This is a genomic window from Aminobacter sp. GW821-FHT11F06, from assembly GCF_058808215.1.
On sequence record NZ_JBXARL010000001.1, the window covers coordinates 279835 to 337505 of the forward strand.

The 57671-nt window shown below is 61.9% G+C and carries 53 protein-coding genes (2 of these 53 only partly in view); 19 read left to right on the forward strand and 34 right to left on the reverse strand.

Annotation, left to right across the window (positions count from 1 at the left end; genetic code table 11):
• The 7 genes from AC1RTB_RS01385 to AC1RTB_RS01415 all read left to right on the forward strand — a co-directional run.
• A protein-coding gene (locus AC1RTB_RS01385; RefSeq protein WP_492876815.1) for an IclR family transcriptional regulator crosses the window boundary here: on the forward strand, positions 1 to 95 show its 3' end. The gene continues 643 nt to the left of window position 1, outside the view; the window shows 95 of its 738 coding nt (coding positions 644-738); the start codon falls outside the window, past its left edge; the stop codon is at positions 93 to 95.
• Between the two features lie 18 nt (positions 96 to 113).
• Positions 114 to 3965, forward strand: coding sequence for a hydantoinase B/oxoprolinase family protein (locus AC1RTB_RS01390; protein ID WP_492876813.1), 3852 nt, complete (start codon positions 114 to 116; stop codon positions 3963 to 3965).
• Positions 3966 to 4047: 82 nt separating this feature from the next.
• Complete coding sequence (locus tag AC1RTB_RS01395; RefSeq protein ID WP_492876811.1) at positions 4048 to 5619, forward strand: ABC transporter substrate-binding protein; 1572 nt, start codon at positions 4048 to 4050, stop codon at positions 5617 to 5619.
• Between the two features lie 57 nt (positions 5620 to 5676).
• Positions 5677 to 6684, forward strand: coding sequence for an ABC transporter permease (locus AC1RTB_RS01400; RefSeq protein WP_492876809.1), 1008 nt, complete (start codon positions 5677 to 5679; stop codon positions 6682 to 6684).
• A complete protein-coding gene (locus AC1RTB_RS01405; RefSeq protein ID WP_492876807.1) occupies positions 6681 to 7577 on the forward strand; it encodes an ABC transporter permease in 897 nt (298 codons plus the stop codon). Before AC1RTB_RS01400 ends, AC1RTB_RS01405 begins: the two co-directional genes overlap by 4 nt.
• 1 nt (position 7578) lies before the next feature.
• Positions 7579 to 8616 carry an ABC transporter ATP-binding protein gene (locus AC1RTB_RS01410; RefSeq protein ID WP_492876805.1) on the forward strand — a complete coding sequence of 346 codons (1038 nt, stop codon included), beginning with the start codon at positions 7579 to 7581 and terminating at the stop codon, positions 8614 to 8616.
• Positions 8609 to 9433 carry an ATP-binding cassette domain-containing protein gene (locus AC1RTB_RS01415; RefSeq protein WP_492876803.1) on the forward strand — a complete coding sequence of 275 codons (825 nt, stop codon included), beginning with the start codon at positions 8609 to 8611 and terminating at the stop codon, positions 9431 to 9433. Before AC1RTB_RS01410 ends, AC1RTB_RS01415 begins: the two co-directional genes overlap by 8 nt.
• An 83-nt stretch (positions 9434 to 9516) precedes the next feature.
• On the opposite strand, the gene AC1RTB_RS01420 is transcribed toward AC1RTB_RS01415, so the two are convergent.
• The gene (locus AC1RTB_RS01420) at positions 9517 to 13233 is read right to left on the reverse strand and encodes an autotransporter domain-containing protein (protein ID WP_492876801.1); all 3717 of its coding nucleotides are present in this window, start codon (positions 13231 to 13233) and stop codon (positions 9517 to 9519) included.
• 416 nt (positions 13234 to 13649) lie between these two features.
• On the opposite strand from AC1RTB_RS01420, the gene AC1RTB_RS01425 reads away from it, so the two are divergent.
• From AC1RTB_RS01425 to AC1RTB_RS01435, 3 genes are all read left to right on the forward strand, one after another.
• Positions 13650 to 14663, forward strand: coding sequence for an ABC transporter substrate-binding protein (locus tag AC1RTB_RS01425; RefSeq protein ID WP_492876799.1), 1014 nt, complete (start codon positions 13650 to 13652; stop codon positions 14661 to 14663).
• Between the two features lie 108 nt (positions 14664 to 14771).
• Positions 14772 to 15581 (forward strand): ABC transporter ATP-binding protein, encoded by an 810-nt coding sequence (locus AC1RTB_RS01430; protein WP_492876797.1) that lies wholly within the window; start codon positions 14772 to 14774, stop codon positions 15579 to 15581.
• 12 nt (positions 15582 to 15593) lie between these two features.
• Positions 15594 to 16472, forward strand: a complete 879-nt coding sequence (locus tag AC1RTB_RS01435; RefSeq protein WP_492876795.1) for an ABC transporter permease — start codon at positions 15594 to 15596, stop codon at positions 16470 to 16472.
• A 6-nt stretch (positions 16473 to 16478) separates the two neighbouring features.
• Here the strand turns inward: AC1RTB_RS01435 and AC1RTB_RS01440 are convergent, their stop codons facing one another.
• Positions 16479 to 17870, reverse strand: coding sequence for a sensor histidine kinase (locus AC1RTB_RS01440; RefSeq protein WP_492876793.1), 1392 nt, complete (start codon positions 17868 to 17870; stop codon positions 16479 to 16481).
• A complete protein-coding gene (locus AC1RTB_RS01445; RefSeq protein ID WP_492876791.1) occupies positions 17860 to 18534 on the reverse strand; it encodes a response regulator in 675 nt (224 codons plus the stop codon). Before AC1RTB_RS01445 ends, AC1RTB_RS01440 begins: the two co-directional genes overlap by 11 nt.
• 89 nt (positions 18535 to 18623) lie before the next feature.
• Between AC1RTB_RS01445 and AC1RTB_RS01450 the strand changes: the two genes are divergently transcribed.
• On the forward strand, positions 18624 to 18830 hold the full coding sequence (locus AC1RTB_RS01450) for a hypothetical protein (protein ID WP_492943783.1): 207 nt from the start codon (positions 18624 to 18626) through the stop codon (positions 18828 to 18830).
• Between the two features lie 138 nt (positions 18831 to 18968).
• Positions 18969 to 19916: an aspartyl/asparaginyl beta-hydroxylase domain-containing protein gene (locus AC1RTB_RS01455; protein WP_492876789.1), complete on the forward strand. Its 948-nt coding sequence runs from the start codon at positions 18969 to 18971 to the stop codon at positions 19914 to 19916.
• Between the two features lie 298 nt (positions 19917 to 20214).
• Here the strand turns inward: AC1RTB_RS01455 and AC1RTB_RS01460 are convergent, their stop codons facing one another.
• Genes AC1RTB_RS01460 through AC1RTB_RS01480 form a run of 5 tightly spaced genes read right to left on the reverse strand, consistent with a single transcriptional unit; the run spans position 20215 to position 24108 of the window.
• Positions 20215 to 20757 carry a chromate transporter gene (locus tag AC1RTB_RS01460; RefSeq protein WP_492876787.1) on the reverse strand — a complete coding sequence of 181 codons (543 nt, stop codon included), beginning with the start codon at positions 20755 to 20757 and terminating at the stop codon, positions 20215 to 20217.
• Positions 20750 to 21361 carry a chromate transporter gene (locus AC1RTB_RS01465; protein WP_492876785.1) on the reverse strand — a complete coding sequence of 204 codons (612 nt, stop codon included), beginning with the start codon at positions 21359 to 21361 and terminating at the stop codon, positions 20750 to 20752. The genes AC1RTB_RS01460 and AC1RTB_RS01465 overlap by 8 nt, the downstream gene beginning before the upstream one ends.
• A gap of 3 nt (positions 21362 to 21364) precedes the next feature.
• Positions 21365 to 22225, reverse strand: a complete 861-nt coding sequence (locus AC1RTB_RS01470; RefSeq protein ID WP_492876783.1) for an alpha/beta fold hydrolase — start codon at positions 22223 to 22225, stop codon at positions 21365 to 21367.
• Positions 22226 to 22275: 50 nt separating this feature from the next.
• A complete protein-coding gene (locus AC1RTB_RS01475; RefSeq protein ID WP_492876781.1) occupies positions 22276 to 22956 on the reverse strand; it encodes an RraA family protein in 681 nt (226 codons plus the stop codon).
• 42 nt (positions 22957 to 22998) lie between these two features.
• Positions 22999 to 24108, reverse strand: a complete 1110-nt coding sequence (locus AC1RTB_RS01480; RefSeq protein ID WP_492876779.1) for a zinc-dependent alcohol dehydrogenase — start codon at positions 24106 to 24108, stop codon at positions 22999 to 23001.
• Between the two features lie 27 nt (positions 24109 to 24135).
• Here AC1RTB_RS01480 and AC1RTB_RS01485 point away from each other — a divergent pair, with 27 nt between their 5' ends.
• Positions 24136 to 24573: a hypothetical protein gene (locus tag AC1RTB_RS01485; RefSeq protein WP_492876777.1), complete on the forward strand. Its 438-nt coding sequence runs from the start codon at positions 24136 to 24138 to the stop codon at positions 24571 to 24573.
• A gap of 16 nt (positions 24574 to 24589) precedes the next feature.
• Here AC1RTB_RS01485 and AC1RTB_RS01490 read toward each other — a convergent pair whose 3' ends face one another.
• From AC1RTB_RS01490 to AC1RTB_RS01535, 10 genes are all read right to left on the reverse strand, one after another.
• Entirely contained in the window at positions 24590 to 25636 is a 1047-nt protein-coding gene (locus AC1RTB_RS01490) for an amidohydrolase family protein (RefSeq protein WP_492876775.1), read from the reverse strand.
• Between the two features lie 16 nt (positions 25637 to 25652).
• A complete protein-coding gene (locus AC1RTB_RS01495; RefSeq protein ID WP_492876773.1) occupies positions 25653 to 26519 on the reverse strand; it encodes a substrate-binding domain-containing protein in 867 nt (288 codons plus the stop codon).
• Positions 26520 to 26769: 250 nt separating this feature from the next.
• A complete protein-coding gene (locus AC1RTB_RS01500; RefSeq protein WP_492943784.1) occupies positions 26770 to 27297 on the reverse strand; it encodes a hypothetical protein in 528 nt (175 codons plus the stop codon).
• Positions 27266 to 27799, reverse strand: coding sequence for a hypothetical protein (locus tag AC1RTB_RS01505; RefSeq protein ID WP_492876769.1), 534 nt, complete (start codon positions 27797 to 27799; stop codon positions 27266 to 27268). Before AC1RTB_RS01505 ends, AC1RTB_RS01500 begins: the two co-directional genes overlap by 32 nt.
• A gap of 81 nt (positions 27800 to 27880) precedes the next feature.
• Positions 27881 to 28741 (reverse strand): NAD(P)-dependent oxidoreductase, encoded by an 861-nt coding sequence (locus AC1RTB_RS01510; protein WP_492876767.1) that lies wholly within the window; start codon positions 28739 to 28741, stop codon positions 27881 to 27883.
• A 36-nt stretch (positions 28742 to 28777) separates the two neighbouring features.
• Positions 28778 to 30571: a thiamine pyrophosphate-binding protein gene (locus AC1RTB_RS01515; RefSeq protein ID WP_492876766.1), complete on the reverse strand. Its 1794-nt coding sequence runs from the start codon at positions 30569 to 30571 to the stop codon at positions 28778 to 28780.
• A gap of 55 nt (positions 30572 to 30626) precedes the next feature.
• A complete protein-coding gene (locus tag AC1RTB_RS01520; RefSeq protein WP_492876764.1) occupies positions 30627 to 31625 on the reverse strand; it encodes a Bug family tripartite tricarboxylate transporter substrate binding protein in 999 nt (332 codons plus the stop codon).
• A gap of 99 nt (positions 31626 to 31724) precedes the next feature.
• Positions 31725 to 32735, reverse strand: a complete 1011-nt coding sequence (locus AC1RTB_RS01525; protein ID WP_492876762.1) for a Bug family tripartite tricarboxylate transporter substrate binding protein — start codon at positions 32733 to 32735, stop codon at positions 31725 to 31727.
• Between the two features lie 90 nt (positions 32736 to 32825).
• On the reverse strand, positions 32826 to 33356 hold the full coding sequence (locus tag AC1RTB_RS01530) for a tripartite tricarboxylate transporter TctB family protein (RefSeq protein WP_492876760.1): 531 nt from the start codon (positions 33354 to 33356) through the stop codon (positions 32826 to 32828).
• A 4-nt stretch (positions 33357 to 33360) separates the two neighbouring features.
• Positions 33361 to 34869, reverse strand: coding sequence for a tripartite tricarboxylate transporter permease (locus AC1RTB_RS01535; protein WP_492876759.1), 1509 nt, complete (start codon positions 34867 to 34869; stop codon positions 33361 to 33363).
• A 143-nt stretch (positions 34870 to 35012) separates the two neighbouring features.
• On the opposite strand from AC1RTB_RS01535, the gene AC1RTB_RS01540 reads away from it, so the two are divergent.
• Complete coding sequence (locus AC1RTB_RS01540; RefSeq protein WP_492876758.1) at positions 35013 to 36179, forward strand: LysR family transcriptional regulator; 1167 nt, start codon at positions 35013 to 35015, stop codon at positions 36177 to 36179.
• A 19-nt stretch (positions 36180 to 36198) separates the two neighbouring features.
• Here AC1RTB_RS01540 and AC1RTB_RS01545 read toward each other — a convergent pair whose 3' ends face one another.
• Entirely contained in the window at positions 36199 to 36642 is a 444-nt protein-coding gene (locus AC1RTB_RS01545; protein ID WP_492876756.1) for a hypothetical protein, read from the reverse strand.
• Between the two features lie 33 nt (positions 36643 to 36675).
• Positions 36676 to 37806: a cupin domain-containing protein gene (locus tag AC1RTB_RS01550; protein ID WP_492876754.1), complete on the reverse strand. Its 1131-nt coding sequence runs from the start codon at positions 37804 to 37806 to the stop codon at positions 36676 to 36678.
• A gap of 258 nt (positions 37807 to 38064) precedes the next feature.
• Between AC1RTB_RS01550 and AC1RTB_RS01555 the strand changes: the two genes are divergently transcribed.
• Positions 38065 to 39837: an ethanolamine ammonia-lyase reactivating factor EutA gene (locus AC1RTB_RS01555; protein WP_492876752.1), complete on the forward strand. Its 1773-nt coding sequence runs from the start codon at positions 38065 to 38067 to the stop codon at positions 39835 to 39837.
• 42 nt (positions 39838 to 39879) lie between these two features.
• On the opposite strand, the gene AC1RTB_RS01560 is transcribed toward AC1RTB_RS01555, so the two are convergent.
• The 6 genes from AC1RTB_RS01560 to AC1RTB_RS01585 form a co-directional block, all read right to left on the reverse strand.
• On the reverse strand, positions 39880 to 40074 hold the full coding sequence (locus AC1RTB_RS01560; protein ID WP_492876750.1) for a hypothetical protein: 195 nt from the start codon (positions 40072 to 40074) through the stop codon (positions 39880 to 39882).
• 116 nt (positions 40075 to 40190) lie between these two features.
• The gene (locus AC1RTB_RS01565; RefSeq protein ID WP_492876748.1) at positions 40191 to 41177 is read right to left on the reverse strand and encodes a substrate-binding domain-containing protein; all 987 of its coding nucleotides are present in this window, start codon (positions 41175 to 41177) and stop codon (positions 40191 to 40193) included.
• A gap of 17 nt (positions 41178 to 41194) precedes the next feature.
• Positions 41195 to 42199, reverse strand: a complete 1005-nt coding sequence (locus AC1RTB_RS01570) for an FAD-binding oxidoreductase (RefSeq protein ID WP_492876746.1) — start codon at positions 42197 to 42199, stop codon at positions 41195 to 41197.
• Between the two features lie 32 nt (positions 42200 to 42231).
• Positions 42232 to 43014: an IclR family transcriptional regulator gene (locus AC1RTB_RS01575; RefSeq protein WP_492876744.1), complete on the reverse strand. Its 783-nt coding sequence runs from the start codon at positions 43012 to 43014 to the stop codon at positions 42232 to 42234.
• 158 nt (positions 43015 to 43172) lie between these two features.
• Complete coding sequence (locus tag AC1RTB_RS01580) at positions 43173 to 43685, reverse strand: hypothetical protein (protein WP_492876742.1); 513 nt, start codon at positions 43683 to 43685, stop codon at positions 43173 to 43175.
• 52 nt (positions 43686 to 43737) lie between these two features.
• Positions 43738 to 45024 (reverse strand): aromatic ring-hydroxylating dioxygenase subunit alpha, encoded by a 1287-nt coding sequence (locus AC1RTB_RS01585; RefSeq protein WP_492876741.1) that lies wholly within the window; start codon positions 45022 to 45024, stop codon positions 43738 to 43740.
• 233 nt (positions 45025 to 45257) lie between these two features.
• Here AC1RTB_RS01585 and AC1RTB_RS01590 point away from each other — a divergent pair, with 233 nt between their 5' ends.
• Positions 45258 to 45575 (forward strand): non-heme iron oxygenase ferredoxin subunit, encoded by a 318-nt coding sequence (locus AC1RTB_RS01590; protein WP_492876739.1) that lies wholly within the window; start codon positions 45258 to 45260, stop codon positions 45573 to 45575.
• A gap of 92 nt (positions 45576 to 45667) precedes the next feature.
• On the opposite strand, the gene AC1RTB_RS01595 is transcribed toward AC1RTB_RS01590, so the two are convergent.
• A complete protein-coding gene (locus AC1RTB_RS01595) occupies positions 45668 to 46264 on the reverse strand; it encodes a HupE/UreJ family protein (protein ID WP_492876737.1) in 597 nt (198 codons plus the stop codon).
• Between the two features lie 387 nt (positions 46265 to 46651).
• Between AC1RTB_RS01595 and AC1RTB_RS01600 the strand changes: the two genes are divergently transcribed.
• From AC1RTB_RS01600 to AC1RTB_RS01610, 3 genes are all read left to right on the forward strand, one after another.
• The gene (locus tag AC1RTB_RS01600; RefSeq protein ID WP_492876735.1) at positions 46652 to 47233 is read left to right on the forward strand and encodes a cupin domain-containing protein; all 582 of its coding nucleotides are present in this window, start codon (positions 46652 to 46654) and stop codon (positions 47231 to 47233) included.
• Positions 47234 to 47260: 27 nt separating this feature from the next.
• Positions 47261 to 47851 (forward strand): cupin domain-containing protein, encoded by a 591-nt coding sequence (locus AC1RTB_RS01605; protein ID WP_492876734.1) that lies wholly within the window; start codon positions 47261 to 47263, stop codon positions 47849 to 47851.
• Between the two features lie 598 nt (positions 47852 to 48449).
• Positions 48450 to 49136 carry a helix-turn-helix transcriptional regulator gene (locus AC1RTB_RS01610; protein ID WP_492876732.1) on the forward strand — a complete coding sequence of 229 codons (687 nt, stop codon included), beginning with the start codon at positions 48450 to 48452 and terminating at the stop codon, positions 49134 to 49136.
• Positions 49137 to 49260: 124 nt separating this feature from the next.
• On the opposite strand, the gene AC1RTB_RS01615 is transcribed toward AC1RTB_RS01610, so the two are convergent.
• The 7 genes from AC1RTB_RS01615 to AC1RTB_RS01645 all read right to left on the reverse strand — a co-directional run.
• Positions 49261 to 50577, reverse strand: a complete 1317-nt coding sequence (locus AC1RTB_RS01615) for an HlyD family type I secretion periplasmic adaptor subunit (protein WP_492877305.1) — start codon at positions 50575 to 50577, stop codon at positions 49261 to 49263.
• A gap of 119 nt (positions 50578 to 50696) precedes the next feature.
• Complete coding sequence (locus AC1RTB_RS01620) at positions 50697 to 52430, reverse strand: type I secretion system permease/ATPase (RefSeq protein WP_492876730.1); 1734 nt, start codon at positions 52428 to 52430, stop codon at positions 50697 to 50699.
• Positions 52431 to 52532: 102 nt separating this feature from the next.
• The gene (locus tag AC1RTB_RS01625) at positions 52533 to 53132 is read right to left on the reverse strand and encodes a PE-PGRS family protein (RefSeq protein WP_492876728.1); all 600 of its coding nucleotides are present in this window, start codon (positions 53130 to 53132) and stop codon (positions 52533 to 52535) included.
• 284 nt (positions 53133 to 53416) lie between these two features.
• Positions 53417 to 54520 carry a hypothetical protein gene (locus AC1RTB_RS01630; protein WP_492876726.1) on the reverse strand — a complete coding sequence of 368 codons (1104 nt, stop codon included), beginning with the start codon at positions 54518 to 54520 and terminating at the stop codon, positions 53417 to 53419.
• A 423-nt stretch (positions 54521 to 54943) separates the two neighbouring features.
• Positions 54944 to 55816 (reverse strand): DUF1684 domain-containing protein, encoded by an 873-nt coding sequence (locus tag AC1RTB_RS01635; protein WP_492876724.1) that lies wholly within the window; start codon positions 55814 to 55816, stop codon positions 54944 to 54946.
• Between the two features lie 23 nt (positions 55817 to 55839).
• On the reverse strand, positions 55840 to 57195 hold the full coding sequence (locus tag AC1RTB_RS01640) for an acyl-CoA thioesterase/BAAT N-terminal domain-containing protein (protein ID WP_492876722.1): 1356 nt from the start codon (positions 57193 to 57195) through the stop codon (positions 55840 to 55842).
• A gap of 34 nt (positions 57196 to 57229) precedes the next feature.
• Positions 57230 to 57671 carry the final stretch of an Ldh family oxidoreductase gene (locus tag AC1RTB_RS01645; RefSeq protein WP_492876721.1) on the reverse strand. Its footprint extends 473 nt past the window's final position, so only the last 442 of its 915 coding nucleotides appear in the window; its start codon lies off the right edge, out of view — the gene reads right to left on this strand; it ends in the stop codon at positions 57230 to 57232.

The window sequence follows — 57671 nt, forward strand, 5'->3', positions numbered from 1 at the left end:
AAGGCCGCGACGAGATGATAGCCGCCCTCGCCAGAGGGGCCGCCCGCATTGCCGAGGACCTGGGCGACGGCGCTTTCGTCGCCCCCCGGATTTGAAGAAAAGGACATCATGTAATGAGTGATCTGCCCAACCGCTGGCGCGTGGGGTTCGACATTGGTGGGACCTTCACCGACTTCGTGCTCTATGACGGCGAAAATCATTCGGTCACGCTTCACAAGCGACTGACCACCCCCCACGATCCGTCCGAGGCCGCACTGCTCGGCCTGCAGGAGCTGCTTGCCCTGCAGAACATCACTCACGGGGATGTTGGCGAAATCGTTCACGGCACAACGCTGGTCACCAATGCTGTCATCGAGCGCAAGGGTGCTCCTGTCGGCCTCATTACGACGCGCGGCTTCCGGGACCTGCTCGAAATGGGAACCGAACAGCGCTACGACATCTATGACCTTTTCGTCTCGTTCCCCGACCCCATGGTGAGCCGCGACCTGCGCCGCGAGGTCGATGAGCGCATGACTGCCGCAGGCGAGGTGGAAACCCGTCTCGACGAGGCACAGGTTCTGCTGGCGGCGAAAGCGCTGGTCGCGCAAGGCTGCGAGGCAGTGGCCATTGCCTTCATCCATTCCTATGCCAACGCTGCCCATGAACATCGCGCCGCCGAGATCATCCGCGCTGCCTTCCCGGAACTGTCGATCTCGATATCGAGCGAGGTCGTGGCCGAAATGGGCGAGTATCAGCGTACGGTTACGACCTGCGCCAACGCCTTCGTGCAGCCCCTGATGCATCGCTACCTGACCAAGCTGGAGAAATCCTTGCGAAGCGTCGGGTTCGCTGGGCCGCTTCGTCTCATGCATTCTGCCGGTGGACTCATGTCTCTGGAGACCGCGCGCGACTTTCCGATCCGACTGCTCGAAAGCGGTCCTGCGGGCGGCGGGCTCGCCACCGCCCTGTTCGGCAAGGCAGCCGGGCTTTCCGATGTCATTTCCTTCGACATGGGGGGCACCACCGCCAAGGCATGCATGATCGAGAACGGCCGCGCCGAAATCTCGCCGATGATGGAGGCCGCGCGCGTCCACCGTTTCGTCAAGGGCTCCGGTCTGCCGATCAAGGCGCCAGTGATCGAGATGATCGAGATCGGCGCAGGCGGCGGCTCGATCGCCGCAATCGACGACGTCGGCTTGCTCAAGGTTGGCCCCCAGTCGGCGGGATCCGATCCTGGTCCGGCATGCTATGGCATGGGCGGCAAGGAGCCCACGGTCACCGACGCCAACCTCACGCTTGGCTACTACGATCCCAACTTCTTCCTCGGCGGCCGCATGAAGCTGGACCTCGAGGCTGCCCGCGCGGCAATCGCACGCGTGGCTGGGCCGCTGGATCTCACGACTGAACAGGCGGCACTCGGCATCCACAAGGTCGTTGTCGAGAGCATGGCCTCGGCAGCGCGCGTGCATCTGGTTGAGCGCGGCAAGGATCCGCGCGAATATTCCATGGTCGGTTTCGGCGGCGCGGGCCCCGCGCACGCGGTCGACGTGGCGCGTGCCATGGGCATCAGTTCCGTCCTGATCCCGCCTGCATCGGGCGCGGCATCGGCGCTCGGCTTCCTCGCCGCTCCTCTTTCCTTCGAGGGCGTGCGGTCGCTGCGTGTCGAGCTGAAGTCCGGTTTCGACGCGGAAGCAGTCAATCGCGTGCTGACGGACCTCGAAGACGAGGGGCGCCACCAGCTGTCACGTTCGGACATCGCTGCAGGGGACATGGTGGTCGAGCGCAGCGCGGACATGCGCCTCGTCGGGCAGATGCATGACATCAGCGTGCCGCTTCCTGCTTCGGCGCTGAGTGAAGCCGACCTGCCGGCGATACGGGAGGCCTTCGTTCGCGCCTATTCGGCCCGCTATGCCGAGCCTTTCGAGGGAGCGCGCTTTGAATCCGTCAACTTCCGCGTTCGTGTGGCAGGCCCCACGCCGCAGCTTTCGCTGACCGGTGCTACCGGTGGCGGCGATACCGCCGCCCGGATCAAGGGGCATCGCGTCTGCTGGTTCGACGAAGGAAAGTTCGAGACCGCTGTCTACGATCGCTACGCGTTGCGGAGCGGCGACACGATCCCCGGACCGGCAATCATCGAGGAACGGGAATCCACCACCGTCGTCGGCCCGTCGGACAGCGTGACGATTGACGCAAGCCAGAACCTCTGCGTCCAGGTCGGCGCGCTCAAGGCCGTTGAGGCGTTTGTCACTGAAGACATGTCGAGGGCTGATGCCGTCGCACGCATCAAGGCCGACCCGATCGGCCTCGAGATCATGTGGTCGCGCCTTGTCAATGTCGTTGAGGAAATGTGGCTGACTGTGTGCCGGACCGCGTTTTCGCTCGTCATCGCCGAGGCGCAGGACTTTGCCTGCGAACTGCTCGACAAGGATGGCGAAACGCTTGCCCATAGCCCGCGCGCGATGCCGGTCTTCAACCTGACGCTTCCCCGCGCGGTCAAGGCTTTGCTGGCGCGTTATCCGGCAGAGACGCTCAAGCCCGGCGACGTGCTGATCACCAACGATCCATGGCTCTGCGCTGGCCATCTCTTCGACATCGCCATCGTCACGCCTGCCTTCCGCAACGGCCGGCTCGTGGGCCTGATGGGCACTGTCGGCCACGTCTCGGATATCGGGGGCACCAAGGATTCGCTCCATGCCCGCGAGATCTACGAGGAAGGGCTGCAGATCCCGCCGATGAAGATCTTCGAGGAAGGCAAGCCGAACGAGACGCTGATCCAACTCATTCGCCAGAACGTCCGCAACGGCGAGCAGGTGCTGGGCGACATCTTCTCCTTCGTCGCAGCCAACAAGCTCGGGGCGGAACGGCTCGACGCCTTCATGCACGACTATGGCATGCATGATCTGGGCGCCTTGGCCGAAGTCGTCCAAGGGTTGTCCGAAAAAGCCATGCGCGATGCGATCCGTGCGCTGCCCGACGGCGAATACCGCTCCGTCATCACCAACAACCCGCTCGGCGAAAAGATGAGCTACCCGGTTCTGGTGAAGGTGGAAGGCGACAGCATCAGCGTCGATTTCGCCGGTGCCCCGCCGCAACTGCCCCAGGGTGGTTTGAACTCAACGCTGAATTACACGGCGGCTCATGCGACCTACCCGTTGAAGTGCATGCTCACGCCGACGGTGCGCGGCAATGCCGGATGCTATCGCCCGTTCACCGTCACCGCGCCCGAAGGCTCGATCCTGAACCCGACCTATCCGGCAGCGGTCAACCTGCGCACCCGTACCGGCTGGTATCTCGCCCCGAACATCTTCGCAGCACTCGCATCGGCTTCGCCCGATATGGTCCAGTCGTTTACCGGACTTGCCGTGGCCGCCAATGTCTATGGCCAGACCAAGGACGGGCAGTTCTATTCGGACATGCTCTTCTGCGGCGGCGGTCAGGGCGGCTCCGAGCGCGGCGACGGCCACTCGTCACTTCTCTGGCCGACCTCGGCAGCCAACACCTCCATCGAACTGATGGAAAGCCGCGTGCCGGTGCTGGTGCTGGAGAAGGCATTCCGTGCAGACAGCGGCGGCGCCGGCAAGATGCGCGGCGGACTTGGCCAGGTCATTCGCTTCCGCAAGCGTGACGATGACGGGCTGGAGATGCTCGTCTCCGTCTATCCCGAGGGCGTCGACAATCCGATCGACGGGCTGTTCGGCGGACAGGCCGGCGGCGGGGCGCGTGGACGCGTCCTCTCAACCGATGGCAGCGTGTTGCGCGATTGCGGCACGGGCGAACTCGTTTCGCTGCACCGGACCGACCAGGTGGTGGAACTCGTCCTGGCCGGAGGCTCCGGATACGGCAATTCCGCGGAGCGCGATGCAGCGGCAATTTCCCGCGACCTCGCACTCGGCTTCGTGACACCGGACCACGTCGCGCTCAACTACCGCAAAGAACCGGGAACGCCGGGCACCGTGACGCCGCAAGAGAACGTGGCCTGGGCGTGAGCCCCATCGAGATCCGGCGGCGCCCGGCCATCTGGCGCCGCCCATTTGCAATGACGACCAGACATCCGACAGGAGCAATGCAATGACCTCTGACCAGTTCAACATCTCGCGGCGCGGCCTGCTGGCCCTGGCCGGCGTGGGCCTCGCCACATCAGTTTTTCCCCGCGCACTCTTTGCGCAATCGGGTGGCGTCCTGATCATCGCCGCAGGCCAGGACATCCCCAATTTCGATCCGCACACCGCGACCGGCTATTCCTCGTCCTTCTTCATGCGCAACGTCTATGACCCGCTCGTGCGCATCTCCGGCAATCCGCCAGTGCCCGCACCTGGCATCGCCGAGAGCTGGACCGTCAGCGCTGACGGAACGGAATACACATTCGTCCTGAACAAGGCCGCGAAGTTCCACTCCGGCAATGCTGTCACGGCCGACGACGTCGTCTATTCCTTTGGCCGTGCGCTGAAGCTTGCCAAGGGCAACTCCTGGATGATCCGCGACATCGTCATCGCCGAAGGCGTGACTGCGGTCGATACCGGCACCGTGAAATTCAAGCTCACCACGCCCTTCGCGCCGTTCCTGCAGGTGCTGCCGTGGATCTTCATCGTCGAAAAGGCGGTGGTCGAGGCCAATCTCGGCAGCGATGCTGGCGAGACCTATCTCATGACCAATACTGCCGGCTCGGGTCCGTTTGCTGTCGCCCGCTTCGAGGTCGGCACGCTGTACCAGCTGGCCCGCGCACCCGAGGCATGGCAGGCCGATGGCGGCAATCTGGAAGGCGTGATCTGGCAGATCGTGCGTGAAACCGCCACACAGCGGCTGATGGTCCAGCGCGGCGAGGCGCATATCGCCACCGATCTCACCAGCGAGGACATGGACGCGCTGAAGGATGCGCCCGGCGTTGTCAGCGTCATCGAGCCGGAATACCGTACCTTCTCGATCAAGATGAACACGCAGCATGGCCCTTGCGCCGACATCAACCTGCGCAAGGCGATCTCCTATGCCACGAACTATCAGGCGATCCTCGACGCGGCAGGCTATGCCGATCCGATGAACGGCCCGCTGCCCAAGGGCATCCTCGGCTTCAATCCCGATCTCGTCGCTTATGGCACCGATCTGGCCAAGGCGAAGGAGTACTTGGCAAAGTCGGCCAAGCCGGAAGGCGGCTTCAAGCTCAAGATGTATCACGTCTCGGGACTTGAGCAGCAGCGCCGCTGGGCACTCATCATGCTCGACAGCCTCAAGCAGCTCAACATCGAACTCGAAATCGTGCCCATGAACTGGCCCGACATGGTGACGGCGTGCAAGTCGCCAGAAACCTTCCCGGACCTGTTCCCCGTCTATCAGACGGCGAATTACGGCGACCCGGACAACATCGCCTACGCCGCCTACCACTCGTCACGCAATGGCGCCTGGCAGAACGCCGTCTATAAGAACCCGGAAGTCGATGCTCTCATCGAGGCCGGGCGCAAGGAAATCGATCAGGCCAAGCGCGTGGCGATCTACGGTGAATTCCAAAAGAAGGTCGTCGAGGATGCGCCTGACATCTTCGGCGTGCTGGAGCGCCGCAAGCTTGCGATGCGAGACAACGTGAAGGACTACCATTTCACGCCGGTCGCCTCCAACGCGATCGAGGCCTGGGGCCTGTCGCTCGGCTAAGTCGAACATTTGGCGGGCTTTCGGGCCCGCCAAAGCTCCAATCAGAGGACATCGGCAATGCTGCATTTCATCCTGCGGCGGCTCCTGCTGCTCATACCCGTCATCGTCGGGTTGACGATCATCATGTTCGCCATCGCTCGCCTTCTGCCGGGCGATCCGGTGGCGCTCGCCGCAGGTCCGAACGCCACGCAAGCTGAAATCGCAGCACTCGCTGTGGAATACGGTTTGGATAAACCGATCTGGGTGCAGTACGCCACTTATGTCTCCGGCCTCGTCCATGGCGACCTCGGGACGTCGCTGCTCACGCGCCGTCCCGTCGCTGCCGATATCAAAGCCTACCTTCCCGCCACCCTCGAACTCGTCTTCGCGGCGATGTTCATCGCGGTCGCTGTCGGCATCCCGCTTGGCCTCGTCACCGCCGTATGGCGCAACCGCTGGCCGGATTATCTTGCCCAGGTCGGCGCCATCGGCGCGATTTCGATGCCACGTTTCTTCCTTGGCCTGCTGCTGCAGCTCTGCTTTGCCATGTGGCTGATGTGGCTGCCGCTCGGCGGACGCCTGCCGATCGTCGTCATCCCACCGCGCTTCGTCACCGGCTTCCTGACCATCGATTCATTGATCGCAGGCAACTGGAATACCTTCTTCATGTCGCTTCGCCACCTTGCGCTCCCCGCCATCGCCATGTCGCTTTCCCCGCTCGCCACGATCATGCGCATGATGCGTGCCTCAACGATCGAGGTCATGCAGCAGGACTATGTGATGACCGCGCGGGCGCTCGGCCTGCCGTCGACGAAGATCATCACCAAATACGTCGCCCGCAACGCCGTCTCGGCCACGCTGACAGTGATCGGCCTCTATTTCGGCTGGCTGCTCGGCGGCACTGTGCTGGTCGAAACCGTGTTCGACTGGCCAGGCCTTGGCCTCTACGCCACCAAGGCCATCGTTTCGCAGGACATGATGCCGGTGATTGGCGTCGCGCTGGTCATCGGCCTGCTCTTCGTCTTCGCCAACCTCGTCATCGACCTGCTCTACGGCGTCATCAACCCCAAGGTCCGCTATTCATGACCACGACTGAGCACAACACCGCAGACGACCTCGGCACGCCCCGCCGCGACAGGCTGCGCCGCGCTTTCTTCCGCTTTTCGCAGAGCAAGCTGTCGATGCTCGGCGCGGTCATTGTCGCGGTGGTGATCTTCTTCACCGTCTTCGGCACCGTACTCGCCCCCTACCCCAGTCACGTCACAGGTAGTGTCGATACCGCATCACGCTTCCTGGCACCGTCGGCGGCCCATCCCTTCGGCACCAACGAGCTCGGCCAGGACGTGCTTTCGCTCGTCATGGCCGGCACCACCGTTTCGATACTCGCCGGCTTCGGCGTCGTGCTCATCGGCTCGGTGATCGGCACGCTTGTCGGCGCGGTTGCCGGCTTCGCCCGCGGCTGGGTCGACGAGGTGCTGATGCGGCTGACCGATCTTACGCTGACCATACCCGGACTGATCCTTGCCATGGCGATTGCCGCGGCACTCGGCTCGGGCTTCGGCAACATGGTCATCGCGATAGCGCTGTCATGGTGGCCCGGCTATGCGCGACTGGTGCGCGGCGAGGTGCTGGCAGCGCGTGAGGAGGTCTATGTGACGGCAGCCCGCGCGCTCGGCGCCACGCCCAAGCGCATCCTTTTCCGCCATATCCTGCCCAACGTCGTCTCGCCGATCATCGTCAAGATGTCGCTCGACATGGGATTTGCCATCCTCACAGTGGCAGGCCTTGGTTTCATCGGCATCGGCGTCCGCCCGCCCACACCGGAATGGGGCACGCTGCTTTCGGTCTCGCGTTCCTACATGCCCGATTACTGGTGGACGGCGATGGCGCCGGGCATGGCGATGTTCCTGGCGGTGTTCGGCTTCAATCTTTTGGGTGACGGCCTGCGTGACATCCTCGATCCGAAAGCGAGGCGCTGAGATGACCGCCCCTCTACTTTCAATCCGCGACCTTCACCTTCGTATGTCGAGTTTCGACGGCCGGGCGCATGTCCTGAACGGGATCAATCTGACCGTGAACCGGGGCGAGATCTGGGGCCTTGTCGGGGAAAGCGGTTGTGGGAAATCGCTTACGGGCCTGTCGGTCTCGCGCCTGCAGCCAACACCGCCAGCGCATTACACGGCCGGTGAAATCCTGCTTGAGGGCCAGGACCTTCTCAAGCTCAGCCCGGCCCAGATGCAGCGGTTGCGCGGCAACCGCATAGGCATGATCTTCCAGGATCCAACGACCAACCTCAATCCGGCCTTCCGCATTGGCGAACAACTGGTCGACGTGGCATTGGCGGCAGCGGAGCACGATCCCACGGTGATCGACTGTCCGCCCAACGCCGGCCGACGCCAGCGCCACAAGGCCGCGCGGCAGTTGGCCGGCGAGATGCTGGTTCGCGTCGGCATCCCAAATGCCCTGGCAAGGCTCGACGACTACCCGCATCAGTTCTCCGGCGGTATGCGCCAGCGGGTGCTGATCGCCATGGCGCTGATCGGCCGGCCAGACCTCCTGATCGCCGATGAGCCGACGACCGCGCTCGATGTATCGGTCCAGGCACAGATCCTTCAACTGATCAAAAACAGCGTCAACGACTTCGACATGGGCGTCGTGTTGATCACCCACAATCTCGGCGTCGTTGCCCAGACATGCAGTCATGTCGCCGTGATGTATGCGGGAAACATCGTCGAAAGCGGTCCGGTCGCAGCCGTGATCGGCAATCCCGTCCATCCCTATACGCGCGCCCTGATGTCGGCGATCCCAACCCGGGAAACCAAGCGCGGCGCGCTTCGCGGACTGGCGGGATCGGTGCCTAACCTCATTGTGCCGCCGCCGGGCTGCCGCTTTGCTCCGCGTTGCCAATTCGCCCTGCCCGCCTGCACAGCGGAGACGCCAGCGTCCGTGCCCCTTGGCAACCAGCATTCAGCCGCCTGCATTCGCGTGACCGAGATGGAGGCGCTTGCCCGTGTCTGACAACATGCTTGAAATCGACAACGTCTCGAAAATCTATCCCGGACGTCGCGGGATTTTCGGGAAGTCGGCCGAAGTCCACGCGCTGAAGAATGTCTCGCTTACAGTGCGCAAGGGCGAGAGCTTCGGCCTCGTCGGCGAAAGCGGTTCGGGAAAGACGACCCTCACGCGTTCCATCCTGCACCTGGAAACGCCGACATCAGGCAGCATTCGCGTGCAGGGTCAGGATTTGGGCAAACTTTCCGACGCCGAGTTGCGGCGGTTGCGCGCGCGCGTGCAGATCGTGTTCCAGGATCCCTATGCTTCGCTCAATCCGCGTATGTCGGTGCACGACATCGTGACCGAGCCCCTGATAATCCACCACGAAACGCTCGGCCTGACTGGCAAGCAGCGCAGCGACCGCGCCGCCGAGCTACTTTCGCTCGTCGGCATGGGTTCGCAGCATCTGCATCGCTACCCACACGAATTCTCCGGCGGCCAGCGCCAGCGTATCTGCATAGCGCGTGCCCTCGCGTCGGGACCTGAGCTGCTGCTTCTCGACGAACCTACTTCGGCGCTCGACGTGTCGGTGCAGGCGCAGGTCCTCAATCTCCTGTGCGAGTTGCAGGATCGCCTCGGGTTGACGTATTTCTTCATCAGCCACGATCTGGCGGTGGTGCGCTACCTCTGCGATCGCGTGGCGCTGATCAACCGTGGTGAAATCGTCGAACAGGGCGATTGCGCCGACATCTTCGACGCTCCGAAGAGCGAATATGCCCGCATGCTGATCGGCGCGATGCCCGAGGTGAAGGTCCCGGAAAATAGCGGTCGCAACGGCTAGATCAGACCGGCACAACACTGGATGTTGGCGCTATCGCAAGAGGCGGCAGGGATGACCGGCTTGAAGCGGGTGTTCCTGGACGGTCAGAACTGCACCGCAAGGTTTGCCTTGAAGCCATGATCCTGTGCGTCGGATGCCAGTTGGCCTTGATACGAAAGGCCGATGCTTGCCGTCGCAGAGATGTCGAAGTCGAGCCCAGCCTCGGCAATGGCGCTGTCTCTGGCGATCGGTGCGCCCGCGACAGAGAAGGTGCTCGACCCGCCAAAGGCATTGGCTGACAAAGGCGTCGTGTTGCCGAAAGCGTGCCGCCAACCAAGCATGCCGCGCGCCGTCGCCTCGATTCCCGCCAGCGTAAACACGGTCGAAGCGCGCAGCCCGATTGTGGTGAAGGTGACGTCGGTCGAGCCCCCTGCAACGGCGAGGGCCGCGGCACCGCCCTGTTCGGCAAAGCCATCCGTGTGGAGATTGATGTAGGCGAGATTGGCGAAAGGTTCGAAGGCACTCTGGCCGGCGTCGATGCCATAGCCAAACTCGCCAAAGGCCTGCGCAGCGCCGGCGCGATAACTGTACCGCAGCGCGTCAGAGAAGCCGGGGAAGCCGACCGTCCGGCTGCCGTCGAAGTCGCTCAAGGTGTAGGCAAGGCCGCCCCTGAAGGCGACAGCACCCCATTTGCTGCCGCCATAGATGCCGAGATGGTAGTTGTCGCTCGTTCCCCGGGCGGCACGCGCGTCAGCGTCGAGGCTCAAATGGCTGTAGCCGGCAGCCAGGCCAACGCGCCAGTCGCCGACAAGGACGTCGGCTCCGGCAAGCGCTCCACCGGTCGAACTGTCGAGCTTGGCGGCGTTGCCGTCGCCGCCGATCGAACCCCAGGCGCCGAAGCCCTGGCTCCAAAAGACCGGGCCGGAATGTGCGGCCAACACTGCGGTCGACACCGCTCCAGGACCGTATGCGAGTACCGGTGCGGCTGCTGTTCCCGCTGTTTCGAAGGCCGCGCGCAGTCGGTCGTTGACCGCATTGCGGACAAAATGGCTGTCTTGGATCAACGCGGTCTTGGCGCTGGCATGGAATTCGCCCGAAAGTTGATCGAAAGCCGCCCGCGCGGCGTCCTTGCTTGTCGAAACCACGATCGCCTGCCACACGGCGCTTGTCGTGGGCAGCGCCTCGATCGCTGCTCCGGTGGCGATCTGGTTGCGTGTCTGGCCGATGGCGGCGAAGGCAAGATCCCTGCGGTCAAGCTGAAGCGTCACGTCATTGCCGTCGCCGCCGTTGTAATCGATCGTTGGGGCGAGGAAGATGAGGTCACTGGTCACCTGGCCGAACACGCCGGTAATGGCGCCCGCGCCTTGCTTGTCGATGAGCGTGAACGGGCCGTTGTTGATGTTCCAATTGGGCACTGCCGCTGGCGACAGCAGCAAGTCCAGCGTGGCGCCAGATATGTCGACGCTACCGGCGACGACCAGCTTGTCGGCATTCGTCGGCGTGGCCTCGATCTCCAGGGTGCCGTGGTTGACGTAGTTGCCGGCAACAGTCTGGGTGCCGATCGATTTGCCGGGCGCATGCGTCGCACCCGAAGCTATGGTGACGGTCGACCCGGCGCTGCCGAGCGTGCCAATGCCGCCGAGGATGCCCCTGCCCGAGACCATCACACCACCTGAACCGGCCAGCGAACCGTCAACCTGCAAAATGCCCTGGGTTACAGTGGTTGCGCCGGTGTAGTTGTTGTTGCCGGTAAGAACGAGCTTGCCGGAGCCCTGCTTGGTCAGCGATCCGATTCCGGTAATATCGGCGCCTATTGTCGTGCTGTCGGTAAAATCCGCGACGATCCGTCCGCTGTTGTCGAGTTCTGATGTGACGATCGTGCCGGCTAGGCGCCCAGCGCCGATATTGAGGACAGACTTCTCCCCGACATAGATCATCCAAGCATCGACGATGCCGCCATCGGCGACGGTGAGCTCCGACGTTGTCGTGTCGCCGCAGAAGCAATCAAAACCAACGACGAGTTCATCACTGACTTTGAGCCTGGACCCTGTGCCCGTAACCGTCACGCTGGAGCCTGGAGCGCCAAGTGTCGGGTGGTGATCGTAGTAGAATGAACCGTCAAGATTGACTGTACCGCCAGCGGAAACCACCAGCGTGCCAGTCCCATCACTCCATTTGTTGCCGAGAAAGATGTGGTTGTCGACATTCCAGGTCGATCCTGGTCCGGAGACGGTCACCACGGCCGACGTGCCATGGCCTTCGATGATCGCGCCTTGCCTGCTGTTCATGACGGCACCGCCCTTGATCGCAAGGGACGCTTCGGAGGTGCCGCCAATATCGGTGTAGCCGTCGTTGTTGACGGTGGAATTCTCTCCAGAGACCTCCATGGCCGATTTGATCGACAAGGTTCCCATGGGATCGAGCAGGTTCAAGGTCCCGCCATTGGTTACGCGCAGCAAGCCGCTCGCCACTTCGTTTGTGGCCATCGCCCAGCCCGACGACGTGCCCAAGGTGAGTGAGCCGCCATCGATCTCCAGGGTCGGGCTGGAACTGCCCTCGAGCTTGAGGGCGCCTTCAAGCACGTTTCCGGTTCCAGTCAGCGAGAGTTTGCCCGCGCCGATCATCGACAAGGAGCCGGCGCCGGAAATTGTGCCTGAAAAGACCGTCGAGGCGTTGTTCGCTCCGATTGCCAAGGTCGAGTTGGCGCCGCCAATCTTCAGGTTCCCTGCGCCTGCCAGCGATCCGATGGTGGCAATATGCCAATCCGGCGCGGCGAGCTCGAGCGTCGCGCCACTGTCGATCGTGTAATCGGAACGTTCGGAAAGCGCCGTATCCCTGGTGGCTATCAGTCGGCCCTCCGAGACGCGGGTCGCACCGGAATAGGTGTTGGTGCCCGAGAGCGTTAGGTCACCGGCGCCAGACTTGATGATCGCGCCGGCACCGCTGATGGCACTACCGAGGACGACATTGCTGGGTTGAGCGAAGGTCAGCGTGCCGGTGTCGACAACGATTGCGCCGGTGAGGCCGGATGTGGCGTTGCCAAAGGTCAGCGTGTTGGTGCCGCCAGTGAAGCGGATCGCAGCTGCCTGGGTGATGCCAAGCCCGCCCGTGATCGTGCCCAAATTTGTGATGTTGAGATTCGAACCAACAATGCCGGCGCCTCCAGCGCCCGCAGCGCCATCGTGGCTGCCAAAGTTGGACCCGGCTCCGCCATTGCCGCCCTGTATCACGCCATTGACAATGACCGTGCTGGTGCTGCTGCCATCGGTGAAGGCCAAACCGATGCCGCCGGAACCGCCCGAGCCGCCGTGATTGGCGCCATCGCCATTGCCGCCGGCACCACCGTTACCAGCCGTAATATTGCCGGAGATGATCCCGCCCATCCCGGCCCCGGTCACGACGGCTCCGTAACCGCCTGCACCGCCGCCGCCACCGCCGATTCCGGCGCCGCCGGCCGCGCCGGACGAGCCGGTGGCAGCGACAACTGGCAAGGTCGCGCCGACATGGCCGTGGACACCGCCCGCGCCACCCGCGCCACCGCCTCCAGCACTCCCTCCCGTACCCCCGCTGACCGCACCGGCGCCGCCGCCACCACCGCCGGAGGAAGCGCTACCGTTGCCGCCAGCACCACCAACGCCGGTCGGGTTGTCGACACCACTGGAACCACCTGAACTGGGCTGGCCGACCTCGTCTCCGCCACGCCCGCCGCCGGCATGTGCAGCACCGACAAGGAGTACCGTGGCTGTACCCGCGACAGCCAACATGCGGCGGGCAAGTATCGTCGTCGAGAGCAGACCGCACCCCGAAATATTTTCAATCATGACCAAGAGCAGATCCCCAACGCCATTGGCGTATTTTTGAGATTATCGCTCGCAGATAAGAATATTTATAGCAACAGGATTCCGATGGAATTGAAACAAAATGGCATTTTATACAAAAACTAGCTCCAGGTCATCTATATTAGTTTTCGCTGAACAAGTGAAAAGTACTCACCCAAGGCTAGCGCGCACTGGCGAGCGACCATGGCCTGCCCTACCTCAGCCGTATCTTCGCCAAAACCGGAACTGCCGCACGGCGGTTTGCGATTGTTGATACCGACCATGACGGCCTTGGTTGGGCCGTGTTCCCAGTTGAAAGCTTGATGAAAGGTGAATGCCATAAATGTTGGCGTGCGTCCCCGCATTGCCGCAGAAGCGGCGAAAGAGAGGGGCGAGGGAAACGTACAAGGGAAGAGGCCATGTCGCTCACGCGCATACTGCTTGATTCAACCGCTACAGTCGCACTCGTCGCCACCATGGCTTTCACCGCGCCATCGGCTCACGCTGATGAAAAGATCTCCATCATGGTGGGTGGCTACGAGAAGCAGATCTATCTCCCCGCCAAGCTGACCGAGGCGCTCGGCTACTTCAAGGACGAAGGTCTCGACGTCGAACTGCTGAACGAACCCGCCGGCGTCGATGCCGAAAACGAGATGCTGGCCGGGGCCGTGCAGGCGGTGGTTGGTTTCTACGACCACAGCATCGATCTGCAAGCCAAGGGCAAGTTCGTCGAATCCGTCGTCCAGTTCAGCCAGGCGCCCGGCGAAGTCGAGCTCGTTTCGACGAAGAACCCCGAGATCAAGTCGCCTGCCGATTTCAAGGGCAAGAGCCTTGGCGTCACCGGTCTGGGCTCGTCGACAAACTTCCTGACTCAATATCTCGCCGTCAAGAACGGCTTGAAGCTTGGGGAATTCACCTCGGTTCCGGTCGGCGCCGGCAACACCTTCATCGCCGCCCTGCAGCAGGACAAGATCCAGGCGGGCATGACCACCGAACCGACGATCAGCCGACTTCTCAAGACCGGCGAAGCTGCCGTTCTCGTCGACATGCGCACGATGGAAGGCACCAAGGCCGCGCTCGGCGGCACCTATCCCGCAGCATCCCTCTACATGCAGACGGAGTGGGTCGACGCGCATAAGGAGACGGTGCAGAAGCTGGCCAACGCCTTCGTCAAGACGCTGAAGTTCATCAACACCCACAGCGGTGCTGAGATCGCCGAAAAGATGCCGAAGGATTATTATGTCGGCGACAAGGAAGGCTATGTGAAGGCGCTCGACGCCGGCAAGGCGATGTTCACCGCCGACGGGGTCATGCCGGCAGGCGGCCCGGAGACGGTGCTGACGGTCCTTTCGGCCTTCTCGAAGGACCTGCAAGGCAAGCAGATCGACCTCTCCAAGACCTACACCACGGAATTCGTCAAGAACGCGAAGTAACCGACAATTCCGGCGCGATGCGCAACATCGCGCCGGCAGCCGTCCGTTTTCATGTCCGGTAGCCCAAGGCTGCCGGAGGGCGTTCGCTCGACCCGGAGTTCTCAAATCATGGCCCTCGAAAAGCCCGCACCTGCGATTGAACTGATCAATGTCAGTCGCCGCTTCCTTTCCCCCACCGGCAAATCGCTGACGGCGCTGCGCGACTTCACCATGACGGTCGAGCGCGGCGAATTCGTTGCCGTCGTCGGCCCGACCGGCTGCGGAAAGTCCACCACCCTCAATCTCGTCACCGGACTGGCAAGCCCAAGCGCCGGCGAGGTTCGTGTCATGGGCGCGCCCGTCAAGGGCATAGACCCGCGCATCGGTTTCGTGTTCCAGAGCGACGCCCTGTTTCCCTGGCGCACGGTGATCGAAAACGTCATGGCCGGGCCACTCTTCCGCGGCAGGTCCAAGGCGCAAGCCCAGGCCGCCGCACGCGACTGGCTTGCGCGCGTCGGCCTGTCACGGTTCGAGCAGCATTATCCGCACCAGCTTTCGGGCGGCATGCGCAAGCGCGTTGCCCTCGCCCAGACCTTCATCAACGGCCCCGAGATCCTTCTCATGGACGAGCCGTTTTCCGCACTCGACGTGCAGACACGCGTTCTCATGCATGAAGAACTGCTGCGCCTGTGGTCCGAAGCAAAGGCGTCGGTGGTCTTCGTCACGCATGATCTGGAAGAGGCGATCGCATTGGCCGACAAGGTCTATGTGCTGACCGCCGGGCCGGCGACGGTGAAGTCGGTCTACACCATCGATCTGCCGCGCCCGCGCGTCGTCGCCGATATCCGCTACGAGCAGAGCTTCATCGACTATTCGCGCACGATCTGGGCCGATCTCAAGGAAGAGGTCGAAACCAGCTATGCGCGCGCAGCAGCCTAACGGAGAAATACCATGACTGATGCTGCCATCGACATCAGCACCGGAAGCTTCAGGCCGGGAACCTCGGATGCGGAAATCGAAGCGGCCGCCGCGAAAGCGGCGCTGCATCGCCGCCGCACCGTGATCTTCTGGCGGGTCGCCATTCTCGTCGCCTTCCTGGCCTTGTGGGAAATCGCCGGACGCCTCGCCTGGATCGATCCGTTCTTCTACGCCATGCCAAGCACGATCGCGGCGCGGCTGTACGAATGGACGACGGAGGGAACGTCGGAAGGGCCACTCTGGTACCACCTCTATGTCACCATGGAGGAAGCCACGATCGGCTTCGTGACCGGCTCGGTCGCCGGCATCATCACCGGCGTCGCACTCGGCCGCAACCGCATGGCCGCCGACATTTTTTCCATCTACATCAAGGTGATCAATTCCATTCCTCGCGTGGTGCTGGCGCCGATCTTCATCATGATCCTGGGCCTTGGCCTGGCTTCGAAAGTGGCGCTGGCCTTCGTCATGGTTTTCTTCGTCGTCTTCCACAATGCCTTCCAGGGCGTGCGCGAAGCCGACAGGGCGATGATCGCCAATGCCCGCATCCTTGGCGCCTCCGACTGGCAGCTGACCCGCTCGGTGATCGTGCCTTCGGCGATGAGCTGGATCTTCGCCAGCCTGCATGTCAGCTTCGGCTTTGCCATCATCGGCGCCATCGTCGGCGAGTTCGTCGGTTCGCGCTACGGCATCGGCCTGCTGATCAACATCGCCAAGGGATCGTTCGATGCCGCAGGCATGTATGCCGCGATCGTCATCGTCATGATTGTGGCGCTGGGCGCGGAATACCTGATGACAATGGTCGAGGACCGGCTGGCCAAATGGCGTCCGCAGCCGTTGAACGAGACGCAGTGAGTTCAATCAAGCTTGGGCTGCCTGGTGAACAGGCAGCCTGACTTGCGCGCTCAATCCGGGCGGCGGCTCGCGGTTCGCAAGTTCGATCTCACCGTCATGCGACAAGACGATCTCGCGCACGATGGCAAGGCCGAGCCCAGTGCCTTCGCCAACAGGCTCGGACCCGCGATAAAAGCGCTCGAACACCTTTTCCCTGTCCCCTTCGGCGATGCCAGGCCCGGTGTCTTCCACCTGCAGCACGATCCAGTCCGTTTCGCGGACGATCCGTGCCGTAACCGAGCCGCCTTGCGGCGTGTAGCGCAGAGCGTTGTCGACCAGGTTGACGACAAGTTCGCGCAGCAAGGTCGGATGGCCCCAAACGACCAGGTCATTTGTCTCGGACTCGAAACCAAGATCGATGTTGCGCGCCAGTGCCACCTGCGCCAGCCCCTCGAGGGCGTCCCTTGCCACGGCGTCGAAATCGACGCTTGATTTCTTCAACGACGAACTGCCCTGCTCGGCACGGGCAAGCAAAAGAAGCTGGTTCGACAGGTGCGCCATGCCGTCGACCGACATGTCGACAGCGGCCAGGACTTCATCCTTGGTGCCGATGTCAGGTTCGCGCAGGCCAACGCTGACCTGGGTCTTCAACAGCGCCAGCGGCGTGCGCAACTGGTGCGCGGCGTTGGCAACGAAGCGCCGCTGCGTGTCCATCTGGCGCTGGATGCGATCGAAAGCCTCGTTCAGCGCCTCGACGAGCGGGCGCAATTCGGTTTGGACGGTATCGGCCGCGAAAGGCTTCAGCTCCGCTGGGTCGCGCTCCATCACATCCCTGCGAAGCCGCAGGATCGGCGCGAGGCCACGACGTAGCCCGAACACGCCGAGCAGGCCAGCGGCGGCGACCAGCAGCACCTGGTCGCGAAGCGCCTTGAGCCACAGGCCGGTCATCAGCTTGTTGTGCCCCTTCAGTGTCTGGCCGACAGCCACCACCGCGTTTCCCGAATTCTGCTTGCTGATGATGGGCTGGGCAATGGCGACCGCGCGAACGGGCTGGTCGCGAAACATCGTTTTGAAATAGACCGGCTTGAGATCGACGGGTTGGCCGGGCGGTGCGACAATGTCGGGATTGCCGGCAATGATCTGGCCACGCGGCGTCGTCACGCGATAGACGACGAGGTCGGGCTGATCGGACACAAACATTTCCAGCGAGGACGGAGGGATCGGCGCCTCCAGCACGCCGTCGTTTTCGCGAATGTTTTCCGCGATCACCCGGGCCGACGCCACAAGGGTTCGATCGGTGATCAGATCGGCGGTTTCGACCGCATTCTTGTAGGTCGTCCAGACGTTGAACGAGACGACGGCCGTCAGCGGCACGACGAGCCAGCCGAGAAGTTCGCGTTGAAGACTTCTACTGGCCATCGTCGATTCTGAGCGCGTAGCCGAGACCGCGAAGCGTGGTGATCGCCATGCCGCTGCCCTCGAGTTTCTTCCTGACGCGATGAACGCAGATCTCCACGGCGTTCGGGTTGGTTTCATCGTCGAAGCCGAAGACATTTTCGGCCAGTACGTTCTTCTGCACCGGCCGACCGGCGCGCAGGATCAGCGTTTCAAGCACGGCGTGTTCGCGCGCGGTGAGGTGCAGGGGTGTTTCGCCAAGCTCGAAGGTCCGACCCTGCGTGTCGAAGGCAAGGTTGCCGAACCGTACCAGCGGGTCGAAATTCGCCCGTCCGCGCCGCAGTTGAGCGCGGACGCGCGCTTCGAATTCCTCGACGTTGAAAGGCTTGACCAGATAGTCGTCGGCGCCGCTGTCGAGGCCGCGAACCCGGCTCGACACGGCATCGTTGGCCGTCAAAATGATGACGGGCGTGGTTCGCCCGCGACTTCGCAGCCGCCGCAAGACCTCGATGCCGTCAAGATGCGGCAACGCCAGGTCGAGTATGACAAGCGCGTAGTCCTGCGTGGCAAGGGCAGCGTCGGCGTCATCGCCGCGATAGACGCAATCGATCACGTAGTGGTCGCGCCGCAGCAGGCGGGCAAGCCATGTCGACAATTCCCTGTTGTCTTCAGCCAGTAGTATGCGCATTCGTCGATTCGAGCCTGCGGTGAACGCATGAATGGCGCGTACGTTACCATCGATCCTGCTGTCTTGCGAAAGAACACGGCGACATCGCCATGAGCTCGTTCATTTCGGCATGGCCAAGGCGGCCGAACCCGTCGCCTGACGATTTTCGTCGGTCGGCCCATCTCGACTTCGCCAACCAGGCTCGCTTCCTCGCCCTCATCAAGCGTCTGGATGGGTGGCACAAAGCGGTCGGCGATTCACCGAGTGGACTTTCAGGGATCAACGAAAATGAAAAGTATGGATCCCGCTCAGTTTGAGAAGCAGAGCGATTGCATTCGCACATTAAATGCCAAAGCCGATCTGAATAGCCGCATTGAAGCGAGGCACATTCACGCAATGTTGCCGTAATGCTTCATCTCTATTCATTCGCACGGAAGGTTTGCCAAGGAGATTTTATGCACGTTTCCGTGATCATTTTGGCATTTGCTGCCGCGAGTATCGTGTACGTCTACCGTTTTCGGGGCGAAGCCCGTTACAAAAGCCTGTCTGAATACGTTCGCAAGGGCTGGCCGATCTTCACGCCATTCAATTGCGTGCTCTTCATGACCACGCTGCGACGTGGATCAAAGGCCGTTCTCGACCCGGTCGAGTTCCCGGAAATTGCCCTGCTACGTCAGAACTGGCAGACCATCCGAGACGAAGGGCTGGAGCTCGTGCGCCAGGGCTACTTTGACGCCACCAAACGTCCGGGCACCGCAAGCTCCTACGATGTCGGCTTTCGGACGTTCTTCAAGTATGGCTGGAGCCGCTTCTACCTCAATTGGTACGGCTACACGCACCACTCCGCGATGCGGCTTTGTCCCAGGACGGTAGAAATATTGCAGAAGGTGCCAGCGGTGCATGGAGCAATGTTCGCCTTCCTGCCGGCGCGCGCGCAACTCACCAGACATGCCGATCCCATCGCCGTATCCCTGCGCTACCACCTTGGCCTTGCGACACCCAACTCGGACGCCTGCTTCATCAACGTGGATGGCCACAACCAGAGTTGGCGCGATGGCGAGGTACTCATGTTCGATGAGACCTACCTGCACTACGTCCGCAACGACACGGACTCTGATCGCCTCATCCTCATGTGCGACGTCAAGCGCCCCCTGAACCCACTCGGGGCGCTGTTCAACTTCTTCTACCAAGGGATAACGCGCGCCTCAGTCGTACCTAACACGCCGGAAGACCGTCGTGGCCTGGCCAACAAGGTCTTTGCCTGGCTTGCTCCCCTGCTGGCACGTAACAAGGCGCTGAAGTCGACCAACCGGCCGCTGTATTACGCCATCAAGTGGTCGGTGAATATCCTGCTGCTGGGATTGGCTGTGGGGGCAGTCCAACTGGTTGACCGACTGGTCTGAAGGCGTGCTGCTGCCCGAAAGCAGCCATTCGTCAATCAGGAGCACCGCGCATCCGTTTAACCCTACCTCATTACCCCGACCAAACCGAGCCGGCCAACGGAATTGCCAGCCGGAAGCGCTCACCTTCGCGCTTTTCGTCATGTCTTCACCCGATCAGGCGCTGCTGCGCATGTTTGGGTTCGTGCCGGTCGCCATGCCGCAAGACCAATCACTGCATCTCGCAACGGGGGCTGATGAGCTTAGGAGCACTGTCAGGCGTCCCTTGACGCCTTCTTGCGATTCATATCGGGCACTGGCGTCAGGCTGGCAAACCTACGAGGCCTAGCGCCAGATAAAGCGCTCCGACACCGGTCAGGATCGTGTAGGGACCAAACTTTGTGAAATAGAGCATGCCGGCCACCGCGGCGATTGTCGCCAAACCGATCGGCGTCAGATCGGAAGACTTGGCGACGGCCAGAACGCCGGCAAAGATCAGTCCGACAGCGATCGGTACAAGGCCGCGCTCGATGGCAATCGTCCATTGCGAACCGCGATGGCGTTGCCACCAGCCGCCGACCAGGCAAATCAGCAGCGACGAGGGGATAAAAATCGCTAGCGTCGCCGCAAGCGCCCCCCAGAAGCCGGCGACCTGCCAGCCGACAAGTGCCGCGATCAATGTGCTGGGGCCAGGCGCGGCACGCGATATGGCGAACATGTCGGCGAATTGCTGGTGGGTGAGCCAGCCATGGATTTCGACAGTCTGGTGCTGAAGGCCGACAACGATGCTCTGCCCGCCGCCAAATGACAGCAACGACAGAGGCAGGCACAGCAGAACGAGCCCGAGGAGCTTGTTTTCATCCATGACGATGCACGCGCTCCAACCAGTAGGCAGCAAGGATGCTCGCCGGCGTCGCCACCAGCACCACCCCGACCATCGACAGCCCCAGCACGCCAACGGCGACAAACACCGCGACAGCAGTTGCGATGGCAACGAAGCGGCCCTTGAGCCGGCGACTGGTCTTGGCACCCATCGTCACAGCCGAAGCGATGCCGACATAGGCAAACCCAGCCAGCACTGTGCGGACGGACGGATAATCGCCAAAGTTCCGATAGAGCACTCCGAGCGCCAGGATGATGCAGAATGCCGGAAAGATCATGCCGAAGCCGGCCACGACCGCACCAACGAGCCCGCGAAGCTGAAGCCCGACGTAAACGGCGATGTTGACCGGGTTGGCGCCCGGCATCACCTGGGCGACGGTCAGCGTTTTGAGGAAATCCTCTTCGCTCAGCCATCTCCGGTTTTCAACGATGTCACGATGCACCCAAGCCGATGTGCCCCCGCCAAAAGAAGACGCTCCAAGCTTGAGAAAGGCCAAAAACAGCACGTTCATCGGCACTTGGCGTGAAAGACCTGCATCGGCGGCCCCATCCCCTTGTGGATCGGCTGCTTCCAACGAATCCGCCATAGCTCACCCGGCCCGGTCGCACTGGCTGAGGAATTCGAGCACGCGGCCTCCGGTTGCTTCCCTGGTTTGCCCCGAAACCGGAACGTCCCAATACTCCGCGCCCGGGATGCACTCCTGCAGGTAACGCGCAGCGGATGTGGCGTGCGATGCATCGGCACCGGGAATGATCAGGGTCGGCAACTTCAGCTGCAGCAGATCCTCCGGTTCGGCGCCGGGCGCGGTGTCGCGGTCGAGCAACGTCCTGACCATGCCGGCAACGACATAACGGTAGCTGTCGGCATCATGCTCGACATAGCGCGCGGCGAATGCCGGATCGCTGCGGATCACCGATACCCAGGGGCCGCCACGCGGATCCGCTCCGAACGGCTTGTCGCTGGAGCGCGCGAGGTCCACCACCGCAGCCAGGCCATTCTGTCGTACGAAGGCAAGATGCTCGGCGAAACGCTGATGCCCCGTGATGCGATAACGAGCCCCGCCCACCGGCCAGAACAGGATCAGGCCCAACGTACGCGCCGGCAAGGCCACGCCGAAGGCGATCGCCGCGCTGCAGCCCATGCAGCCGCCCATGACGAAGGCCTTGTCGATACCGAGATGGTCAAGCAGCCCCCTGCCCTGGGTGACAAAATCCATCCAGGATACGCGCTCCACCCGCCCGCCCGACTGGCCGGTCTCCCGACGGTCGAAGACGATGCAGGTGTATTTGGACGGCAACTGCTCGAGGAACCTGATGTCGGCATAGATCCCTTGCGTCGTCCATTTCTCCAGTGCGGCGTCGAAGCCACCTGGCGAATACATCAGGATCGGCGGGCCCGAACCGAAGACCTCGTATCGCGTGTGGATGCCATCGATGGTGGCTGTTGCCATGATCTTGAACCTCCAAATATTGCGGCAAGCGCTGCTGATGGCAGGACGGCTCAGCCAACGCCCTCGCAACCCAAGCGGCGCAATGTCTCATCGACCCAGAGTTTGGGATCGAGCACGCCGGCCTGCGTGTTGGCGAGCGTCCTGGCCTCGGCCTGTTGCTTGGCGCTGGCAAGTTCGTGGAGCGATGCCGCATCCTCCATCGGGACACAGAGAAAGCCATCGTCATCGCCAATGACCAGATCACCGGGATTGACGATCATGCCGTCGATCGAGATGGGCACGTTGATCTCGCCGGGGCCGTCCTTGTAGGGGCCGCGGTGTGTCACGCCAGCCGCGAAGACCGGGAAATGCTGCGTGCGGATCCAGCCATAATCGCGCACCGCGCCATTGATGACGACCCCCGCCACGCCAAGCGCTGCGGCATGCGACAGCATCATCTCTCCAACAAGCGCATTGGTCAGGTCGCCACCGGCATCGACGACGATGACATCGCCTGACGTGGCCATCTTGAGCGCCTTGTGGATCATCAGATTGTCGCCGGGACGCGTCTTCACCGTCAGTGCCGCACCCGCCATCGCGCCGCCGGCATGCAGCGGGCGCAACCGCGCGCCGCCTGCACTCATCCGGGACATGACGTCACTGACATTGGCGATGGGCAGGTCGAGGTAGCGGCGCGCGATCGCGGGATCGACCTTCCTCTCGCGGGCAAGCACCCGAAACCCGATTGTCATGATCGTTCTCCTCCTGATGCCACGGCCAGCGTTCCGGTTCGCTCACGTCCACGGCATCAGTGACGCGTGGATGACATCGGGAATGCCTTGGCCACCGACCGACCTGATCGCCAGGTCCGCGTCCTTGAGCCCGAAGCGATGCGTGGTGATCTTTTCCAACGCAAAGCGGTTGGAGGCTATCTGCTCCAGCGCCAGCTCACAGGCACGGTAGCTGTGACCGCGCGCGCTCTTGATGGTGATCGCCTTGACGGTCAGTTTCTCCAGCGGGAAGTTCGGGAACTCCTTCATCTCTCCCTGGACAAGCAGCGTTCCGGCCTTGCGCTTCATCGCCTCGATGCCCAGCAAGATCGGGATGGTGCCGGCACCCGCCGTACAGTCGAGCGAGATGTCGACGCCCTTGCCGCCGGTGATTTCCATGATGCGGGCGAGCGGGTCTTCCTTCTGGACGTCTATGACGTAGTCGGCACCCAGAGCCTTGGCGACTTCGAGCCGGGCCGCGTCCTTGGACGTGCCCGTGACGATAATGAGCGAGGCCCCCGCCTGCTTGCAGATGACCGTCTGCGACAGCCCCTGCTGGCCCGGCCCCTGGATCAGCACGGTGGAATTATAGCCGACACCTGAATCAAACAGCGACCACTCGACACCGTTGGCCATCGGGGTGACGAGACCGGCAAGTTCGGGCGTGACGCCACGCGGTACCTGATGGACGACGGCGTTCCACGGCAGGTAGACATATTGGGCGAAACCGCCCCACAGATGCGGTGCACGTTCCGCCGAGGTGTAGCCGTAGCGGATGCCCTCGGGATTGTTGCGCCAGTCGGTGTTCTCGCAATGGCGGTACTCGCCCTTGTGGCACCATTGGCATTTGCCGCACATGACATAATGCTCGACGAACACAAGGTCGCCTTCCTTGAAACCCTTTCGGCGGGTGAACTCGCGTCCGGCCTTGGCGATGTAACCGATGTTTTCGTGACCCATGATGGTCGGCGCGTTGTTCGGCGGCGACTTGAACAGCTTGACGTCGGTGCCACAGATGCCCGCGACCTCCATCTTGAGCAGCGCGGCATCTGCGGCGATCTCCGGCATCGGGTATTCGCGCAATTCCATTCGGCTCGGGCCGGTTCTCACCGCTGCCAGGACCTGTTCGACCATTTCAAAAACTCCCAGATTTAAGCGATATTGACGTCTCGCTACGCGCCGAGCCAGTCCGGTTTTGGTTGGTCAGCAAGAGCGATCGACGGCTTCTCCGGCGGTGTCGGCCGAGCCATACTGCGCGACGGCCTGCCCGGTTCAGAGCAGGCAAAAGACCGGTCCGTAACGATGCTGAAATCTACCGCGCGCAGTACCATGCAGGCCGTCGCCTCAAGGCGCCTCAAGGCATGGACGCGGGAGCGCTTCAGCCTGAGCGAGGACGATGTCGTATTCGTCGCCGAACTGGCATGCGGCCTGCCCGGCTGTCCGCCGATCGAGACGGTCGTCAGCTTCTGGAGCACACCCGACACCCGCCATGACTTCAAGCTGTTCAAGCCGCTCGCCGAGGTGGCCGAGGATGACCTGCCGCCATACTGGATGAAGAACGCGATCATCTCGGATGGCACGGGTCTGGCCTGCTGCTGAGGCCTTGCCACGGTATTCACGACGGCACCGGCCGGCCGGGATGGCCGCGCGCGGCAAGCTGGCCGTCGAGGCGCGGGTAGACGCGCCGCGCATTGCCCTCGAAGATCTTGTAGCGTTCGTCGTCGGTCAGGGCGCTCAGTTGGTCGACGTAGCGCTTGGTGTCGTCATAGTGGTGGCCGGTCTCGGGATCTATGCCCTTGACCGCGCCGAGCATCTCCGATGCGAACAGGATGTTGTCGATGGGCACCACCTTGGCCATCAGTTCCACGCCAGCGAGGTGATAGACGCAGGTGTCGAAAAAGACGTTGCCCAACAGGTGCTCGGAGAGCAGCGGCTTCTTCAGTTCCTGGGCTAAACCGCGATAGCGTCCCCAGTGGAACGGCACCGCGCCGCCGCCATGGGGAATGACGAATTTCAGCGTCGGAAAATCTCTGAACAGATCGCCCTGCAGCAGCTGCATGAAGGCCGTCGTGTCACCGTTGATGTAGTGCGCGCCGGTGTGATGGAACGCAGGATTGCAAGACGACGACACATGGATCATCGCCGGCACGTCGAGGGCGCAGAGTTCCTCGTAGAGCGGATACCATTGCCGGTCGGTCAACGGCGGTTCGGTCCAGTAACCGCCCGACGGATCCGGGTTGAGATTGACACCGACGAAGCCGAGTTCGGTGACGATGCGGCGCAATTCGGGAATGCAATTCCCGGGTGCCGCGCCCGGGAACTGCGGCAACTGGCCGACAGCGGCGAAATTGTCGGGCAACAGGGTGCACACGCGGTGGATCAAGTCGTTGGAGAGCGTGCTCCACTGCAGGCTCGTCGCCTCGGTGCCGACGTGGTGGGCCATGCCCGCAGCGCGCGGGGAGAAAATGGTGAGGTCGCTGCCGCGCTCCTTCTGGAACTTCAGCTGCGGTTCAACCGATTTCAGCAGCATCTCGTCGGTGATGCCCAGATCGGTCGTCATCGGCCGTCGCGCTGGGTCAGCCAACCCGGCAAGCTGCTTGTCCCTGAACAGGTGCAGCGCCTGCGGCTCGGTGGTGTAGTGGCCGTGAATGTCGATGATCATGGCAAGCTCGCGCTGGTCAGACGGGTTCAAAAAGTTCGTCAACGCTGTAGACGCGCGGTGTGATGAGCTGGTCGGCGGAATAGTCGAGCAGCAGCTGCAGCGAGCCGCGGTTCGCCGCAAGGCCATAAGGCGGCGGCGGTTCAGCACCGGCGCCGGTAGCGATCCGCCGGGCCTGCTCGAACATTTCCATCAATTCATGGGCCAGCCAGGGATGATCCCTCAGCAACCGGGTCTTGACCGACAGGATGTGGTTGACCGGCCAGTGCCCCGTCCTGCCGATCCAGGCACGGGCCGCAGCCTCGGCGTCGGGCACCACCGTGCGAATGCCGGACGGATCGACCTCGCGCTCGCCCATGATGGCCGCAAGCTCGCCCGCCATCATCAACTGGCGCAGGCCGAGCGGCGACTGGTTGCGCACGGCATGCGGCGGGTCGACATATTCCGCGACATGGGCATCCTCCATTGTGACCCAGGTGATGCTGTCGAGGGCAACGCCGTACTCCTGCTTGAGCACGCCGCGCACCCACACGCCGGAGGTCTGGCCATAGGCGCGTACGCCGACCTTGGTTCCGTCGAGGTCGCGCGGGCCACGCAGGGTCGAGCCCGACGGGCACACAAGGTTGGTATGCGGCAGCCGGCCCCACAGCGGAATGGCGAGGCCGCTGATCGGCTTGCCATGGTGATGCGCTAAAAGATGATTGACGACGGCCATCTCCGAGACATCGAGGTCGCCGCCGCGCACCATGTGGCGAAACGCCTTGGGCAGCGGCTCGAATTCGACGAATTCGAGCCTCACCCTGTCGGAAAAGACGCTCCCGTCCTTCAGTGGCCGGACATGGTCATGCTGGCCGAGAGCGGTCCTCAACACCAAGCGATCGCTCAAGCTCTCCTCCCCGTACATTTCATCGGCGGCCGGTACGCCGCGCGTTCACGCAGGCGCCATACCGGCCGCCAGCCGACAATCGCCCTCCCCCCTCAGAAATTGCGATATCGACGTTCTGTTATATGGAACAATGTTCCCAATTAGTGGGATACTACAGCCGGGCATTTCGCGGTCAAAGACCCTGATCCTTTGGCACCAAGCCATCCGCGGCTTGGCTCACCATCAGGGCGCCGGCACCATTGGTGAACGCTCAGGAGATGGCAGCAAGAAGCAATGCCGTCAGCCCCGCGGCGATCAATGGCAACGGCAGCGACGAGGCCAGGCGGATCGCCGAGAACCTCAGCCCCATCAAAGGTATCTCGTAGATAATGACGCGGTGTATGGCGAACACCGACCAGGCTGTCAGTAGCGTGATCAGTTGCACGATGCCGGCGCCCGCTTCATGCAGGACCACCACAAGGGGAAAGGAAATGATCGGACCGGCCGGGATGAAACCGCCGACCAGCATGGCCAGCAACACGCCATAAGAACCAGAATCCGCGCCGATATGTTCAGCCACCAGCCCGCTTGGGATGAGGCGGGCGGCAAAGCCAGCGGTGAGCACGGCAACAGCGATACGCGGCAAGACGCGCAATGCACGCGTGCCGGCCTTGCCGGCAGAATCCCACGCAGCCGCTCTGCCGTGCCGGCGCCAGACGAGAGCGCCTAAAACAGCGGCAAGCCCCCACAGAATGGCCGTGCCGATGTCAGTCAGCCGTGCCTCCTCCCTTTCGGGCACGCGTCTGCAACTGAGCAAGTGTACCGGCGACGATCGACAGCGGAGCGGAGGCGAGAAACCGAATGATGGCAAACTCCGCGCCCATCAGCGGCACCTCCCACATCAGGATTCGCTGCAGCCCAATGGTGGTCCAGGCCGTGACATAGGCAACGAGGCCGCTGATGCCCGTGCCGCCATCACGCAGCACTGTGACCAGCGGGAAAGATGTCATCGGACCGCCCGGCGTGACCGCGCCTGCCGCTGACGCGATCGCCATGCCTTTCAACCCGCTTTCTTCGCCAACATGGCGGGCAAAGAAACTTGGCGGCAGCAGCACCTGCACAAATGCAGCCACCAGCAACGCCGCTCCCAGCTTGGGGATCAGGAAGCCGACCATGGCGGCGTCCGCCGACAGCGCTCCCGTGAAGGCGTCGACCCCAAGCTTGAAATAGCAGGCGGCGCCGGTAACCAACGCCAGGGCGGCGAAAATGAAAAAAGAGCGGTCGAACGCTTCCCTTAGCACGTTTTTCCCTTCAGGTCGGGATAGATGGCGACACCAGCCATCGGACCGGTTCCACGCAGGAAACTGGCAGCCGTTGCAAGATCAGCCAAGCCCGCCCTCGGCCGGTGTCAGCGGGCGGATCGTGCGCCCGAGATAGCTCGCTTCCGGTCCGTAGAGCAGTGCCTTCACATCGTCGGCGCACAGGCCCTTGATGAGTTGGTCGACTTGCCCGGCCAGCGGCAGAAGCAGCCCTGCTTTCTGGGCGAGATCCAGCGTCAGATCCATGTCCTTTTCCTGCCAGGTGAACCTTGTCGTATCCCAGCGCCGCAATGTCCCGTTGGTGCCCGGACATTCCAGCAGCACTTCGCGCATGCGCTGCGCATCGATGCCGTAGCGCTTGGCAATCAGCAGGGTTTCGAAATTCGCGACACAGTGCACCCAGTGCAAAAGGTTGTTGCACGCCTTGGCCACCTGACCAGCGCCGACCGGGCCGACACGAACCACATCGCGGCTATAGCTCATCAGCACCAGGCGGATCCGCTCGATGTCTGCTTCCTCACCGCCGCAAAGGGAAAGCAAGGTGCCGGCCTTTGCCCCCGAGGCGCCATAAACGACCGGCGCATCGACGAGCCGTTTGCCTTGCGCAGCTATGGCGGGTGCAAGGCTTCGAACAGTCTCGGGACTGATAGTTGCCGCGACCACGATCGTTGCGCCTGCCGCTGCGCGCGCCGTCAGTTCTTCGGCCACGGTCCGCACCTGATCGTCAGTGGCGACCACCAGGATGAAAACCTCTGCCACGTCCGCAAGATCGGCAAGGCTGTCGCAGGAGCCGATGCCACGATCCCGGGCCATGGCGAGGCGCATCGGATCGACGTCGAACGCCGAGACCTCGAAGCCCTTGTCCAGGATGTGCCCCGCCATTGCGAGTCCCATCTCGCCAGCGCCGACGACCCCCACCTTCATGCTTTTTCTCCGGTCTTTGCGGCTGCCATTTCCGGCCTATCCCGCATATTGGGTGATCGTGTCGATCAGCGCGGGAACGCCGCTCTTGACCTTGGCGATGGCCCGGTCGAGCGCGCCGGCGATGTCATCAGGATTCTCGATCGGCCCTTCGGCATACCAGCCAAGACCACGCGCCAGCGTGGCAAAGTCAGGGGCCGGGTCCATGATATCCATGCCGATATAGGCGCGCTCGACCGGCGTGCCGCGCTGCCGCGCGATGGTGATCTGATGCTCCCAGTCGTTGTAGTAGGCCCGGTTGTTGTGCATCACGCACAAGAACGGCACCTTGTGCTTGGCGGCGAACCACAAGGCGCCGACGTCAAACATCAGGTCGCCATCGGTCTGGCAATCGACGACCAGCCGCCCGGTGCCGCGATGCGCCAAGGCGACACCGGTCGCCATGCCGATCTGCGTGCCGGTGCCAAGTGCCCGTCCGGGCCAGCGATAGGGCCGGTCGAAATCCCACAGTTTCGGAGCCCAATCCTCAAAGGCATTGGTGGTCAGCACCCAATCTTCGTGCCTGATCTTGTCCCACACTTCGCTCGCAAGCCTGGGCAGGGTGATCGGACGTGTGTTCCAGTTGTCCAGCGCCTCCTCACGCCATGTCGCCCGCTGGGCGTCATGCATGGCCGCGACGGCATGGGCACGTTCGACAACGCGCTTGCCGAGCCGCGGATCCGCCTTGATCCGGTCGGCGCAGAGCCTGGTCAGTGCGGGAATGGCAAGTGCGGTGTCGGCCAGCACACGATGCGCGCATTCGGGAAACTTCTGGTAATCCGTTGCCCATTTTGAGATTTCGACATCGGCGAAACCGATATCGAGCCACTCGCAACCTTGGGGATAGAGCGGCTTCAAGGTGCGGTTGACGCGGTCGTTGACATGGGTGGGCCGCTCCCAGTCCCGGCAGTCGAGCAGCGTGATGAGGTCGGCCTTGCCGAAAACCTCCTTGTTCATGCGCATGTCGAGCGGATGTTCGGTCGGGAAGTTGAGCCGCCACTGCGTGTCGACAACGGGTGCCCCGAGCGTTTCGGCGAGGCCAACCATGTCGGAATAGCCATTGGCGTCGCGGCCGACGAATTGCGGCAAAAGCACCGGCCATTCGGCGGCGACCAGCCTGTCCGCAGCCTCGGCAAGGGCAGCCGGGTCCGGCGCGATGCGGCTTGGCACCTTGGCCGACGCCGGATCGGGCAGAACCATCGGCGCCTCAAGCGGCGCTTCCTGAAGGGCCGCGTCGTAGCACATGTAGATCGGACCTTGCGGCTCGGTCATCATGATCGAATAGGCGCGGGCGAAACTGTCGACAACGCCGTCGATGCCGCCCGGCTGATAATCCCATTTGACGTAGTCACGGATCTGGGTGCCCTGGACATTTGCGGTGTGGGCCCAGTCGACGCGTGGACGCCTTTTACCCTCGTCCATCGGGCCGGTGGCGCCGATGACAAACACCGGGGCACGGTCGGTATAGGCATAATAGATGCCCATCGTCGAATGCAGCAGGCCAACCACATTGTGCACGATGACGGCGAGCGGCTTGCCCGTCGCCTTGGCGTAGCCGTGGGCGATCTGCACCGCGATCTTCTCGTGCTGACAAACCAGCATCGGCGGGTTGTCGCCATTATGGTTGACGAGAGAATCGTGCAGTGCCCGGTAACTCGCGCCGGGGTTCAGCGTGATGAAGGGAAAGCCATATTGCTTGATCAGGTCGGCAATGACATCGGATTGCCAGCCAAAGGCTGCGGCTGCCTCGTCATCTGTGGCGGCTGACGGCTCTTTGTCGCGTTTCTGATGCATGTTGCCCCCGGCTCTCGGTGAGGAAAAGCCGCCGGCTCCTTGGCCGGCGGCGCGGTTACTTCTTCTTCGTCGCTTCCTTGAGGAAGGCCACAAGGTCTGCCGGCTGGTCGAGCGCCTTGATCACGGCATCGCCAACCACCTGCCCGGCCAGCGGATCGACCGGAAGTCGCAGCGATTTGGCCTTTGCGACGAACTCCGGGTCGGCAGTCGCCTTTGCATAGGCTTCGCGCAGCGCTGCCAGCCGGTCCTCGGGAATGCCCGCTGGCCCAGCGGTCAGGCGCGCGATACTCGCCTGGGACTGGATCAGGGCCACGGCCTTTTTTGCTTCTTCATTCGTGGCAAAGTCGGCCAGTTGCGGAACGTCGGCGTCGGTTCCGCCAATCTGTGCGATGAAGCGGCCATGGCCTTCGTCGACGAACTTCTGGAATGTCGAGCGGAAGCCGACAACGCCCTTGACCTCGCCTCGCCGCATGGCGAGCTGGTCTTCGTTGCCGCCATAGCCGTCGACGACCTGGATCGGCAGGCCAAGCGCCTTGATCAGCATCAGGGTTTCGATGGCCGATGCGCTGCCAACGCCAGCCGTGGCGAATTTCACCGGCTCCTTAGTGTCACGCAACTGCTCGAAGGTTTCGATGCCGGAATCCTTGGAGACGACGAAGACCCTTGGATCGGAGGAAACCTTGCCGATCCAGGACATCTTCGTCAGGTCGAACCTGACCCCGGAATCGCCGGTCAGCTGGCCGTAGATCAAACCGGTGTTGAAGGTGCCCATCGTCAAGCCGTCAGGCTCCGACGCGTAGATGTAGTTGGTGCCGATCAGATGTCCCGCACCTGGCATGTTCTGAACGATGAAGGTCGAGCCCGGCAGGTATTTCTGCATGAACTCAACGACGAGCCGACCGTTCGTGTCGTAGCCACCACCCGGATCGGTCGCGACGATGTAGCGGATTGTCTTGCCGTTGAAAAACTCGGCGCCTGATTGAGCCGAAGCCGGCCCAAGCACAGTCAGCAACATTACCCCCACCGCAGCGATGCGGTTAGATACGCAGTTCATCGATTTTTCTCCGAAACGGTTTGCCTGGCAGACGACCATGTCGTTGCTAACCACAGTGGCCGGCAGTTCGTGCCGGCCACTGATCGGTGCAAAGGGCGGTCAGTCTTTCTTTTTCTTCAGCAACGTCTTCAGGAACGCAACGGTCTCGGGCGTTTGGTCGAGAGCATGCACGACAACCTCCTTGACCCCATCTCCGACCAGCGGCTCGATCGGAAGGTCGAGGGACTTGGCCTTTTCGAGGAAAGCAGGGTCGGTGGTCGCGGCGGCATAGGCGTCGCGCAACGCCTTGAGGCGGTCGTCGGGAATCCCGGCCGGCCCGGCCGAAAGGCGCGAGATATCGCTCTGTGCCGCCACAAGCGCGATCGCCCGCTTGGCGTCTTCCTTGTCGACAAGCGACGACAGTTGCGGAACGTCGGTCTGGGATCCGCCGATCTGGGCGATGAAGCGGCCATGCCCCTCATCGACGAATTGCTGGAACGACGAGCGCGAACCGACGATGCCCTGGACCTCGCCGCGACGCATCGCCAACTGGTCGTCCTTGCCGTTGTAGCCAGTGATGATCTTGACCGGCAGGCCGATTGAATTCACCAGCATGGTGGTCTCGATCGTCGACGCGCTGCCGACGCCGGCGGAGGCAAACTTCACCGGTTCCTTGAGCGCCTTCAACTGCTCGAAGCTCTCGATGCCGGACTCCTTGGAGACCACGATCACGCGCGGGTCGGACGCTACCTTGCCTATCCACGACATCTTGCTGAGATCAAACTTGATGCCCGGATCGCCGGTAAGCTGGCCATAGATGAGGCCGGTATTGAAAGTGCCGAAGGTGAGCCCGTCCGGTTCGGAAGCGTAGATGTAGTTGGTGCCGATCAGATGGCCCGCACCGGGCATGTTCTGGACAACGAAGGTCGAGCCCGGCAGATGCTTTTGCATAAACTCGGCGACCAGTCGGCCATTGGTGTCATAACCGCCGCCCGGGTCGGTGGAGACGATGTAGTTGACCGTCTTGCCCTTGAAAAAATCCGCTCCTTCATCGGCGGTAGCGGCCCCAGCCAGCAGGCCGAAGACTGCCGCCGTGCCTAACCCGAGAAGTCGCTGCGAAAAGCTCGACATAAAATTCCTCCCGTTTTTGTTTCCCATTGATCGGAGCCCCCTGAATGCTCCGATTTGCCGGCGCCATCTGACGACCGGCGTCGCGGTGCATCAAAGGCCCAGCGCTTTTGTTATGGCTGGCGTCAAGAACCCCGGATGCAGGCGAAGCTGAAGAAGCAGGCTGAAGAGCGAATAGAGGATGAGGGTCGCCCCACCTCCGAAAAGAAGGGCATTGCGCCAGCTGACCTCTGCTTCGCGGTGCAGGTACGTCACCAGCATCAGCGGGACGGCGACGTAGTAGCCGAATGCCAGCAGCACAGCGACGAAGCCGACAAAATAGGCCCACATGACCAGTTCGCGCGACACCGTGTGCGGACCGAATTCGGCCTCTTCGATTGCGGTTTCCACCGCCTGCACATCGGCTGGACGTCCTGCCTTGGGTGCGCGGCGAAAGTGATGGGCGATCCCGCCCTCTGCCTGGTAGGCGTCGAGAAGAAGCTGCAGCAGGCAAAGGCCAACGCCCGGAATTCCAACGATGAGGGGCATGAACCTGGCGTCCGCAGGAAACTGCGTGGCGATCGCCACCATCGTGGTGAAGATGGCCAACATCAGGACCGTGAACCAAGAGCTAAAGTTGTTCATTGGCTCAGCCTCCAAACTGCACGCTGTGCCGGCGCGGGCGAAGATTGCGATAGATTGCGTATCCCATCAGCGCGACGATCATCGTGATGAGCACCAGCGACATCGGCCGCAGGAAGAAGCCATAGCCCCAGAGTTGAAGCGCCTGGTTGAGCGAGGCTTCGGCGTTGCCGCCGAGCACGAGACCGATCACGAAGGGCGCGCGCGGCCAATTGGCGCGCAGGAAACCGTAGCCGATGGCACTGAACAGCACCAAAACGACGAGGTTCTGCCACTGGGCCTCGGACACGTAACAACCAAGCGTCACAAAGACGAGGATGAAGGGCACGAGATATTTGCCGTTGACGAAGGTAAGCAGCGCGACCCATCGGCAGACCACCAGCAAGATGGCAACGGCCATCAGATTGCCGACGATGAGGGCCCAGATCAGGGTCCAGACAAGATCGAGATGCTCCGTCACCATCAATGCGCCCGGCTGGATGCCAAGGATCAGGAAAGCGCCGAGCAGCACGGCCATGCCGGAACTGCCGGGAATGCCGAAGAACAGCGTCGGCAACAGCGATCCGCCTTCCTTGCCGTTGCTGGCGGTCTCCGGCGCAATGACACCTTCGATCGCCCCCTTGCCGAAACGCTCAGGCGTTTTCGAGCTTTGCACCGCATGGCCGTAGCAAAGCCACGCCGCCGCCGAGCCACCAAGGCCGGGGATCATACCGATGATGGCGCCGATGACCGATGTGCGCACGACCAGCCACCAGTGGCGCGGCACTTCCATGACGCCGGAAAACAGTTGGCGATAGGAGAAATTCTTGTCTTCCGCTGCCGCCGAAGCGATCGACCCGCCCTTGGTGCCCAGGGCGATCATTTCGGGCACAGCGAACAGCGCAAGCACCGCCGTCACCACGCTGACCCCGTCCCACAGGAACAGCATGTCGCCGGCATAGCGCGGGGTGCCGGTCTGAGGATCCATGCCGATGGTGGACAGCATCAGGCCATAGAAGCCGACGATCAGCCCTTTGACGATCTTGTCGCCACTGGACAGGAAGGCAATGAAGCTGATGCCGAGCAAGGCGATCAGAAAGAATTCCGCCGGGCTGAACTGCAGGATCAGCGGTTCAAGGATGGGAATCATGACGGCGAAGACGACGGCACCGATGATGCCGCCGACGCCGGACGCGGTGATACTCGCGCCCAATGCGCGTGCCGCCTGCCCTTGTTTGGCAAGCGGATAACCATCGAGCGTGGTCGCGGCATCGTCGCCGTCGCCGGGAATGCCGAACATGATGCTGGAAATCTGGCCGCTGGTGCCGTTGACGGCATGCATGGTCAGCAGAAACACCGCGCCGGCAACCATATCCATGCCGTAGACGAACGGGATGGCCATGGCGATGGACAGCTTGCCACCGATACCGGGCGTGACCCCAACCAGCAGGCCGAACACCACGGCCAGTAGCATAAGCCCCATGATATGCGGGCTGCTCAGCAGGCCGTAGAGCGACCCAAACATGGTCTGAATCATAAGTGTTCCCAATCCTCCTCATTGCGAACCGTGCCTTTGCGGCTTCTGGTTCGCTGCTGCCGCGCCGGCCTGTTTGAGACCGTAAACGACAACCGCCGATCTTGTGTCGGCCAGGTCCCCACATTGGAGGCCATCGCATTAGCTTGTCCAAAACAAATAATGCTGGCGAGCCCTGCGGTTTTCGAGTTGGCGGCAAACCGTCATCCAGCACTCCGGATATGGCAATCGCCTGCGGAACATGCCGCCGCACGGATATCCGTGTGCCAGGCAGACAATTTTTGGCTTGGAGACGTGCCGGCAAGACCAATATGGTATTTCAGATATCTCGGGAGGATATAGGAATGGATCTGAAAAGCCTGCGGCTCTACCTCGCTGTGTTGGAGCACGGCAGCATCACCAAGGCATCCGACAGCGTCCGCGTGGCACAGCCCGCGCTTGGCCTGCACATCCGCAAACTGGAAGAGGAATTGGGGCTCACCTTGCTTGAACGGCATTCGCGCGGCATCCGCGCGACTGAGGCAGGATCGCTGCTCGCCAAGCATGCGGAAGTCATCCTCCGCTACGCCGACGAGGCCAAGCTTGAGCTTACAAGTTATGCCAAGGTGCCGAGCGGCCATGTCAGCATTGGGCTGACGCCAAGTGCCCGCGAGGCGGTCGCCGTCGAACTGGTGGACCGGGTATCGCGCGATCTGCCAGAGGTGCAGCTTACGGTCAAGGAAGCGTTGAGCGAGACACTCGTCGAGTACCTCCTCAACTTCCGCGTCGATGCCGCCCTTGTCTACAATGCCCGCGAAGGCGGAGACCAGTTGGTCTTCGAACCGCTCGCCACCGAAAGCATGTACTTTGTCTACCCGCTGTCGGAGGGCGTGCGCGAAGGCGACACCATCACCTTGGCCGAAGTCATGCAACACCGTCTGATCCTGCCGACCCGCCCACATCTTGTGCGCACGGAGATGGATCGGCTGGCCGCCAACATTGGCGCATCACCCCATATCGTTCACGAGATCGACTCCATGGCCGCCATTCGCGATTTCGTCAGCCGCGGCCTGGGGTGTTCGGTGATGCCGAGAGGCGCACTGTCAAACTCAGCTTACAAGGACACGCTGGGCAGCCAGCTCGTCGTCGATCCACAGATCAAGCGAATCCTGCATCTGGCCTATTCGCGCAGGCGATCCATTTCCAAAGCATTTTCGGCAGCAGTGGATGCGCTGAGATCAGTTGTGGAGGTCGAGCGCGCGCGGCCCGACGGTCAATGGCAGCGTCTGGAGACCCAAACACGCATCAGCCGCGTGCTCGCGGCCACCGACTGAAATCGGCGGCCGCGCAGCGTCAGTGGTGATGATGGTGGCCATCACCATGGTCGTGGTCATGACTGTGATCGTGACCATGATCGAGCGCGCGCAGCCGAGCAAAGGCACGCGGAGGCTCTGACTGACCTTCAAGCATCGCCTCCAGCAACATGCGGGTCGTATCTTCGCCGGCCGGCAGGTTGCCGGCCAGGAAGCCGGCAAGGTGTGCGAACACGATCGCCTGGTTTGCAATGGTCTCCGTGCGCAGCCCATCTGGAATGGCAGTCAGGTCACTGATTGCGTGATTGAGGACACGGCGAGACAACTCGCTCATATAGCCGCTTCGGTCCGCATCCGACGCCAAGGGTGCTGAACTGCGGGCGGTCAGTGTGTCGCGGGTGACGCCATAGGCGCGAGCAACATAGAGCAGCCGCTCGACCAATTCGCTGTCAGCCTGCCGGTCGTCTTCGACTTCACCGCACATTTTACCCTCCCTCGTGATCGCCTGTGTGATGGATCAGGACGCGGCCCTGACATTCCATTCCGGCAGATCAGCCTGCTCAGCTTCGTAGTATCTTTCCATCTGCGTTGCCACTCCGTTGTGCGACAAGGCTTCGGCGAACAAGGTTCTGACCAGCGGCTTCTCGTCGGCATAGTCGATCTGATCGCCGCCGATGCGCTGGCTGATCCAGGCCTTCGGCACGCCCTGCGCGTTTCGGATCGAAACCACTTCGTGCTTGAAGGCCAGGTAGCGCGCGGGCGTGGTGCCGGTATTGAAATGCTGGTGGTACCAGAGGTTGGGCGGCACGATCATCGTGCCGACCTCCCAATCGTAGCGCCTGGGCTCCTCGCCCTCAGGCCACATCAGGCTGTAGCCTTCCCCACTGAGCACGATGACATGCGCTCCTGGGCCGTGCCGATGCCCCTTCTTGTAGGTACCAATCGGGAACTGCGAGATGTGGCTGTTCATCGAGCCCCGCGCCAGGTTGAAGCGGATATGGCCACCGCCGGCCCCGCGCTCCTTGGCGGTGATCAACGGCAGATTGACTGCGTCGGAAACGAAGTTGGTTTCGAGCAGCAGGCCTTTCTGCTCGCCCTTGTTGGCGAAATAGTCCGGCTCGCCATTGAAGCGGCTTTTGAAGTCGTGGGCCGAGTTGAAAATGAAGTCCTCGTCTTCGTAGAGGTTCATCACGGGCGGATTGTTGGTAACCGCAACAAAGCGGGCCGGCTTTTGCCCCGACCCGTTGAAATGCTGGTGCCAGGTGTTCAGCGGGATCGCAAACAGCGCCCCCTTCTGCCATTCGAAGCTCACCTTCGTGCCCGCGTCGTTCCAGACCGTCGTCGAGCCCTGGCCGTCGAGCACCAGGATCATCTCTTCGAACAGCTGACGCTGAGGGGCGAGCTTGCCGCCGGCAGGGATTTCGCAGACGTAACAATCGTTCGATGTGCGAGAGGCGTCGTGATTAATGAAAACGCCGCTGCCGCCGCGTCGCGCCCAGGGCTTCAATTCGACGGTGTGCAGATTGCGTACGTAGAAGGCGCCGATGATGTCGAGGCCTTCCTTCGCCACCCAACGCGTGTAGGGCGTCTCCTTCTCGGTGGCGAACTTCTTTGCGAGTTCTTCCGAGACAATCGCATCACCGGCCATAACAAGTCCTTCCCAATTCGTAGAACACCATCGCGCTGCGATGGGGGTCCGTCGCAAACTGTGACTAGCGGTAACCGAACTGCTGGGACCCGAGAAATATTGAAATTGATTGGCTCCTAGCGGCCCCTCTTCTGGCCTTGCGATCGGCGTCTTGCTCCCTTTCGAATTCGGTTTTGCCCGTCGGATCGAAACTGCGGCAGACCAATCCTACAATGTGGAGGTCTTCAAATGGCCTGCGTTCGACGGGAGGAGAGCTAGATGGGTGACGGGAATGATAGAGCTGACCAAGAAGGCCAGCCGAAGTCGCACACACTCGACGACCATATGTATGGCGACACGCTCGATCACGACCACGGCCCCGATTCCGATCACGACCACGACAGCCTTGAAGCACTTGGGCCGATCGAGCAAAACCCGATCTGGATTCAGGACCACGTCGTCCTGACCAGCGTCGGCATCGATATCGGCTCGTCGGGCACGCAGGTCATTTTCTCACGCATGCTGATGCGCAGGCTCGGCGAGGATCTCACCAGCCGCTACATCGTCGCCAAGCGCGAGACCATCTACCAATCTCCGGTTCAGCTGACGCCATATCGCAGCGAGACGCGCATCGATGATGCGGCACTCGGCAAGATCATCGACGAGGCCTATGCCGAAGCCGGGGTCGGCACGGCGGACATAGATACCGGCGTCGTCATCCTGACTGGCGAGGCGTTACGTCGCGAGAATGCCGAAGGCATAGCCCGGGTTCTGGCCGAACAGGGCGGCGAGTTCGTCTGCGCCACGGCAGGTCATCACATGGAGGCGATGCTTGCGGCTTATGGGTCGGGTGCGGCCAAAGCCTCCTACGACCTGGGACAGCGGCTGCTCAACATCGATATTGGCGGCGGCACCACCAAACTCGCCATCGTCGAGAAAGGCGCCATCAAGGCGACCGGGGCGATCCATATCGGTGGGCGGCTGCAGGTCACTGACGCGTCAGGGCAGATCACGCGTCTCGATCCGGCAGGACGACACCATGCTGCCCGGGCCGGTGTTGACTTGCGGGTGGGAGATTTCGCGACGCCGGCCGAACTCGACAAGGTCGCGGCTTTGATGGCATCGACGCTTGCGTCGGCCCTGCGCGGAGAGCTGACAACCGACATCCGGCATCTCTATCTCACCGACCCGATCGAGGATTTCGGGCAGATCGACGGTGTGATGGTGTCGGGAGGTGTCGGGGAATTCGTCTACGAACGGGAAAATGCCGACTTCGGCGACATGGGCAAGCGCCTTGGCGCGGCCTTCAGGGCGGAGTTGGCGAAACTGCCCTGGCCGCTTCTTCCGGCAGGCGCCTGCATTCGCGCGACCGCACTTGGCGCATCGGAATATTCCATTCAGCTCAGCGGCAACACCAGCCACATCACCAGCCCCGGCCGGCTGCTGCCCCGCCGCAATATGCCGGTGCTGCAACCACCTTTGCCGATGGATGAGGCGATCGACGCGGCCGAGATCTCCAAACTGATCCGATCTCATCTCACGGCGTTTGATGTAGCGGACGGCAGCGGCGATCTGGTGCTGGCGATACGCTGGGAAGGCAGGCCGGAATATCCGCGCATCCGCGCTCTGGCTGAAGGGCTTCGCGCCGGGCTTGCGGCGCGCATCGAAGCGAAGATGCCGATCTACATCATGCTCGATGGCGACATCGCCATGACGCTCGGCCGCATTCTCTCCGAGGAAATGCAGGTCGACACCGACATGCTGGTGATCGACGGCCTTCAGCTCAGGGATTTCGACTACATCGATCTCGGCAAGATCCGGCTGCCGTCACGCACCGTTCCCGTGACGATCAAGTCGCTGGTGTTCAACGAGGATCCGCGCGGCACAAGTCCGCGTCAGAGGATCCATCATCATGATCATGGCGGCCACCACCACGGCCACGATCATCATGGCCACAGTCACGGGCACGACCATCATCATCATGACGGTCGTAGCGATCATCATGCGCATGAGTCGGGGGCGACCGAGAGCGGCAAGGCGCGATCTGGATAAGGAGTGCCATGCCGCCATGATGGGCAGGGCAATCAGCTGAAATTAGCGCCGAAAATTGATCTGGTCGAACGATGTTTCGCTGATGCCAAGGGCGCGAAGCGCCGAAGTTTCCGGCCGGCGGCCGCGACGAACGGCTTCGCTGCACGACTGGGCTGCGGCAAACATGTCCAGAGTATTGGCGATGTAGCCGAAGATCGACCGACGACCACGTCTCGTTCCAGATGTGATTGCAGACATGCCCATATCTCCTTGTTGCATTGCACAAGAAACATATAGGCATATTGCACTGCAATATGAAGATACTCCATGGCATGGCAGCGATGAGCCCCACGCATGGCGAACGATCCGGCCGATCAGATGACGAAGGATTCCATCGTCTCTGGCACGAATATCTCCTCCGGCTTGAGCAGCCGCTTGGACAGCCCCTGTTCAAATGAATAGCGCAGGAATGTCTCGAGCACCTTCCTATTGGGCTTGAAACCGTAGCTCCAATAGTCATCGCCCATTTCGCGGCGGGCATCTTCGACATGCGCCGCGAGCCAGGGCAGCATCGTCTTCAGCGCCGCGGTTTCCCTGAGGTCGCGATAGGCGCGCTGTTGCGCGGCGCCAAAGGCCTTGAACAGCGACTGGGCGATCCAGCGATTGGCCTCATAGACCTCCCGCCGGATGACGACCGTGTGCATGATCGGGAAAATACCCGTGCGGCGGAAATAGGAGCGCTCGACCTCGACGAAATTTTCGAACAGCCGCCGCACCTGCCCCTCAGGGCCTTCATATGTCGAGGGTTTGCGCGCCGTATAAAGTGCGTCGATCTCGCCCTCTCCGAGCATCGCCGCCAGCGTCTTTTCAGGCCCTATCCGGCTGACGTGAATTTTTTCCGGCAGGCTGAGGGGGATTTTCTCCGATCGATTGGGGCTTTCCTCGCCCCCGGTAAGATACTCCACGTCTTCGACGCGAACGCCATATTCGTCGGAAAGAACGCCGCGGATCCAGACCGGTGCGGTCATCTGGTATTCGGGGCAACCGACCTTCCGCCCGACAAGATCCTTGGGTTCGGCGATTCCGGCACCGGCATTGATGTAGATCGACGAATGGCGAAAGAAGCGCGACGGGAATATCGGGATCGCGACGAACGGGCGCTCGTCGGAGAAGCATGAGACGACGTAGGACGATAGCGACATCTCGGCGACGTCGAACTCGCGATACCTCAACATGCGGAAGAACGTCTCTTCCACCGGCATGTTGAGATAGGTGAGGTCGATGCCGTCAGGAACGACCGTGCGTTCCATCAAGGCGCGCGTGCGGTCATAATCCCAGCAGCCGAGCGACAATCGCAACATTGGTCCCTCCCAAACGGTCAGTAGAACTGGTCGAAATGCACCTGCTCGGCGGGGACTTTTCGCTCGACCAGCATGCGCTGCACCGCCTCCCCCATCGCTGGCGGTCCGGCGAAATAGACTTCGCAAGCGGCGAGCCGCTCGCCCATCACAGCTGCAGCCATGTCGTGCACGAAGCCCTTGTAGTCGGTCCAGTCGAGCTCGTCTGCCGCCGAGATCGCCGCGTGATAGTGCATGCGGGTGCCAAATCCAGGCAGCTCGGACAGCATGTCCCGGCCGCAAATGTCGCGTGCCGCGCGCCCGCCGTAGAAAAAGTCCACGCGCCGATCCGCCAATCCGGGCGACACTGCAGCGGCCCGCACGATCGAAATCATCGGCGACAGTCCCGACCCGCCGGCGATGCAGACGATGTCACGCGGCGCGTCCTCGCGCAGATAGGCCATGCCATAGGGACCATCGACGCCGATACGACTTCCGAGCTGCAGATAGTCAAAGAGACGGCTTGTCGCCTCCCCGCCCGGAACCCGCTTGATCTGGAAATGCCACTCGCCGCCGTCCTCTCCCGTATTGCACATGGAGTACGCCCGGTTGCCTTCAACGCCGGGAATGCTCAGCAGCGCATATTGCCCAGGCTGGAAGCGTGCAGCGCTGTCGAGGCGAAAACGGAATTCGCGGATGTCGTGCGTGATGTCGCGCGTCGCCACCAGAACTGCCGATTGCCGGTGGGGCACGAACCGGCTCTCATATTTTGGCGACATGCGGACCTTGATCTCGCAGTCGCCCAGCGGCACCGACTGGCAGCCTAGGCGGCGTCCACGGAGTTGGTCCCTTTCGCTGAGTCCCGGCGGGTCCTTGCGCTGATGTTCGATCTCCCCGCGAAGCAGGTCGAACCGGCAATTGCCGCATGATCCGACATTGCATTCATAGGGAAAGCCGAGGCCGGCGCGGATGGCCGCGCGCATGATCGTGTCGCCGTCGTCGCATCCCCAGGAGACTTCCGTTCCAGTCAGCTTGATGAGCGTCATTGAGCGTCCGGTCTCCCCATGTATCTATTCTGCTAGCGTCTGGCGTGCCCGAGACGCGCCGATATCGCGGCGACGGTTTCCTGAAGCGGTTCGGAAAATCCCGTCAGCGCTTCGAGCGACACGCGTTGCGATGGCCCCGCGATCCCCACTGCGCCGACCACTTCGCCACGCGCATTGCGCACGGGCGCAGCGATACTGCGGATGCCAGGTTCGCTCTCTTCGTCGTCGATCGCGTACCCTTGCTGGCGAACATCGGCGAGGATGGCGCGCAACGTTTCCGGATTGGTGACTGTCCTTGGGGTCCGCGCCGCGAGGCGTCCGGCAAGAAGGCGATCGATCGCTGCTTCCGGAGCGAAGGCGAAGATGGCGCGCCCGACTGCGGTGCAATAGGCCGGGCGGCGGACACCGATGTCGGAGCGCATGCGCAGCGCCTGCGGGCTTTCGAGATTGTAGACATACATGATCTCGTCATCGGACGGGATGCCGAGCAGGATGGTCTCGCCCGTGCGGGCACGAAGATCGAACAGGTAAGGCCGCGCCTCGGTCGAAAGGTCCATGCGGCGCCTGACCAGTGTGCCGAGCCCAAACAGTTCAATGCCCAAGCGGTAGCGCTCGGTTTCCGGGTTCTGCTCAAGCAACCCCTCCGATACCAGCGTGACGGCCAGCCTGTGGACGGTGCTCTTGGCGACGCCGAGTTTCTGGGCCAGGGCGCTGACGCCGATCTCTTCTTCGTCCTGCGAAAATGCCTTAAGCAAGCGAATTGCCGTTGCCACCGAAGACAGGCGATTGCGCTGCTTTTTTGCAGGCTTTTTCACGCTGCTTGCCGCTGCCGATTTCATCAAGCCATCGCTCCGTACGTTGTTGCCGGGCCGATGGATAGCACAGCTTTGCGAGGTACGGTTGGAGGGCCTAACAGCAAGGGCCGCTGTTCGACGCCACGGCCTGCCGACAGCAATGCTGGACCGAGCATCGGTCACACCCGCAGCGCCGTCAGCATTTCGGCGACGAATTCCTCGTCCGCCGACACCACAAGCATTGCCGCATAGGGACGCAGCGCGCTCAAGGTGCGGCCGCCTTCCCTCTCGTCGGAACCGAGAATCAGCCCGGTGGTCATCTTGCCGCGCACAAAACAGGCATTGCCTATGACTTCGGCCGCGTTTGGCGCCGGCGCGCCACCGGTCAACATCACCACGACATCGGCGTCGGCGATCTCATCGAGCAGGCTCACACGCTTGCCATCGAAACACTCGAGCACCGCATCCACCGGCAGGCTGGAAAGCCGTTCGCTCGGCACCTTGGCTTCGATGAAGCGAAAGAACCGCGCGCCGTTCCAGGGCATGCTCTCGACCCGACGCAAGGCGGCATGGCCGGGTTCGTCAAGCGCGATGATCCGAGACTTACGCGGCGAGGAATTCGCATCGCCGATGCGAAAGCGCGCTTCCTCGGTCGTCGTTGTCCGGGCGCTTTCGCTCAAGGCAAGTTGCATTGCGGCTCCTCCATGGACGAGCGTCGCGCTTGTCGCGCGCCCTCTTATTGGCTCAAACCGACGCCGGCGCGGTGCCCGGGATGACGCTCAGCACCTCGTCGGCGACGTCCTTGTAGGACCTGTCGACCGGCAGAACGATCGCCGCGGAGCGAACACGCTGGTGCGCGGGGTCGATTCCCGGTGGCTGCACGCCCTTCTCGCGAAGCGCCTTTGCCGCCTTCATCAGCCTGTGGCGGGCCATGATGATGCCGTTGTCGGTCGACACCAGGTTCTCCTTAGTGCGGTCGACGATCGGCCCCATGCTCTCCTGCAGCGAGGCATCCTGCATGGCGATGCCTTCGACCCCGGAATAGGTCGTGCCGGCGCGCTGGGCCTCGCGGTCCATGAGGTAGTCATTGTCCTTGTTGGCCCGAGGACGATAGCTGCCCGGCACATAAGTGACGTGGATGCCCTTGCCGTCGATCATCGCCTGCCGTTCATCGGCGGTCAGCGCGCGGGTCGGATGGTAGTCGAAGCTCCAGGCCCAGCAGTTCTCGTCGTCGATCGGAATCCAGAAATGGCCGTGCACCGGATGGTTGCCGCGCGGCGGGACCATGGTGAAGGACGGCATCACCCATGGCGTCACTCGCCAGTAATAATGCCCCTCCTCGGCATTGCGGCGCGCGCCGATATAAAGCCCGCCGGCGCTGTCACTGACCTCGAAGAACGGCTTCTGGTCGCTCAGATTGTACTTGTTGCCGCGCGCGCCCTTGAACAGCGGATCGGAGTTCAGGCTGCCGCTGTGCAGCCACGAAACGTGGCTTGAATCGATGCCGCCTTCCATTGCCTGCAGCCAGTTGTTTTCCTGCCAGCGCTTCGAGGTGAAGGTCTGTTCGGCGGGAACCAGCGCGAACTCCCATTCGGGATGTGGCGGCTGCTTTTCCGCCGGGCCCATATAGGTCCACAGGATGTCGCCGATCTTGATCAGCGGGTAGGATTTCAGCTTGATCTTGTTGCAATAGCCGCTTTCGACGGGTTCCGACGGCACCTCGATGCACTGCCCCGTAACGTCATATTTCCAGCCATGATAGGGGCAGCGGAGCCCGCCTTCCTCATTGCGGCCGAACCACAGCGAAACACCCCGGTGGGCGCAGAATTCGTCGATCAGGCCATAGCGGCCCTGACTGTCCCTGAATGCCAGCAGCCTTTCGCTGAGAAGCTTGACCCGCACCGGTGGGCAGTTGTCCTCGGGCAGCTCCTCGGCCAGCAGCGCCGGGATCCAGTAGCACCGGAACATATCGCCCATTGGGGTGGCCTGGCCCGTTTGCGTCAAAAGATCGTTCTGGTCCTTCCGAAGCATGCTTTTCCTCCCTTTCAGCGGTCTTTTGGCACATCGGCCAAGGTGAGAGGCGACTTGAACACGGATGCCTGCAAGACCGATTTGGCTTGACCGGCCAGGTTGACGTTTTCACCCAACCGCCTATCCTACGCGTTCGTTCCTTTATACGGAACGCTGTTCTTATTTAGCGAAACGTAGCGCCGGGCATCCTCAGCGTCAACTGCTCGGCCAAGTGAGGCGAAGGAAGTTTGGAAATGACGGGCATCCGCACGAAGCTCAAAGTGTGCTCCACCGACGATGTCGATTTCGGCTGCGCGATGCAGGTGGAGGCTGATGGGCTGACGCTTGCCGTCTTCAATGTGGGAGGCACCTTCTACGTCACCGACGACCAGTGCACGCACGGCCCGGGCTCGCTGTCGGAAGGCTACCTCGAAGGGCATACTGTGGAATGCGATTTCCACAATGGAGCCTTCGATGTCCGCACCGGCGAAGTCGTCGCCCCGCCCTGCCTTGTTCCTGTCAGGACCTACAAGGTGGTCGTCGACGGTAACGACGTCCTGATCGAGGTCTGAAAATGCAAAACAGCCGCCAGGCCTATCGGCGGCGGCTGTTCCAACAAATGGCCCGGATCAGCCGGTAGCTGATCCGGGCCATTGCATCGGGGTCAGATAAGCCCGGTCAGGATCGCTACACCAGCGGTCGCCATGGCGCCGCCGCTGGCGCGCAGCATGAGGCCGGAGTGCGCACCGAAGCGGCCGACACCGAGCCCTGCGCCGATACCGGCCGCATGAAGCAGTGCGGTCGCAAGCATGAAGCCCATGGCGTAGCTCACGCCAGAGGCATCGACGGGCATTTCGGCGCCGTGAGCGTAGCCGTGGAAGATGGCAAAGACCCCGACCAGCGCCATGGCAGCCGCAACCGGCACCGTCAGGCGCATGGCGACAGCCAGCCCAAGCACGATAACGCTTGCAGCGATACCGATCTCAACGAAGGGAACAGCGATGCCCTGCACACCAAGCAGGCCGCCAAAGGCCATCATGGCGACGAACGACGCCGGCACCATCCACAGGGCGCGGCCGCCGAGGCAAGCAGCGAACACGCCGACCGCGACCATTGCCAGAATATGGTCGAGGCCGCCGATCGGGTGCACGAAGCCATGAACCAGGCCACCGACATGTCCCACCCCGGTATGCGCGAAGGCCACAGCGGGCACGAGCGCACCGACAAGTGCGAGCGATGTTGTCTTAAGTGATTTTCTCAATTCCCGTCTCCCTTGGACAGTCTCAGGCAGTATCGGAGTTCCGTAGCCGCGCCTGTGTCCGGCCCCTCGGAAATCTGCTCGGCGTTCAAAGCGTCGTGTCACCAAACCCCAGCCAACAGGGTTCGCATAGACTTCCGCCATCGTGATCCGCTCTGCCATATCTGAAGCACTCTGACTGGCCCTGCTGCCAGTAGTAATTCGATCTGGGACCCAGCAGTTCTGTCTATTGGTCTATGTTGCGCGTGCTCCGCTAACAATCGGCAGGTCCGGTCAAAGTTTGCGTTTGCCCGGGGCGAATGTCACAACCGCAGCTCGCCGAAACCCGTGCAAGGCAAGCCAGACGAGCGACTGCGCGGTTGACGGGGCAGGACGAATTCGGAGGAGCATATGACGATAGACACAGACGTTGCAAAGACCGGCCACAATAGTGGCGATCAGCCTAGCGAGGTGGTCTGGGAACGCTGGACGAAGAAGCGGACTTTCGTCCGCGGCCTTGAAGGTACCTATGGCGAACTGATGTCCGAGTTGTTCTCGCAGCCCCGCGTCTATCACACCAAGGACCTGAAGTGGAAAGGCGGCCCGCAGAACTTCGGCAAGAAGGTGATCAACCCCCAGGCCGTGAAGGTCGCCCAGTCGATCGAGACCCATGTCGACGCCTTCGCGCCAGGCGGCTACGGCCAGAAGCACGGCCACATGAACAGTGCGGTGTTCTTCGTCCTCAAGGGCAAGGGCCACGACATCCATGACGGCAAGCGCCTGGACTGGGAGGCCGGCGACGCGCTGATCGTGGAAAACGGATGCGTGCACCAGCATCTTTCGGACGATCACGATGACGAAACCATCGTCCTTGTCGCGAAGGCCAAGCCGCTCTTCCTTTTCATGCACCTGATCTTCCAGAAGGTGGTCGAATTCCCGCCCAAGGAACCGGCACCGGGCCAGGAAAACTACGCCCCGCCTGCAGAGCTTTGATCCGCCGAAATCAGGGAGAACACACCAATGTCAGCAATACCGCCCTTCCTTGACCCGATCGAGCGCGAACGCGCACGAACCGGCGACAACTATGTCAGCTTCTATGCCGAGGCACTGGAAGCGTCCAAGCAATTCCGTCGCGAATACGACGAGCGCGTGGGTGTCGTTAAGTGGAACGATATGCCGATGGAGCGGTCGGCCGATGGCCTGATCAAGCACATCATCAACGAGCGCATGAACACCAAGGAATGCTGCCTCGACATCTACATGCAGTTCATTCCCGCCGGCGGCGCCACCGGCACCAGCCGTCACCTGACCGAAGAGGTGGCCTATGTCATCGAAGGTACCGGGCATGACCTGCACTACGACGTACGCTTCGACTGCAAGGACACCTTCATCTGGGAGTGGGACAAGACGCCCAAGAAGGCCGAGTGGGGTCCGGGCGACTTCATCTACATCCCGCCCTATTGCGCCCACAAGCGCTTCTGCACCTCGCAGACCGAGGCCCGCGTTGTGGTCATCAACAGCCGCATCATGAAGTCGATCGGCTTTGACTGGTTCGACCAGCTCGAGCCGGCAAAGGGCTTCGAGGACCTCTGGGTACCACCAGAAGACTGACGGATTTAGCATGGCAAGGCGCATCGATTGCGCCTTGCCATGTCACTGATAACGTTTGCCGCGAGGCCGTGAACCAGCTTTGATGCCGAACCTCATCACGGCGGATCAAGCTTTGCCGTCGCCGCGGCGATGCGCCAATCGGTTGAGCGTCTGGCGACTTTCTCTCTCTGCATTTTCACGCAAAGTTCGAAATCTGCGCGCCGAGCCTCACCGCGTCCCACAATTCGCGCCATGGCGAACATAGAAGAATACCGCATGCCAGACGACATCCTCAGGGGACTGGACACCCTTGAATAAAATCGTGCCGCGCGCTCGCGTCAGCGACTTTGAGATTGAAACGCTGAAGCCAAACGCGGTCGAAATTGATCTCCGAACATTGGCACAGAACCTTCCATGTGCGCACAACTAGGTGATCGACTTGAAGGCTCAATCATTCTGTCGATTTTTGCTTTATTGTTTAATATTTTTAACTTCACTAATTATTTCGTTTTGGTCAAACAGACGAACGTGATAAGTTGTTAAGCTTGTTTGCGTATCTCAAAGGTGCCAACAAGGGGGGAGTATAATGCCCCGGCATTCCTCGCATAGCCCATGCGCTATGATCGTTGTAGGAAATCACGCACTCGCAAGAACCTCTATCGTCAGACTTCTCAAAGGTGAATTCCCCGGATGGGATTTCATCGAGATGGAGTCCGTCGAAAACCTGGACAGCGCATGCGGCATGGACGTTCGCATTGTTGGGTTCTATTTGGGATCGAGGAGTATCGAGGATCCTAAGTTGCGCGACGATCTTGCCGCTGTGCAAGAAGCCTTCCCGCAAGCCGAGATTGCTCTTCTGTCGAATGCAGGCGACCCGACCATGGCCGTGCAGGCGCTGCGTATGGGTGTCACAGGCTTTTTCACCACTTCGCTGTCACTGGACGTTGCCCTGGCGGGCGTTCGCCTTGTCCTTGCAGGCGGCGTGTATTGCCCGCATCCCATCGGTTCGCTGGTCGAGGAGCCAGTCGTGCTTGAGACACACGTCAACGGACAAACATATGCCTCGGAAAGCATCGACGTTATTGAAATCTCCTCCGGCTTCACCCATCGCGAGGAAGATGTGCTCGCGCAGCTGCTGCTTGGTCATTCGAACAAGGTGATCGCAGCCAACGTGAATATTTCCGAAAACACTGTAAAAATGCACATCCAGCACATCATGCGTAAGCTGCGGGTCCAGAATAGAACCGAAATCGTGATCCGACTGGGCAAGAGAGCAGCTCATGATGCGAACTCCAGCCAGAAGTAGGAATCCTCAAACCACTTGGATCATCTCATTTTCTACGAAGATTATTGTTTGAACGAGCTGACCTACGGCGGGGCGATCCCGGTGGCTATTTGCCATGCGAGACAGCGCCGTGTGGTGAAGCTGATCAATCCTCTCGGAAAGACCTGCTGAAACTGTCGAGGACCGGCCTCAGCGCATAGAGCGCCACGGTACTTTGACCCGTCTCGATCAACGCCTGCACGGGCATTCCGGGCACCAACGTCACGTCCGTCATCCTGGCCAATTGCTCATCTGAAACACGGATCGTCGCCGCATAGTAGGATTGGCCGCTTTGCTTATCCACCAGGCGATCCGCTGAAACATAGGTGACCGTGCCGGAAAGGAGCGGCACCCGCCGCTGATCGTAAGGCAAGAGATGAACTTTGGTCGGCAACCCGACATGAACGACATTGATGTCTTCGGGCCTGATATGCGCGGTGACGATGAGACGATCCTCTTTTGGCACCAGATCAAGAAGCGGCTCGCCGGCACCCACGACCCCGCCTGGAGTGTGAATGCGAAGATCGGTGATCACCCCATCTTCGGAGGCTCTGATCTCCGTTCTGGAAAGTTGATCATCGGCAGCCCGCATTTGCTCTGCAAGTTGCAATAGCTGGCTCTCGGTCTCGCGAAGGCTCTGCGCTATCTCGTTCTGGCGGTCGCTCTCAAACTTCAAAAGGTCGGCCTGCGCCTCGCTGATGGACTCTTCGGCGCGGGCGATTTGAGCGGCCGTTTCGCCGCGCTGGTCATCGACGTCCGCACTTTCGCGCATGAGATCGAAAAGGCGGCTTTGCCTTTCGAGTTTCCTGGCGACGAGATCCGTGACTGTAGCCAGCTCCTTTCGCACGATGTCCGCCCTGGTTGACAGCGCGGCCTGCCGCGCATGAAGCCCGACGATTTCCTGCTGGATTTGCGCCATCTTCTCCTGGATCACCACGATCTGTGCTCGCGCGACCTGGAGGCGCGTTTCGAAGATTTTTTGTTGCCCTGCCAGGATAGCCTGGATCGCCGGGCGGCTCGCCGCAGCCTGTATTTCCTCAGAGAGGATGACGTGGTCTTTTTCGCCCTGTTCGGAAAGCAGCCGAGCTTGACGTATCTTGGCATCCCAGAACTGGCCCGTAAGAGCGTTGCTTTGTGAACGTGGTTTCACGTCGTCGAGCTTTATCAGGACCTGTCCCGAAGAAACCACATCGCCATTTTTGACGAGTATCTGTCGAACGATCCCACCCTCCAGGTGCTGGATGGTCTTGCGGCTCGATTCCGGCTCCACAATTCCAGACGCGATCGCAGCACTCTTGAGCGGCGCCAAAACCGACCAGAATCCCAATCCAAGCACGAAACAGCCGATCAGCAGGTTGCCCGTCCAGGCCACGGCCCGAAGCCTCGGGGCCGGTGGCGCCGGTTCAAATTCCGCATATCCCATGAATTGGTCGCTGCCCGGTGCATGGCTCACGGCGCTCGAAACGCGCACGGGTCGCGACCGCTGCGCTGGCGCGGCGCTGCCAGCCAGGACAATCGGGGTATTTGGCGAAGAGAGCGTCATCACCCGGATCCCAAGCCTCTTTCGTATTGCGGCGGCGGACGAAGATGGGCATCGAAGATTTCCTCGCTGTCGCCGAATGCGTTGAGGGTTCCGTTCCGCAGAATCGCGATCTTGTTGGTGATCGGCAGGATCCCCATCCGATGGGTGATGACCACAACAGTCACCCGTCTGGACTTCAGCCGTTCAATGGTCTCGAACAGGATGCGCTCCCCACGATAATCCAGGCTCGAGTTGGGATCATCGAGGACCACAAGGCTCGGATTGCCGTAGACGGCTCGAGCCAGGCCGAGTTGTTGTCTCTGTGCGCGAAGCAACGCGGTTCCGCCTTCGCCGACATCCGTTTCGTAACCCTGCGGCAGCCGCATGATCGTGTCGTGCAGGCCCACCAGCTTGGCTGCTTCGATGACTTTTTTGGGATCGTCGCCATCAAGGCGTCCGATGACATCCCTGATTGCGCCTCCGAAGAGATCAATGTCTTGAGGGAGATAGCCGATACGGCGCGCGTCTGCGGAGTATCGCAACGTCGAAAGTTCCAGCCCGTCAAGCATGGCGAGCCCTTCGTTTGGCCGTGCAACGCCGGCGATGATGCGCCCCAGCGTGGACTTTCCGGAACCCGAGGGGCCTATCAAGGCAAGGCAATCACCGCCGATCAGGCGCATTGAAACCCCTTGGAGAACCCGTTTGCCCGATACCGGCGAGGCAAATCCAACATTGTCGAGCACAAGGTCGCCCATCGGGTTGAGCAAGGCCGTTTCCCGAATGCCAGGGTCAGGAGCAACCGCGACAAGCATCTGATTGAGTTGTTCGCAAGCATTGCGGGCGAAAGCGAATGCCCTCCATGCGCCGATCACGCTCTCTACCGGGGCCAGCCCCCGTCCAAGCAACAGGCTGGCGACGAAGATGATGCCTGGACTGCTGTTATCCCAAAGCACCAGCCAAGTGGCGGCCCCCATCATCAGGATCTGCGTCAATGTCCGGGTCGATTTCGACAGCGCCTGAACGATCTCCGATCGTCTCGATACGGTGTCCTGCGCAATCCTCGCACTCTCGGCGTCTTTGTAGACAAAGCGCGCAGCGCCTTCCTGCATGCCCATGGCGCGCACGATCTGAACGTATTTGAGCGCCGTTCCGAGCCGGGCATAGCTCGTCGCATGCGCGAGATTTGCACTCGCGCTCGGCGCCCGGGTGACCCATTCCATGGTGATGGCAAAAAACAGGAGCAGGAGCGCGCTGCCAAGACCGATCACTCCAAGCAAGGGGTGAACCATAAACAGCAGCATCAGAAACACCGGTGCCCAAAAAGCATCGAAAAGGAGCACGCTGGCGGGGGATTCCAGAAACTGTCGGATCGCTGCGAGATACCGATATGCCTCCATTGCCTTGCCCGGATCGGAGCGGGCGGCATATTCGAATGCCGCCGCAAGCACTGTCGGGCGCAAGCGATGGTCCAGCCAACTGGCTATGCGTGAAAGCGCGGCCCGGCGAACGACGTCGAGCAATGATCCGACCACCACCGCCACCGCCATGATCAAGGTGATCATGATCAGCGTGTCCACGCTCCGGCTCGACAACACCCGGTCATAGATTTGCAGCAGATAGATCGAAGGGGCGAGAAGAAAGAGATTGTAGCCGCAACTGAACGCGAAGACCAAGCCGAACGAACCCAGGCACGCCCGCAAAGCAGCTTCCAGCGGCGTCGCCGAGCGGACATGTTGTGTGAACAAGGACGTCATCGCGGGAACCCGAAGCGGAAGTCTCTTGGACTCTCTTCGTCTGGCCAAGGCTCTGCAAAACCGGATCGGCGGCGCGGGCCGCCGATCCGCAGCCCGGACTGCTCACACCGTCAAATGGCTGAGGTCGAAATCGTGGCTGGCGTTGAAGCTGTCGGCGAAAGAGTTCGCCAATGATTCTGTATCTGTAGTGGTAGTGGTGGTGGTGCTGGGGTCGGTATGCACGAGGGCGGAAGAGATATCCCCTCCCCGCGCCATGCTGCCTGCACCGCCATTGCCGCCCATGCCGGCGATGATGGTGGCATGCTGATCCGCCAGAAGGGTTGTGGTCTGGGTGGCGGTGGTGTCGGCACTCACTGCCGCGACATCAGCACCGCTTGTTGAACCCAGGCTGCCGTTGGAAGTCGAGCTGCCGCCGGCGCCGCCGGAGCCATTGTTCGTAAGGGTCGAAAGGGTGGCGTTTTCCGCTTCAGCTGCACCACCGTGCCCGCCAAAGCCAGCATCCCATGTTGCCCAATCTGCGACATGGTCGCCGTTATGCACATCGATACCGGCGCCAGTTACGGTCTGGACGTTGGCGACATATGCGACGGGGTTGTAGCTGATATCGCCGTAGCTGTATCCGTCGCCGCCATTGCCGGCACTGGCATTTCCGGCATGTGGGTCGTCAAGTTGGATGGTGTCGGACAGTGTGGGGATAGGCATGATGTTGCTCCTTTCCAGCCCCTTCCGCCGAGTACTCCCGGAGAGACACCAGAGGCTGCCTGTTCACTGTGGAATGCGTGCCATGGCGCGACTAGCTACAAGATCGGTCACATCAGTTCGGGTGGCCTGTTGACCGGGTTGTCTGCTCGGAACCTTGACGGAATTGGAACTGCCGTCCCGTTCGGGCACCGGTTTTCGCAAGCCTCAATCCGTATGTTTGAGGCCCCTGCGACGATGACGAGAAATTGGGAATGGATACGCGAAGGGACGTGAGCGCGTGCCAGCTAGGCATGAACGAGCAGATCATGGACGAGATCGGCGTGGGTGGGGTCGACGACATTGAAGTGACCGGCGGTACCGCCGACCCCTGCCATCTGGAGACTGTGCTGGTCGTACAAGACATGGTCGACCTGCTGCGCTTCGGCCGTGCCGCCGGCGGGAACGGCGATATTGACCGGCTCGAAATATCCCACATTGACACCGACCATGCTCCCAACGGAATGGCCGTCACCGCCCGTCCCGGTCGTGCTGCCCCCTGTGAAGATCGTGTCCGACGCCATGTTGAAGCTTCCGCCAGCGCCACCGACGCCAGCGATCTGGGTGGCGCCCTGGCTGAAGAGGACGTTGTTTGTCTGATCGGCATGGGCGGTGCCGCCGGCCCCGGCAATAGCAATATTGATGGGTGAGTAGATCGCTACGTTCACATCGACAAGCGAACCGAAAAACGTGCCGTTGCCACCGCTGCCGGCGTGATTGTCGCCGGTAAAGACCAGCGAGGCTGCACCGCCTCCCGGCCCGTAGCCGCTAGCAAGGTTGTGGTCTCCGCCGGATCCACCAACGCCTGCAATCTGGGTGCCGCCTTGCAGCAGAGCGGCATTGTTCGTCTGGCTTGCTGTTGCTGTCGAGCCGTGTCCTGCGGCCACCGCGGTGTTCACCGGGTCGAAAACCGCAACATCGGAACTGACGAGCGCTCCGTAAAATATGCCGTTGCCGCCGCTCCCGGCATGTCCGATATCCCCACCGATCACGGCATTTCCGCTACCGCCACTGCCGCCCATTCCAGCCATTTCGGCGGAGTGCTGGTTGATCAGTGCTTCATTGCCCTGCTGCGCTTCGGCCGAGGAGCCGTTGAGAGCGAGCGCCGCGTTTGAAGGTGAAAAGATCGCTATGGGCGTGCTGCTGATGGTCCCGATACTGACGCCATCGCCACCGCTGCCAGCCGAGTTCTGTCCCGCGCCAAACAACAGCGAACCCGTCGGGTCCGCCGCAAGGCCGAAGGGAAGCCATGTCGGCACCAAGGCAAGATGCCCTTCCCCAACGCTGGAACCGCCGCTCTGGATGGCATTCGAGATGGACGTGTTATCTGGAGTAGAACGAGTGACCGTCATGACCGGCTCCCAATCCAGCTTCGCGTCAATGATTTGCTGGCAAACACCTGACACATCCGCGCATTGTTTCGCCTCTTGCCGAAAAAATAGAGCCGGCAATTCGTATACGCCGAAATTGATGGGGACGGATTGAGCATCGGCTTTGACGAGGCGGGCGGTCCCTGCTCCCGGCAGCGCGTGCCATATCCTTGCACGCGGGATCGACTACCGTACACCTACCGAAGCGTGGCAGGCCTTGGTTGGAGGCTGAGCCGCTTGCCGGGACCAGCGGCGTGTCGTCTTTCGCCATGCAGGCGAACTCGACTGGTTCAGAGAGTCTATCATCGGCAAGCGGTTGCCGACTGCCGCCTATTCACCGTGTGGACAGGTGTCCATCAGTTTTGATGGACACCTGGAGCAAGCAGTGATGCGAGCGCCGTTTGTTCACGGCTGATAGGTCATTGCCCGCACAACATCCTGTGAGGGGCGCTTCTCACCCGCGAGTACCTCGAAATCGAGCTGGTTCTCGCGAGGAACCAGCGGACAGGTGACGAAGTTGGTGAAGGCGCAGGGCAGCGCAACGGCGTAGTTGAAGTCGATCCAGTCGATGCGGGTGTTGGTGTCATCGGCGAACTGCAGCTCGATGACACGGCCAGCACCATAGGTGATGGGGCCGCTGGTGAGATCGCGAATGTGCGCGACGGGCTGCACACCTTTCGCCGTATCCTTGCCGATCAGCAAAAGGCTGTAGCTCTTGCCCTTGTGTTCGAAAGTGAAAGTGCCGATGCGCGGCGTCGATTCACGCACGCCGGCTTCCACTGTTTCGGCCTCGTATTCGGTGAGCGCAGTTGGCGTATAGACGCCGGGGATGCGCCATGCCGGGTCATAGTCGAAATCGGTGACGCCGGCATCCTCTAGACGAGTCGCCTCGCGCGGATCGCGCACGCGCACACCATACAGCGACTGGCCGTCATGCTTGGTGCGCAGGATCGTCTCGACCTCGTTCACGCCGAAATAGACCGGCTCGCTCTTGCCATGGCCATAGGTCTGGTTACGGCCCGGGACGATTTCGACGGGGCCCCTGGGATACTTGCCATTCACCGAAAGGGTCGGTCCCGAGGCAGGCGGCGTGAACATGACCCGGCCATCTTCAACCGACCAGGTGCCGGGAAGCAGATCGAAACTGACGTCTTTGTCATCTGCTTCCAACCAGTACTGGGCAACCAGTGAAGTCCAGCCGTAGGGGCGGAACATCGTGGCGACATGGGCGTAGCGCCATTCACGCCACTGGCCTTGCAAATGTTCTGTTGTGGGCATGATCGTCTCCCTTTCGAAGGATTTCAGCTGTCTGCTTGCGCATGGTTCTGGTGGGCTGCGCCTTGACTGGCGGAGTCGGTAATCTCGCCCAGGAAGGCGAGCATGCCGCGCCAGGAACCGTCGTCGGCTCTGGAGTTGCCGGAGGGCGTCCCGCCGTTGGTGTAGGGTACTTTCGAGACCGGGTGCAGGCGGCTCAGCTGCGTCGACGGCACGATGGGCAGGTTGATGGCATGCCCCGCATCATCGAAGTCGAGATGGCGGACCAGATGAGGATGGTCGTGCCGGCGCAGGGTGGAGGCGACCATGCGGGAATAGAGGCTGGATGGCCAGGCACGGTCGTCGCGACCCGAGATCAGCAGCACCGGACCTGCGATGTTTTCGACCGGAATGCGCGCGCGCGCCGCCAGTGCGGTATCCTTCAGCCCCTCGAAGAAGACCGAGTGATGCCGGTTGGGCGGAGCATCGCCAGCCCAGGGGTGCCAATGCACAGCAGCATTGTCTTGCCACAGGTGCGGCAGCGGAACACCGTCCCTGGTCCAGGTTGTACCTTGCCAGCCACCACGCGCCGGATCGCCGGCGCCCTGGGCGCCATGGACCATGGCGCCGGGCACGAAGGCGATCACGGCCGAGACCAGATCGGGGAAGGTCGCGCCCAGCAAGAGCGCGAGCTCGCCGCCGCGCGACTGACCGCTGACACCAACGAAGCCGTCCTTGGGCTGGAGAGTACGGCGCGCCCAGCGCAGGCCGGTCTCAAGATACTCAAGCGGCGTTTCCGTGATGAAGGGCGACAGGCCCTCCGCCTTGAAATAACCGAGCGCAAAGGCCTGATAGCCACGGGAGGCAAGCAGCGCGGCTCGCGGTTCGTTGATGCCGCCGCCGGAGCCATTGAGCACCACCACGACCGGATGAGGACCTGGCCCGGCCGGGGTGAACAGCGTGCCGACCAGCCCGTCCTCGCGGATCTCCTGCCGCTCCACGCCTTGTGCTGCGAAGCGCTGGTCAAGCCTCACCTCGGCCTGGGTGCCATGGGCAGTTTCAGCCGTCAGCGTCGTCTGCAGGGGCTGCATGACATCGTCGGCGAAGAGTTCGGCGCTCGCGCTGTCGACCGGTTGCTGGCTCCAGATCAGGCCCATTGCCGACACTTCCGCATAATCGCCGCCAACGGGAGCGTCACGGGTCAGATCAACCACGCCTTGCGCGTCGGCCATGAAGGTCGCCTGGCTCATCCAGACCACGCCACGGCCTCGCTGCGTGCGAGCGGAGATCGCGATGAGTTCGTCAGGAGCGAGGCCAGAGACGACAATTCGGCGCGGCTCGTCGATCAGGCCGTCGACGGGTTCGATTGAAAAGACAGGTGCGGAAACAGGCTTTGTCATCATTTAGGTCACAATCTCTGCAGGTGGGTCGGCCGCATCATCGGCCTGTGCGCCCAGCCATGCGGGCGAGATGAGCATCGAGACGTTGTGCGAAATCAGCGTCCAGTTCGGCTTCGGACGACAGGCTGCCTCCGCGCGGCCAGTGACCGCCGCCGTCCGTCCAGTCGCTCTTCAACCCGGCGAGCCTGGCTTGCCAGTCGATGCTTTCTTCGGCCCGGGCTGGATCGACGGCGAGGATGAACACGCCGCGACCTTTCGGATCTCCCCGGCCGCCGCCGGCGACGCCGGCCATGAGCTCGACCACCAACCCGAGCAGCGAACCGATCTGGCCGCCGCGCGGCAGCAACGCAGCTACCTCGGCCGCGATCCTGGTCGGGCGTCCTTCGCCGTCCAGGGCGATCCCTTCAGGCAATGGCGCGCCGGAAACACGAGCGTTGCGAATATCGGCCATGGTGGCCGTGCTGGTGGCGACGTCGATG

Bases quoted from the DNA above. Each gene is read 5' to 3' on its own strand.
- AC1RTB_RS01395 (WP_492876811.1), top strand. From the start codon at position 4,048: ATGACCTCTGACCAGTTCAACATCTCGCGGCGCGGCCTGCTGGCCCTG.
- AC1RTB_RS01615 (WP_492877305.1), bottom strand. From the start codon at position 50,577: ATGGGATATGCGGAATTTGAACCGGCGCCACCGGCCCCGAGGCTTCGG.
- AC1RTB_RS01445 (WP_492876791.1), bottom strand. From the start codon at position 18,534: ATGCGCATACTACTGGCTGAAGACAACAGGGAATTGTCGACATGGCTT.
- AC1RTB_RS01510 (WP_492876767.1), bottom strand. From the start codon at position 28,741: ATGAAGGTGGGGGTCGTCGGCGCTGGCGAGATGGGACTCGCAATGGCG.
- AC1RTB_RS01460 (WP_492876787.1), bottom strand. From the start codon at position 20,757: ATGGATGAAAACAAGCTCCTCGGGCTCGTTCTGCTGTGCCTGCCTCTG.
- AC1RTB_RS01525 (WP_492876762.1), bottom strand. From the start codon at position 32,735: ATGTCGAGCTTTTCGCAGCGACTTCTCGGGTTAGGCACGGCGGCAGTC.
- AC1RTB_RS01555 (WP_492876752.1), top strand. From the start codon at position 38,065: ATGGGTGACGGGAATGATAGAGCTGACCAAGAAGGCCAGCCGAAGTCG.
- AC1RTB_RS01605 (WP_492876734.1), top strand. From the start codon at position 47,261: ATGTCAGCAATACCGCCCTTCCTTGACCCGATCGAGCGCGAACGCGCA.
- AC1RTB_RS01600 (WP_492876735.1), top strand. From the start codon at position 46,652: ATGACGATAGACACAGACGTTGCAAAGACCGGCCACAATAGTGGCGAT.
- AC1RTB_RS01430 (WP_492876797.1), top strand. From the start codon at position 14,772: ATGGCCCTCGAAAAGCCCGCACCTGCGATTGAACTGATCAATGTCAGT.
- AC1RTB_RS01425 (WP_492876799.1), top strand. From the start codon at position 13,650: ATGTCGCTCACGCGCATACTGCTTGATTCAACCGCTACAGTCGCACTC.
- AC1RTB_RS01530 (WP_492876760.1), bottom strand. From the start codon at position 33,356: ATGAACAACTTTAGCTCTTGGTTCACGGTCCTGATGTTGGCCATCTTC.
- AC1RTB_RS01610 (WP_492876732.1), top strand. From the start codon at position 48,450: ATGATCGTTGTAGGAAATCACGCACTCGCAAGAACCTCTATCGTCAGA.
- AC1RTB_RS01545 (WP_492876756.1), bottom strand. From the start codon at position 36,642: ATGTGCGGTGAAGTCGAAGACGACCGGCAGGCTGACAGCGAATTGGTC.
- AC1RTB_RS01390 (WP_492876813.1), top strand. From the start codon at position 114: ATGAGTGATCTGCCCAACCGCTGGCGCGTGGGGTTCGACATTGGTGGG.
- AC1RTB_RS01480 (WP_492876779.1), bottom strand. From the start codon at position 24,108: ATGGTCGAACAGGTCCTGGCAGCGGTGAGAACCGGCCCGAGCCGAATG.
- AC1RTB_RS01590 (WP_492876739.1), top strand. From the start codon at position 45,258: ATGACGGGCATCCGCACGAAGCTCAAAGTGTGCTCCACCGACGATGTC.
- AC1RTB_RS01465 (WP_492876785.1), bottom strand. From the start codon at position 21,361: ATGGCGGATTCGTTGGAAGCAGCCGATCCACAAGGGGATGGGGCCGCC.
- AC1RTB_RS01580 (WP_492876742.1), bottom strand. From the start codon at position 43,685: ATGCAACTTGCCTTGAGCGAAAGCGCCCGGACAACGACGACCGAGGAA.
- AC1RTB_RS01475 (WP_492876781.1), bottom strand. From the start codon at position 22,956: ATGACAATCGGGTTTCGGGTGCTTGCCCGCGAGAGGAAGGTCGATCCC.
- AC1RTB_RS01550 (WP_492876754.1), bottom strand. From the start codon at position 37,806: ATGGCCGGTGATGCGATTGTCTCGGAAGAACTCGCAAAGAAGTTCGCC.
- AC1RTB_RS01560 (WP_492876750.1), bottom strand. From the start codon at position 40,074: ATGTCTGCAATCACATCTGGAACGAGACGTGGTCGTCGGTCGATCTTC.
- AC1RTB_RS01405 (WP_492876807.1), top strand. From the start codon at position 6,681: ATGACCACGACTGAGCACAACACCGCAGACGACCTCGGCACGCCCCGC.
- AC1RTB_RS01635 (WP_492876724.1), bottom strand. From the start codon at position 55,816: ATGCCCACAACAGAACATTTGCAAGGCCAGTGGCGTGAATGGCGCTAC.
- AC1RTB_RS01515 (WP_492876766.1), bottom strand. From the start codon at position 30,571: ATGCATCAGAAACGCGACAAAGAGCCGTCAGCCGCCACAGATGACGAG.
- AC1RTB_RS01640 (WP_492876722.1), bottom strand. From the start codon at position 57,195: ATGATGACAAAGCCTGTTTCCGCACCTGTCTTTTCAATCGAACCCGTC.
- AC1RTB_RS01490 (WP_492876775.1), bottom strand. From the start codon at position 25,636: ATGATCATCGACATTCACGGCCACTACACCACCGAGCCGCAGGCGCTG.
- AC1RTB_RS01435 (WP_492876795.1), top strand. From the start codon at position 15,594: ATGACTGATGCTGCCATCGACATCAGCACCGGAAGCTTCAGGCCGGGA.
- AC1RTB_RS01450 (WP_492943783.1), top strand. From the start codon at position 18,624: ATGAGCTCGTTCATTTCGGCATGGCCAAGGCGGCCGAACCCGTCGCCT.
- AC1RTB_RS01470 (WP_492876783.1), bottom strand. From the start codon at position 22,225: ATGGCAACAGCCACCATCGATGGCATCCACACGCGATACGAGGTCTTC.
- AC1RTB_RS01440 (WP_492876793.1), bottom strand. From the start codon at position 17,870: ATGGCCAGTAGAAGTCTTCAACGCGAACTTCTCGGCTGGCTCGTCGTG.
- AC1RTB_RS01585 (WP_492876741.1), bottom strand. From the start codon at position 45,024: ATGCTTCGGAAGGACCAGAACGATCTTTTGACGCAAACGGGCCAGGCC.
- AC1RTB_RS01535 (WP_492876759.1), bottom strand. From the start codon at position 34,869: ATGATTCAGACCATGTTTGGGTCGCTCTACGGCCTGCTGAGCAGCCCG.
- AC1RTB_RS01420 (WP_492876801.1), bottom strand. From the start codon at position 13,233: ATGATTGAAAATATTTCGGGGTGCGGTCTGCTCTCGACGACGATACTT.
- AC1RTB_RS01455 (WP_492876789.1), top strand. From the start codon at position 18,969: ATGCACGTTTCCGTGATCATTTTGGCATTTGCTGCCGCGAGTATCGTG.
- AC1RTB_RS01570 (WP_492876746.1), bottom strand. From the start codon at position 42,199: ATGACGCTCATCAAGCTGACTGGAACGGAAGTCTCCTGGGGATGCGAC.
- AC1RTB_RS01565 (WP_492876748.1), bottom strand. From the start codon at position 41,177: ATGTTGCGATTGTCGCTCGGCTGCTGGGATTATGACCGCACGCGCGCC.
- AC1RTB_RS01410 (WP_492876805.1), top strand. From the start codon at position 7,579: ATGACCGCCCCTCTACTTTCAATCCGCGACCTTCACCTTCGTATGTCG.
- AC1RTB_RS01400 (WP_492876809.1), top strand. From the start codon at position 5,677: ATGCTGCATTTCATCCTGCGGCGGCTCCTGCTGCTCATACCCGTCATC.
- AC1RTB_RS01620 (WP_492876730.1), bottom strand. From the start codon at position 52,430: ATGACGTCCTTGTTCACACAACATGTCCGCTCGGCGACGCCGCTGGAA.
- AC1RTB_RS01625 (WP_492876728.1), bottom strand. From the start codon at position 53,132: ATGCCTATCCCCACACTGTCCGACACCATCCAACTTGACGACCCACAT.
- AC1RTB_RS01630 (WP_492876726.1), bottom strand. From the start codon at position 54,520: ATGACGGTCACTCGTTCTACTCCAGATAACACGTCCATCTCGAATGCC.
- AC1RTB_RS01520 (WP_492876764.1), bottom strand. From the start codon at position 31,625: ATGAACTGCGTATCTAACCGCATCGCTGCGGTGGGGGTAATGTTGCTG.